At 36.3% G+C, this 57,671-nt stretch carries 49 protein-coding genes, 1 tRNA gene and 1 pseudogene (1 of these 51 running past the window's edge); 19 read left to right on the forward strand and 32 right to left on the reverse strand.

Features of this window, described 5'->3' with window-relative positions; translation table 11 throughout:
• Nucleotides 1-190, forward strand: a pseudogene (locus ACGHIN_RS03030) (tRNA dihydrouridine synthase DusB); the annotation flags it as partial.
• 55 nt (nt 191-245) lie between these two features.
• Here ACGHIN_RS03030 and deoC read toward each other — a convergent pair.
• From deoC to ACGHIN_RS03055, 5 genes are all read right to left on the reverse strand, one after another.
• Nucleotides 246-989, reverse strand: coding sequence for a deoxyribose-phosphate aldolase (gene deoC / locus ACGHIN_RS03035; protein ID WP_390450703.1), 744 nt, complete (start codon nt 987-989; stop codon nt 246-248).
• Nucleotides 990-993: 4 nt separating this feature from the next.
• Nucleotides 994-1,464: an Lrp/AsnC ligand binding domain-containing protein gene (locus ACGHIN_RS03040; protein WP_390450704.1), complete on the reverse strand. Its 471-nt coding sequence runs from the start codon at nt 1,462-1,464 to the stop codon at nt 994-996.
• Nucleotides 1,465-1,491: 27 nt separating this feature from the next.
• Nucleotides 1,492-2,424 (reverse strand): endonuclease/exonuclease/phosphatase family protein, encoded by a 933-nt coding sequence (locus ACGHIN_RS03045; protein ID WP_390450706.1) that lies wholly within the window; start codon nt 2,422-2,424, stop codon nt 1,492-1,494.
• A gap of 311 nt (nt 2,425-2,735) precedes the next feature.
• A complete protein-coding gene (gene trmD, locus ACGHIN_RS03050; RefSeq protein WP_390450708.1) occupies nt 2,736-3,407 on the reverse strand; it encodes a tRNA (guanosine(37)-N1)-methyltransferase TrmD in 672 nt (223 codons plus the stop codon).
• Nucleotides 3,404-4,666 carry an NAD(P)/FAD-dependent oxidoreductase gene (locus ACGHIN_RS03055; protein WP_390450710.1) on the reverse strand — a complete coding sequence of 421 codons (1,263 nt, stop codon included), beginning with the start codon at nt 4,664-4,666 and terminating at the stop codon, nt 3,404-3,406. The genes trmD and ACGHIN_RS03055 overlap by 4 nt, the downstream gene beginning before the upstream one ends.
• 65 nt (nt 4,667-4,731) lie before the next feature.
• On the opposite strand from ACGHIN_RS03055, the gene ACGHIN_RS03060 reads away from it, so the two are divergent.
• The gene (locus ACGHIN_RS03060) at nt 4,732-5,595 is read left to right on the forward strand and encodes a glycoside hydrolase family 25 protein (protein ID WP_390450712.1); all 864 of its coding nucleotides are present in this window, start codon (nt 4,732-4,734) and stop codon (nt 5,593-5,595) included.
• Here the strand turns inward: ACGHIN_RS03060 and ACGHIN_RS03065 are convergent.
• From ACGHIN_RS03065 to ACGHIN_RS03075, 3 genes are all read right to left on the reverse strand, one after another.
• The gene (locus ACGHIN_RS03065) at nt 5,592-7,241 is read right to left on the reverse strand and encodes an alpha/beta fold hydrolase (RefSeq protein ID WP_390450714.1); all 1,650 of its coding nucleotides are present in this window, start codon (nt 7,239-7,241) and stop codon (nt 5,592-5,594) included. The genes ACGHIN_RS03060 and ACGHIN_RS03065 overlap by 4 nt on opposite strands.
• Before the next feature lie 120 nt (nt 7,242-7,361).
• On the reverse strand, nt 7,362-8,492 hold the full coding sequence (locus tag ACGHIN_RS03070; protein ID WP_390450715.1) for an 8-amino-7-oxononanoate synthase: 1,131 nt from the start codon (nt 8,490-8,492) through the stop codon (nt 7,362-7,364).
• A gap of 40 nt (nt 8,493-8,532) precedes the next feature.
• On the reverse strand, nt 8,533-9,051 hold the full coding sequence (locus tag ACGHIN_RS03075; protein WP_390450717.1) for a DUF1761 domain-containing protein: 519 nt from the start codon (nt 9,049-9,051) through the stop codon (nt 8,533-8,535).
• A gap of 112 nt (nt 9,052-9,163) precedes the next feature.
• On the opposite strand from ACGHIN_RS03075, the gene ACGHIN_RS03080 reads away from it, so the two are divergent.
• A complete protein-coding gene (locus ACGHIN_RS03080; RefSeq protein ID WP_390450719.1) occupies nt 9,164-11,068 on the forward strand; it encodes an ABC-F family ATP-binding cassette domain-containing protein in 1,905 nt (634 codons plus the stop codon).
• Between the two features lie 61 nt (nt 11,069-11,129).
• Here ACGHIN_RS03080 and htpG read toward each other — a convergent pair whose 3' ends face one another.
• From htpG to ACGHIN_RS03125, 9 genes are all read right to left on the reverse strand, one after another.
• Nucleotides 11,130-13,019 carry a molecular chaperone HtpG gene (htpG, locus tag ACGHIN_RS03085; RefSeq protein ID WP_390450720.1) on the reverse strand — a complete coding sequence of 630 codons (1,890 nt, stop codon included), beginning with the start codon at nt 13,017-13,019 and terminating at the stop codon, nt 11,130-11,132.
• Nucleotides 13,020-13,193: 174 nt separating this feature from the next.
• Nucleotides 13,194-14,195, reverse strand: a complete 1,002-nt coding sequence (gene recA, locus ACGHIN_RS03090; RefSeq protein WP_390450722.1) for a recombinase RecA — start codon at nt 14,193-14,195, stop codon at nt 13,194-13,196.
• Nucleotides 14,196-14,387: 192 nt separating this feature from the next.
• Nucleotides 14,388-15,584, reverse strand: coding sequence for an oxygenase MpaB family protein (locus ACGHIN_RS03095; protein WP_390450724.1), 1,197 nt, complete (start codon nt 15,582-15,584; stop codon nt 14,388-14,390).
• Between the two features lie 57 nt (nt 15,585-15,641).
• Nucleotides 15,642-16,418, reverse strand: a complete 777-nt coding sequence (locus tag ACGHIN_RS03100; protein WP_390450726.1) for a response regulator transcription factor — start codon at nt 16,416-16,418, stop codon at nt 15,642-15,644.
• A 515-nt stretch (nt 16,419-16,933) separates the two neighbouring features.
• Nucleotides 16,934-17,938 carry a type I glyceraldehyde-3-phosphate dehydrogenase gene (gene gap / locus ACGHIN_RS03105; protein WP_121460071.1) on the reverse strand — a complete coding sequence of 335 codons (1,005 nt, stop codon included), beginning with the start codon at nt 17,936-17,938 and terminating at the stop codon, nt 16,934-16,936.
• 28 nt (nt 17,939-17,966) lie between these two features.
• Nucleotides 17,967-18,953 carry a 6-phosphofructokinase gene (pfkA, locus tag ACGHIN_RS03110; protein WP_390450728.1) on the reverse strand — a complete coding sequence of 329 codons (987 nt, stop codon included), beginning with the start codon at nt 18,951-18,953 and terminating at the stop codon, nt 17,967-17,969.
• A gap of 76 nt (nt 18,954-19,029) precedes the next feature.
• The gene (locus ACGHIN_RS03115) at nt 19,030-19,911 is read right to left on the reverse strand and encodes a DUF4846 domain-containing protein (RefSeq protein ID WP_390450730.1); all 882 of its coding nucleotides are present in this window, start codon (nt 19,909-19,911) and stop codon (nt 19,030-19,032) included.
• 105 nt (nt 19,912-20,016) lie between these two features.
• Nucleotides 20,017-20,775 carry a TIGR03915 family putative DNA repair protein gene (locus tag ACGHIN_RS03120; protein ID WP_390450731.1) on the reverse strand — a complete coding sequence of 253 codons (759 nt, stop codon included), beginning with the start codon at nt 20,773-20,775 and terminating at the stop codon, nt 20,017-20,019.
• A 159-nt stretch (nt 20,776-20,934) separates the two neighbouring features.
• Entirely contained in the window at nt 20,935-22,194 is a 1,260-nt protein-coding gene (locus ACGHIN_RS03125; RefSeq protein ID WP_390450732.1) for a putative DNA modification/repair radical SAM protein, read from the reverse strand.
• Between the two features lie 197 nt (nt 22,195-22,391).
• On the opposite strand from ACGHIN_RS03125, the gene ACGHIN_RS03130 reads away from it, so the two are divergent.
• From ACGHIN_RS03130 to ACGHIN_RS03150, 5 genes are all read left to right on the forward strand, one after another.
• Nucleotides 22,392-23,720: a hydroxymethylglutaryl-CoA reductase, degradative gene (locus ACGHIN_RS03130; RefSeq protein WP_390450734.1), complete on the forward strand. Its 1,329-nt coding sequence runs from the start codon at nt 22,392-22,394 to the stop codon at nt 23,718-23,720.
• 169 nt (nt 23,721-23,889) lie between these two features.
• A complete protein-coding gene (locus ACGHIN_RS03135; RefSeq protein ID WP_390450736.1) occupies nt 23,890-24,276 on the forward strand; it encodes a DUF423 domain-containing protein in 387 nt (128 codons plus the stop codon).
• Between the two features lie 9 nt (nt 24,277-24,285).
• Nucleotides 24,286-25,563: a chloride channel protein gene (locus tag ACGHIN_RS03140; RefSeq protein WP_390450737.1), complete on the forward strand. Its 1,278-nt coding sequence runs from the start codon at nt 24,286-24,288 to the stop codon at nt 25,561-25,563.
• A 131-nt stretch (nt 25,564-25,694) separates the two neighbouring features.
• Nucleotides 25,695-26,885, forward strand: a complete 1,191-nt coding sequence (gene sucC / locus ACGHIN_RS03145; RefSeq protein WP_123262427.1) for an ADP-forming succinate--CoA ligase subunit beta — start codon at nt 25,695-25,697, stop codon at nt 26,883-26,885.
• A gap of 79 nt (nt 26,886-26,964) precedes the next feature.
• Complete coding sequence (locus ACGHIN_RS03150; protein WP_390450740.1) at nt 26,965-27,459, forward strand: hypothetical protein; 495 nt, start codon at nt 26,965-26,967, stop codon at nt 27,457-27,459.
• Nucleotides 27,460-27,508: 49 nt separating this feature from the next.
• Here the strand turns inward: ACGHIN_RS03150 and ACGHIN_RS03155 are convergent, their stop codons facing one another.
• Nucleotides 27,509-28,393: a mechanosensitive ion channel family protein gene (locus tag ACGHIN_RS03155; protein ID WP_390450741.1), complete on the reverse strand. Its 885-nt coding sequence runs from the start codon at nt 28,391-28,393 to the stop codon at nt 27,509-27,511.
• 96 nt (nt 28,394-28,489) lie between these two features.
• Here ACGHIN_RS03155 and ACGHIN_RS03160 point away from each other — a divergent pair, with 96 nt between their 5' ends.
• Nucleotides 28,490-29,125, forward strand: coding sequence for a peroxiredoxin (locus ACGHIN_RS03160; protein WP_390450743.1), 636 nt, complete (start codon nt 28,490-28,492; stop codon nt 29,123-29,125).
• 90 nt (nt 29,126-29,215) lie between these two features.
• Here the strand turns inward: ACGHIN_RS03160 and ACGHIN_RS03165 are convergent, their stop codons facing one another.
• The 3 genes from ACGHIN_RS03165 to ACGHIN_RS03175 form a co-directional block, all read right to left on the reverse strand.
• Nucleotides 29,216-29,806: a hypothetical protein gene (locus ACGHIN_RS03165; protein ID WP_390450744.1), complete on the reverse strand. Its 591-nt coding sequence runs from the start codon at nt 29,804-29,806 to the stop codon at nt 29,216-29,218.
• Between the two features lie 165 nt (nt 29,807-29,971).
• Complete coding sequence (locus ACGHIN_RS03170) at nt 29,972-30,487, reverse strand: hypothetical protein (protein WP_390450745.1); 516 nt, start codon at nt 30,485-30,487, stop codon at nt 29,972-29,974.
• Between the two features lie 89 nt (nt 30,488-30,576).
• Entirely contained in the window at nt 30,577-32,889 is a 2,313-nt protein-coding gene (locus ACGHIN_RS03175) for a TonB-dependent siderophore receptor (RefSeq protein ID WP_390450746.1), read from the reverse strand.
• A gap of 150 nt (nt 32,890-33,039) precedes the next feature.
• Here ACGHIN_RS03175 and ACGHIN_RS03180 point away from each other — a divergent pair, with 150 nt between their 5' ends.
• Nucleotides 33,040-34,098 (forward strand): Gfo/Idh/MocA family oxidoreductase, encoded by a 1,059-nt coding sequence (locus ACGHIN_RS03180; RefSeq protein ID WP_390450748.1) that lies wholly within the window; start codon nt 33,040-33,042, stop codon nt 34,096-34,098.
• A 99-nt stretch (nt 34,099-34,197) separates the two neighbouring features.
• On the opposite strand, the gene ACGHIN_RS03185 is transcribed toward ACGHIN_RS03180, so the two are convergent.
• Both ACGHIN_RS03185 and ACGHIN_RS03190 read right to left on the reverse strand, forming a co-directional pair.
• Nucleotides 34,198-34,509, reverse strand: a complete 312-nt coding sequence (locus ACGHIN_RS03185; RefSeq protein ID WP_390450750.1) for a hypothetical protein — start codon at nt 34,507-34,509, stop codon at nt 34,198-34,200.
• Between the two features lie 9 nt (nt 34,510-34,518).
• The gene (locus tag ACGHIN_RS03190) at nt 34,519-35,211 is read right to left on the reverse strand and encodes a hypothetical protein (RefSeq protein WP_390450752.1); all 693 of its coding nucleotides are present in this window, start codon (nt 35,209-35,211) and stop codon (nt 34,519-34,521) included.
• A gap of 141 nt (nt 35,212-35,352) precedes the next feature.
• Here ACGHIN_RS03190 and ACGHIN_RS03195 point away from each other — a divergent pair, with 141 nt between their 5' ends.
• Nucleotides 35,353-35,730: a helix-turn-helix transcriptional regulator gene (locus tag ACGHIN_RS03195; RefSeq protein ID WP_390450754.1), complete on the forward strand. Its 378-nt coding sequence runs from the start codon at nt 35,353-35,355 to the stop codon at nt 35,728-35,730.
• A gap of 2 nt (nt 35,731-35,732) precedes the next feature.
• Here ACGHIN_RS03195 and ACGHIN_RS03200 read toward each other — a convergent pair whose 3' ends face one another.
• Nucleotides 35,733-36,029, reverse strand: coding sequence for an MGMT family protein (locus ACGHIN_RS03200; protein WP_390450902.1), 297 nt, complete (start codon nt 36,027-36,029; stop codon nt 35,733-35,735).
• A gap of 75 nt (nt 36,030-36,104) precedes the next feature.
• On the opposite strand from ACGHIN_RS03200, the gene ACGHIN_RS03205 reads away from it, so the two are divergent.
• Nucleotides 36,105-36,251 carry a hypothetical protein gene (locus tag ACGHIN_RS03205; RefSeq protein ID WP_390450756.1) on the forward strand — a complete coding sequence of 49 codons (147 nt, stop codon included), beginning with the start codon at nt 36,105-36,107 and terminating at the stop codon, nt 36,249-36,251.
• Between the two features lie 74 nt (nt 36,252-36,325).
• Here ACGHIN_RS03205 and ACGHIN_RS03210 read toward each other — a convergent pair whose 3' ends face one another.
• The 3 genes from ACGHIN_RS03210 to ACGHIN_RS03220 are packed head-to-tail and all read right to left on the reverse strand — an operon-like array spanning nt 36,326 to nt 38,782.
• The gene (locus ACGHIN_RS03210) at nt 36,326-37,300 is read right to left on the reverse strand and encodes a deoxyhypusine synthase family protein (RefSeq protein ID WP_390450757.1); all 975 of its coding nucleotides are present in this window, start codon (nt 37,298-37,300) and stop codon (nt 36,326-36,328) included.
• Nucleotides 37,301-37,360: 60 nt separating this feature from the next.
• Nucleotides 37,361-37,753, reverse strand: a complete 393-nt coding sequence (gene arfB / locus ACGHIN_RS03215) for an alternative ribosome rescue aminoacyl-tRNA hydrolase ArfB (RefSeq protein WP_390450759.1) — start codon at nt 37,751-37,753, stop codon at nt 37,361-37,363.
• 18 nt (nt 37,754-37,771) lie between these two features.
• Nucleotides 37,772-38,782, reverse strand: coding sequence for an AMP-binding protein (locus ACGHIN_RS03220; protein WP_390450761.1), 1,011 nt, complete (start codon nt 38,780-38,782; stop codon nt 37,772-37,774).
• A 102-nt stretch (nt 38,783-38,884) separates the two neighbouring features.
• Here ACGHIN_RS03220 and ACGHIN_RS03225 point away from each other — a divergent pair.
• A tRNA-Gln gene (locus ACGHIN_RS03225) sits at nt 38,885-38,955 on the forward strand.
• Nucleotides 38,956-39,279: 324 nt separating this feature from the next.
• Entirely contained in the window at nt 39,280-39,603 is a 324-nt protein-coding gene (locus ACGHIN_RS03230; protein WP_390450763.1) for a hypothetical protein, read from the forward strand.
• A 169-nt stretch (nt 39,604-39,772) separates the two neighbouring features.
• Here the strand turns inward: ACGHIN_RS03230 and ACGHIN_RS03235 are convergent, their stop codons facing one another.
• Nucleotides 39,773-40,069, reverse strand: a complete 297-nt coding sequence (locus tag ACGHIN_RS03235; protein WP_390450764.1) for a helix-turn-helix domain-containing protein — start codon at nt 40,067-40,069, stop codon at nt 39,773-39,775.
• A 185-nt stretch (nt 40,070-40,254) separates the two neighbouring features.
• Here ACGHIN_RS03235 and ccoN point away from each other — a divergent pair, with 185 nt between their 5' ends.
• From ccoN to ACGHIN_RS03260, 5 genes are all read left to right on the forward strand, one after another.
• Nucleotides 40,255-42,534, forward strand: coding sequence for a cytochrome-c oxidase, cbb3-type subunit I (gene ccoN / locus ACGHIN_RS03240; RefSeq protein ID WP_390450766.1), 2,280 nt, complete (start codon nt 40,255-40,257; stop codon nt 42,532-42,534).
• An 18-nt stretch (nt 42,535-42,552) separates the two neighbouring features.
• Complete coding sequence (locus ACGHIN_RS03245; RefSeq protein WP_390450767.1) at nt 42,553-43,434, forward strand: c-type cytochrome; 882 nt, start codon at nt 42,553-42,555, stop codon at nt 43,432-43,434.
• Between the two features lie 281 nt (nt 43,435-43,715).
• Nucleotides 43,716-48,737 (forward strand): translocation/assembly module TamB domain-containing protein, encoded by a 5,022-nt coding sequence (locus tag ACGHIN_RS03250; protein ID WP_390450769.1) that lies wholly within the window; start codon nt 43,716-43,718, stop codon nt 48,735-48,737.
• Nucleotides 48,737-51,064, forward strand: coding sequence for a translocation and assembly module lipoprotein TamL (gene tamL / locus ACGHIN_RS03255; RefSeq protein ID WP_390450771.1), 2,328 nt, complete (start codon nt 48,737-48,739; stop codon nt 51,062-51,064). The genes ACGHIN_RS03250 and tamL overlap by 1 nt, the downstream gene beginning before the upstream one ends.
• Before the next feature lies 1 nt (nt 51,065).
• Nucleotides 51,066-51,986: a YihY/virulence factor BrkB family protein gene (locus tag ACGHIN_RS03260; RefSeq protein ID WP_390450773.1), complete on the forward strand. Its 921-nt coding sequence runs from the start codon at nt 51,066-51,068 to the stop codon at nt 51,984-51,986.
• A 50-nt stretch (nt 51,987-52,036) separates the two neighbouring features.
• Here the strand turns inward: ACGHIN_RS03260 and ACGHIN_RS03265 are convergent, their stop codons facing one another.
• The 4 genes from ACGHIN_RS03265 to ACGHIN_RS03280 all read right to left on the reverse strand — a co-directional run.
• Nucleotides 52,037-52,885 (reverse strand): DUF4822 domain-containing protein, encoded by an 849-nt coding sequence (locus tag ACGHIN_RS03265; RefSeq protein ID WP_390450775.1) that lies wholly within the window; start codon nt 52,883-52,885, stop codon nt 52,037-52,039.
• A 147-nt stretch (nt 52,886-53,032) separates the two neighbouring features.
• Complete coding sequence (argS, locus tag ACGHIN_RS03270; protein ID WP_390450776.1) at nt 53,033-54,793, reverse strand: arginine--tRNA ligase; 1,761 nt, start codon at nt 54,791-54,793, stop codon at nt 53,033-53,035.
• A 132-nt stretch (nt 54,794-54,925) separates the two neighbouring features.
• Nucleotides 54,926-56,488 (reverse strand): SusD/RagB family nutrient-binding outer membrane lipoprotein, encoded by a 1,563-nt coding sequence (locus ACGHIN_RS03275; RefSeq protein WP_390450777.1) that lies wholly within the window; start codon nt 56,486-56,488, stop codon nt 54,926-54,928.
• Between the two features lie 6 nt (nt 56,489-56,494).
• Nucleotides 56,495-57,671: the 3' portion of a SusC/RagA family TonB-linked outer membrane protein gene (locus tag ACGHIN_RS03280; protein ID WP_390450779.1), read on the reverse strand. It continues 1,727 nt past the right edge of the window; 1,177 of the gene's 2,904 nt are visible here — the last part of the coding sequence; its start codon lies beyond the right edge, outside the window — the gene reads right to left on this strand; its stop codon occupies nt 56,495-56,497.

Consider the following 57,671-nt stretch of genomic DNA (forward strand, 5'->3'; position numbering starts at 1 on the left):
GAGCGCTGAATGGAAAGGTGAAAGATTAGGTCTGGTTGAAATGAGACAACATTATAGTAACTATTTCCGCGGAATCCCTCATTTCAAAGATTTCAGAAAGAAGTTTCTGGAGGTTTTCACACTGGAAGAAATGGATGCGCTGATCAAAGAAACACAAGAGTTTTATGCAGAATACCAGGCACAAGTATAAAAAAAGAACCATCGCTGACTGATGGTTCTTTTTTTAGTGTTGAAGAGTAATTAATTTAATATTCTTCTGACGCTGATTGATCTTTAATTAAGGCTAATGCTGAAGAGGTTCCAATTCTCTTCACTCCCATTCTGATCATCTTTTCCGCATCTTCAGGGGTCCTTACTCCCCCAGCTGCTTTTACAGGTAGTTTTCCTGCATTATCAAGCATAATTTTTATGCCTTCAAATGTTGCTCCGTTGGGTTTTCCTCCGGCAGTTTCAAAAAATCCTGTTGAAGATTTAACGAAGATATGGGATAAGTCTTTTTCGGAAAAATTTTCTTCTGCCCAAGCAGAGATATTTTTAGTAAGATCAGCTATCTGGTTATCGGTTAAAGCTGCAATTTCAATAATCCATTTGGCAACTTTGTGATGTTGCAGACACAGTTTTGTACATTGTACAAACTCTTCTTTTACCAGCTCTTTATTTCCTTCAAGATAAGCGTTATAATTAATTACAAAATCCAGTTCGTCTGCTCTGTCTTCAATTGCTTTTGAGGCCTCGGCAAGTTTTTCATCAATAGAATAAGTGCCTTCATGAAATCCTATTACCGTACCTACTACAACATTTGAATTCCTTTTCTGAAGATACTTTTTGATCTCTGATACATAATCCGGACGGATCATTACAGCAAAAATACCATTATCGATGGCTTCCTGCGCAAGATTCTTATCTTTCTGTAAAGTTTCTTCTTCTGAAATCCCTGATTGGGAAGGTGTTTTCAAATAAGTTGAATCCAAATATTGAGCAATATTCATACTCTCACACTTTTAATTGTCTGTTAATTCCCTGTTCCAAAGATATGAAAGTTTCCGTTCTCATCACTCCTTTGAGCTTTTGAAGCTTGCTGAGAATCTGCATCAAATGATCATTATCCTTACAAAGGACTTTCAAAAAAATAGTATAATTACCTGTTGTGTAATGAGCTTCTACAACTTCATTGATGTCTTTTAAAGATTTTACCACATCCGGATAATGGCTCGGCTGATCCAGAAATACTCCAATATAGGAAGTAACCTTGTAACCAATTTTCTTTGGATTCAGGAATGAAATTGAATTTTCGATAACTCCGGCGTGTTCCAGTTTTTTAATTCTCTGGTGCACCGCTGTAGTTGAAATTCCGACGTTTTTTGAAATGTGCGCTAAAGAAGTCTTAGCGTTATCCATCAACATATAGATGATCTCTTTGTCGATGGAATCTAGATGATAACTAGTGGTACTTGAATTTTTCATATTCTACTCTTTTTATTCATGTTTTTACTATAAGCATTCAAATTGTACAAAAACCGGAAAATGATCGCTGTAGCCTCCCAAATATCGGGTACCTGCAAAGGTCCGAAAAGGACGGCCTTCGAATCTTTTATCTCGACTGCTGATTTTCACAGAATTAAACACTTGCGCATTCCGGAAAGTCAGACCCTTATTATCAAAAAAAGATTTTGATAATAAAATCTGATCAAATAGCAGTCCAGACTTATAATGAAAAGTAGAATATTTTCTTGTAGAAAACAACTCTTGAAAAGGGTTTTCCAACACCTTTTCATGGTTGTCATCATAGAGAATCTTTACTAAATTTTCATCATCTGGGTTCTCGTTAAAATCACCACACAAAATCACATGCTGTCTTTCTTCATTCACTATATTCAAAATTCTCTGACGGATTTCTCCGAGTATAAAAGATCTTTTTGGTTTATTAGGGTCTTTATCGCGCTTTGAGGGAAGGTGCATGATAAAAACATTAATAATTTCTCCTTTATATTTAATTTTTGAATAAAGTACATCCCTAGTTGTGTCGTAATCCCCTGTGTTTTTATCTATAATCTCAAAGAAGAAAGTAATGGGTTCTGATTCTATTACTTCTACTTTATTTTTATCATATAGCATTGCCACATCAACCATTCTTTCATCCATAGAATTGTAATGAACAATTCCATATTCTGAATGAAAGGGGTCCATTTTTACCAGTTCTTCCAGAACTTTCCTTCCGGATACTTCGGATAAACCGATCACAAATGGTAAAACTCCATTTTCCTCCTTCATTAACTGGAAAACGTGTGAGATTTTAAATAGCTTGTTCTTGTATTTCCTTTCGTCCCAATTCCGTAACCCTGAAATGCTAGGGTCTAACTTATGTACTGGCTTTGGGTCCGGCAAAAACAAATTTTCAACATTGTAAAAACTGAAAAGCTCCATCAACACACATTTGTATTCTTAAAATTTGGCACATTAATTTTAGAATGTAAATTTATTATTTTTTTTCAAATATGATTAATTAATTTATAACCTATTAAAATTAATTTTATACTTAAAATAACCTTAATCAATTAAATAATTACCATCAATTTACCTATTTGTACTTAAATTTTTCAACCATTGCAAAATGCATACCACTAATTTACAATTTAAAATAAAAAAAATTTATTAAATACCCCGAAAAAAAACAATGCGGTGAATAATATTTCACAATAACTATTGTTTTTATTCCTGATAATTTTTAGCTCATATTAAAGCAGGTCCGGACGTTTTTGTTGGGTAATTCTTACGGCTTCTTCATGGCGCCATTCTTCAATTTTGGCAAAATTTCCGCTTAACAAGACCTTAGGAACTTCCAAACCTTTATAATTTTCAGGTCTTGTATAGATAGGTGGTGATAATAAATCGTCCTGAAAGCTGTCAGTTAATGCACTTTGTTCATCATTTAAAACCCCGGGAATCAATCTGATCACGCTGTCGGCAAGCACACACGCAGCCAATTCTCCCCCCGTAAGAACATAATCTCCGATTGAAATTTCTTTAGTGATATGCAGCTCTCTTACACGCTGATCAATCCCTTTGTAGTGGCCGCACAGAAAAATTAAATTATTTTTTATAGAAAGTGTATTGGCAATTTTCTGATTCAGTGTAATCCCATCCGGAGTAAGATAAATCACATCATCATAATCTCTTTGGGATTTTAATTCAGAAATGCATTTATCCAGAGGCTCAACCATCATTACCATTCCTGCTCCGCCTCCATATGGCTCGTCATCAATTTGCCTGTGCTTATTGGTAGACCAGTCTCTCAAATGATGAAAATGTACTTCAGCCAGTCCTTTATCCATTGCTCTTCTCAAAATAGAGGTTTTGAAAGGGCTTTCCATCAATTCCGGCAGTACGCTTATAATATCAATTCTCATTGTAAAGTTCCGTTTTTCTTATTAGGTAAAATAATTAATCGCAGGGAGGAATCTTTATTAAAATAACTCCACATCCAGTTGAAGAAAATCGCAAGCTTATTTCTCACGCTCAAAATTAGCATTAAATGCAGAAACATCCAGAAATACCACGCTAAAAAACCTTGAAATTTAAAAAACGGCAGATCTACCACTGCTCTGTGCTTCCCGATAGTAGCTAAAGAACCTTTGTCATGGTATTCATATTCGTTCCATTCGCCAACATTTTTCTTTAAAAGATTTTTACCTAAATTTTTTGCCTGGGTAATGGCTACATTAGCGACCTGAGGATGTCCCTGTGGATATTTAGGAGTCTCCATAGAAGCAATATCTCCTATCGCAAAAATATTCTCATAGCCTTTTATTTTATTATACCGGTCAACAATATATCTGTTCTTAATTAAATTTTCTTCAGGAAACCCCTGTATGATATTTCCTGTAACTCCTGCTGCCCAAATCACATTATTGGATGGAATTTGCTTTCCGCTCTTCATGTATACTCTGTCACCATCATAATCCGTTACATATTCTCCACTTAGAAACTCCACGCCAAGCTCTTTAAGATACTGTTCGGATTTTTCCTGAGCTTCGGGACTCATTACGGCAAGAGGTTTCTCTGTAGAGCTCACAAGGATGATTTTAAGGTGGTTGAAGTTCATATACGGATAATCCCGTGGAAGGATTTCTTTTTTCATTTCTGCAAACGCTCCGGCCAGCTCCACTCCTGTTGGTCCGCTTCCTACGATAACGATATTCCAGTTTCCGTCATCACTACGGCTTTTTTCAATGATCAGTTTTTCAAAGGTCATTAAAACGTGGTTTCTGATACTGATGGCTTCCTGCGTATTTTTCATGGCGAAAGCTTTACCTTCAAGATCTTTATTGCCAAAAAAATTAGTTTTACAGCCTGTTGCTATGATCAGTTTATCGTAAGTAAATTCAGCCTCATCGGTAATAACCTTGTTATGTGCAGGATCAATTTCTTTCACTTCCGTTAAACGGAATTGTGTATTCCTGGATTGCTGAAAAATTTTTCTGAAAGGGAAAGAAATATTGGAAGGTTCTATCCTTCCACACGCTACCTGATAAAAAAGCGGCTGAAACATATGGTGATTGACTCTATCCAGAAGGATCACTTTTTTATTTTTGTTGTTTAAACTTTTCGCAAGCTGTAATCCTGCAAAGCCGCCGCCTATAATTATGATTTTTTCACGTGTTTCCATATTACACAAATTTACTGAATTTATTTAGCATTTTAGAGCGTAAAAAGTTAGTTTTGCAAAACTTTATGACGAAAAAAAAGTATACCAAAAAGACTGCCAGAAAGCTGCATACCAACAGACGAAAGAATTATTTTTTCCGTCGTAAAGTCGTATTGGCGATCTTAATTATTGCTCTTATCGGAACCGGATTATATCTGAAGCAGTCTATCAGTTATTACTACGCTTTATACTTCAACAAATTCACTCATAAGAAGCTTCACAACAGTGAAAAGGAAACGGCAAGAATTCAAAAAATACTTTCTTCCAATCTGGATAAAACCTATGGGTTGGACATTTCCCATTATCAGAACAGAGAAGACATTAAATGGGATAGCTTAAGCATCGGTAATAAAACCATTCCTCTGGAATTTGTCGTCATGCGTGCAACGATGGGAAACCGCAGTGCGGATAAGCATTTTGATGATTTCTGGGAACTAGCCAAAAAGCATGAGCTCATCCGGGGAGCCTATCATTTTTACAGAGCCGATGAAGATCCTGTAATACAAGCTAATAATTTTCTGGAGAATGTAAAGCTGGAAAGCGGTGACCTCCCGCCTATCCTGGATATTGAAAAAATCCCCAAACGAAAGACCAATAAAAAGCTGATTGAAGATTTAAAAGTCTGGTGTAAAATAGTAGAGGAAGCTTATGGCGAAAAACCGATTATCTACACGTACTATCATTATTACAAAGATTTTTTAAAAGGTGAATTTGATGGTTACCCGCTCTGGCTGGCTAATTACAATGACGTCCCTGTTCCGTCACCGAATGATGAATGGGATTTCTGGCAGTTTACGGAAAACGGGATCGTTCATGGAATCAACACTAAAGTAGATCTGGACATTTACAATGGGAATATCTGGTCTTTAAAGAGATTGACGTTGGATTAATTCTTCAGAAAATCTATGACATCCCGGTTAAGTTCATCGGCAACCTCGAAGGGAACATAATGAGAAGCATTTGCATAAATCTTCAACTTAGAATTTCTGAGTTCTTTTGCCAACATTTCTGTATGTTCTTTTTTGATGACATCTTTTTCACCGGCTATTACAAAAACCGGACTGGAAATTTTGTTTAAGAATCTTTTGTTGATATCCGGTTCATGAAGCATCAATGTCAGTAATCTGGCTTCCTTTATTTTGTCCTGTGTGTTTTCAAGCTTTAAAACCTGTGCTTTCAATTTAAAATTATTCAACAGGCTTTCTTCTACTCCTTCCGGAAAAGCATTTGCTCCAATGATGATCAGTTTATTAAGATTTTCAGGGTATTTCAGACTGAATTCCAGTCCGGTATTTCCTCCGTCGCTCCAACCCATAATGTTTACTTTATGCAAACCCAAATGATCTATTAAAGATTTTAGATCATCTGCAAATATTTTATAGGTAAGATTATTTTGAGTAAAATCCCTGCTTTTTCCTTGTGCCCTTGTATCCAAGGCAATAATTTTAAAATGTTTTGAAAGTTCCGGGATCTGTTTATAAAATTCTTTAATGCTTCCCCCGTTTCCATGAAGCAAAACAAGAGGTTGTCCCTCTCCATAAATTTCATAATATAGTTCCGCGTCTTTCAGCTTCAGTACTTTTCCGGCGGAATCGTTTTTACCATATGCTGAATTTTCAGATTCTTCATTGTATTGACTGATATCTGGTGTCAACATAGAGAGTTTTTCATGATGATCCTCTTCCATTTCGTCTTTTATATTTTTACCATTTTTATCCACTTTCACATCAATATGTATAGCCGGAGCAGCTAATGTCATTTTTTCCCAATTCCCATAAAATTTTCTGATAAAACCCGTCCTGAATAAAGCCGCACTGATAGTTACCTTTCCTTCAAACTCTTTTAAAAATTGAATCCCTATAAAGAACTTTCCTTGTACCCAAATATTTCGATCATTCACATCTAATACAAAAGTTCCGGATTTTATCTTATCTTCGGTAAGCTTCACCGTAATTTCTTCATCAAGAATATTCTGATCTGGAAAACCATTTTTCTCACTATAGATCGAATAACGCATTACAACTGGTCTGTCTGATTGATAGCTTGCAACATTCAGGTTAATATTTTTAATCTTTGATCTTTTATTTGCATTAAATTCCAGTGCTGTTTCTCCCAGGAAATCTTCCCTACGGAGTTCCGGATTCACAGAGTACAACACATGTTTAGTCTTTGTATTCACACCCCAGTTTTTATCCACGAATTTTTTAGAGGTCAGCTTTACTTCTTGTATATTTTTAACTTTTTCTTTTAAGAATATTTTCTGATCATTATTCTTGATAAAATCTAAAACAGATGTTGTGTAATTCTCGAATCCTGCTACTTCAATCTTTATTTTACGCGTTTTATCAGTTTGGGAAAGGTCAATGGAAAACTGCCCGTTTTCATCAGAAATTGTTCCGGAGGTCTCTTTTTCAACTCCTATTTTCACGTAAGGAATCGGTTGATTTTCTTCACTTGAAAAAACTGTCCCGGAAATCACCTGTGCATAACCGTATATTCCGGAAAGTAAAAGAAATAAAGCAATAAAGTTTTTCATGGTAAAAATTTGACACAAAAATCTTTATTTCTTCCATGCAAAACTCATAATGGCTTATTAAATTTAAAGCTCATTTAGTTAAATTTATTAAAAATATCACTACACTGTCACAGAAATATATTACTTGAAGGGCTTTCTCTGAATCCATTCTGTTTTTGGGTTTAAAGAAACAAAGATTCTTCCCATATAAGGATTTAGCATTTTATTCGTATGCTTGATCAAGCCAAAAATTTCTACAGGTTCTGCTCCAATAGTCGACTTTATTTCTAATGCTGTTCTCCCAAAAATAATCCTGCTGAACCTATGGAGAATTCCAAATTCAACAATATCCAATAACATATTTAAATACAATTGTTTTTCTTTCTGAAGGGTTTTATCATAGCCTAAAAAGTAGGTATCGACGTCATTATTGTTGAGAATCAGGGTGTAAAAACCAATCAGCTTTTCATTGAAAAAGTATCCGAATATTTTCAGATGATCAGCCAAATACTCTTTCATCTTTTCAAAATGATTGGGAGCAAGAAAAAAAGTATTGAAAGGAGCATTTTCAGCTACATTCTGATACAGCAGATTCATTTCTGTCTGATATTTTCTAACTGCTTCTAAACTCAGCTCTCTTTTTTCAACCCCCAGAAGTTTTTTCTTTGCGGTTTTCGCCCTGGTCCTGTATTTAGTGGAAAAAGCATTGAGATAATCGTCAAAAACCGTCCAATCTTTCTTCAGTCTTAACATCATATTGGGCTGAACGGAAAACCTGAAATAAGCATGATGGTTTTTTCCCTGAAAATGATTGATAAATCCTGCCTGATAATCTTTATAAATGACCAATGCTGTTTTTCTTCTTTCTTTTTGCATGGTCTCAACAGCTTCATCCAGCAAAGGGATCACCTGCTCGAGTGTGATTTTTGAGGAATCAAAATAAAACCCGTTTTGACCAGTGAGCATATTATTTCCCAATATCATCACGTCTCTTCCCAGTTTTCTGGCAAAAAAATTCCTGATACTGCACCAAACCTGATTTTTCTGAAACGAGGAATGATATTGAAAATTCAGATACTGAAACAATGCACCACCAATTAATTCATTATCTTTAAAAAAGCCCATAAAATAACATTGCATATTATCCGGAGCAGATTTTTCCAACGCATTGAAGTATTCTTTGGAGAGCATAATATTATGATTCCCAATTACAGCATTCCAGTTCAATGGTAACCCGGCAACGCTGTTATATATTGTATAGGTATAAGACATAAAAAAGGCTACTCATGCAGCCTTGTTCATTTAATTAGTATTATTTCTGTGTTACCCAATTGAACCCATCTGCTGCATACCAACCACAAATTATTCCGCCCATGATCATCAATGTAATAGCCCAATATACTACATTAATAAAAATGTATTTCCATGATCTTCTTTCAAACATGGCATTAATCGCAAATATGGGGAAAACAAAGAAAAGTACAGCCAAAAACCCGTGCAGAGCACCATGTCCAAATGAGCGAAAAGCCATTCCGTACTCTTTCATAAATGCAAAATAAGAAGGTGTTGCATGAGATTCATCTCCGCCAATCATTCCTGAAGCTCCAAACTGATGGATGGTGAGAAATTGCATAAAAAAGGAGATCAGAAATGACAGAACAAGGGTAAAAATAAAGATCATCGCCATATTGGAACCTTTCATTTTTTCTTCTGTCATTCCGGAGGCTTTCATCCAAGCTGTTCCTGCAACTTTCGGATTATACCAGATAAACCCTATTACAAGGGGAACTAAAGCGGCTAATAAAATAGCCAGAAAATTGAATTGTAACATCGTATTAGTGTTTAATTTGTATATCAAATCTACATTAAAAAATGTTATAAATTACATTTATCTTCTATCCCTCTAATATTTTGTATTTTCGCGCAGTAAAATATCTATTGAAATGAATTACGTTGCTGCTGAAAATCTCACTAAATCTTACGGTATCAAAGTCTTATTTGAAAACATCTCTTTCAACATCAATGAAGGGGATAAAATTGCTATCGTAGCGAAAAACGGAAGCGGAAAATCTACGCTGCTTAAAATTTTAATGGGAAAAGAAATCGCAGACAGCGGAACGATAGTTATCAACAAGGATATTCAGGTGGTCCTATTTGATCAGGAAATCGATTATGATCCGAATCTTACGATTGATGAGTTTATGATGACCCTGGATTCGGAACCGATCAATGCTCTCAAAAATTATCATCTGTCTTTGTATTCCACTGACAATGCTTTCATTGAAAAAGCGTTAGCTGATATGGAAGTTCATAAAGCATGGGATCTGGAGAATGAAATGAAACAAATTCTTTCCCAACTTAAAATCACCAATCTGGAAGCGAAAATGGGCACTCTCTCCGGAGGACAGATCAAACGTGTTGCTTTAGCCAAATTATTAACTGAAACCAGAGCAGAACACCGTCATACTTTACTGATTATGGACGAGCCGACGAATCACCTGGATGTAGAAATGGTGGAATGGCTTGAAAATTACCTGAACAAAGCGAAAATCACTTTATTACTGGTAACCCACGACAGGTATTTTCTTGACAGTGTTTGTGATATTATCTGGGAAATGGAAGATAATAATCTTTACGTTCATAATGGGTCCTATGCGGTTTATCTTGAAAACAAAATGATCCGCGAAGAAAACATGAATGCAACCATTGATAAAGCTAACAACCTATACAGAAAGGAGCTGGAATGGATGCGCAGACAGCCTAAAGCGAGAACCACCAAATCCAAAAGCAGAATTGATGCCTTTTATGAAACTGAAAAAGTAGCCAAAACAGATACGAGAAAACAAGGTCTTGAGCTGGACTTTGAAATGAAACGTCTCGGCAAAAAAATTCTGGAATTAAAACATATTGATAAAAGTTTTGGGGATAAGGTTTTATTGAAAGATTTCAGCTACCAGTTCCAACGTGGTGAAAAAGTAGGTATTATCGGAAAAAACGGAGTGGGCAAATCTACTCTTCTCAATATCATTCAGGGTTTTGAAAAAGCCGATAAAGGGGAAATTGAAACCGGTGAAACTATTTCTTTCGGTTATTTTTCTCAAAAAGGCCTGCAATATAAGGAAGATGAAAGAGTGATTGATTTTATCAAGGAAATTGCAGAATTCTATCCTTTAGCGAATGGAAAAAGCCTTTCTGCTTCTCAATTTTTAAGACTTTTTTTGTTTGACGATCAGACGCAGTACTCTCCTATTTCCAAACTTTCGGGAGGAGAAAAAAGAAGATTGCATTTGATGTATATTCTTTACCAAAACCCTAATTTCCTGATTTTTGATGAGCCTACCAATGATCTTGACCTTCCTACTTTAACGGTTTTAGAAAATTTCTTACAGCAATTTCAGGGTTCCCTGATCATAGTTTCTCACGATCGTTATTTTATGGACAGGATCGTGGATCATATTTTGGCATTTGAAGGAAACGGAAAAATCAAAGATTTTGTAGGCAATTTCTCTGAATACCGCGAGGCCAAAAGCAGGGAGGAATCTTTAGAAAAAAGTACCGTTCAGAAAACAGAGCCTGCAAAAGAAAATATTATTGCTACAAACAATTCACAATCCAACAACTCAAAAAAACGAAAGCTTTCGTTTAAGGAGCAAAGAGAATTGGAAGTTATTGAAAAAGAAATGCCTGAATTGGAGGAACAACGCTCGAAAATCCTGGAACTTCTTAATAATGAAATCGATTATGAGAAAGTGGCCAAACTCTCGGCGGAATTAGAAACCGTTTCGGAAAAACTTGAAAATCATGAAATGCGGTGGCTGGAACTGCAAGAAATTTTAGGGGAAGCGTAATAATTAAAAATTTTCGGCGGAGCCTTTGGCTCCGCCGAAACTTTTTAATTATTGATTGATCTTATTTACTCACCTGCTGATAGCTTCTCTGAATAAAATCCGTCAGCTCCTTTCCTTTCAATAAATTCTGGGAAAGTTTAGCAAGATCTAAAGCGTATTTGATCAGATTATCTTTTTCTTCGGTATTTTCGGTTTTCAGAATCCGGTTGGCAAACTCACTGTTAGAATTCACCACAAGATTATACATTTCAGGGAAACCACCCATTCCGAACATTCCGCCACCTCCTGTTGCCTGCATGTCTTTCATTCTTCGCATGAATTCCGGCTGGGTAATGGTAAATGGAGCATCATTGCTATCAAGATCTTCAAGCTGAACTGTAAACTTCGCATCTTTAATAGCTTCTTCCACATTTTTCTTTAACGATTCTTTTTCCGTATCGTTTAATTTGGAAATGACAGGCTCATCCTTTTTAATCAGGTTGTTGATGTGATCCGCATCCACTCTTACAAAAGAAACTTTCTCTTTGGCTGTTTCCAGCTTCTGAATAACATGCGGAATAATAGGAGAATCCAAAAGAAGAACTTCGTATCCTTTATCCTGTGCAGATTGAATATAGCTGTGTTGTTCATCTGCATTAGATGCATACAGAACAATTAAATTACCGTCTTTATCCGTTTGTGAAGGCTTGATTTTTTCGGTGAGCTCGTTCCATAAGAAATATTTACCATCTACTGTAGGATACAGGGTAAACTTGTCAGACTTTTCCGCAAACTTCTCTTCGGTGACCAATCCGTATTCAATCACCACTTTGATGTCATTCCATTTTTTCTCATAATCTTCACGGTTCTCATTGATCAGAGAAGACATTTTATCGGCTACTTTTTTGGTGATATAAGAAGAGATTTTCTTCACCGCGCCGTCTGCCTGAAGATATGAACGGGAAACATTCAGCGGGATGTCCGGAGAGTCAATCACCCCGCGAAGGAGCATTAAGAAATCAGGAACAATTCCTTTTACTTCATCGGTAACAAATACCTGGTTTTGATATAACTGAATTTTATCCTTTTCAATATTTAAATTGTTGTTCAGTTTCGGGAAGAATAAAATTCCTGTCAGATTAAACGGATAATCTACATTTAAATGAATATTGAACAACGGCTCTTCAAACTGCATCGGATATAATTCATGATAGAATTTCATATAATCCTCATTTGTTAATTCACTGGGAGCAATCGTCCACGCAGGAGTAGGATTATTGATGATGTTGTCTACTTCTTCCGTTTCTGCTACGGCATCTTCAGGAGCATCTTCAGGTAAAGGCAAGGTGTGGGTTCTGGTTCCGAATTTAATAGGAACAGGCATGAATTTATTGTACTTCAGCAACAATTCACGGATTTTACCTTCCTCTAAAAATTCCGTTGAATCTTCAGCAATGTGAAGAATGATCTCTGTTCCTCTTTCTGCTTTTTCAGTTTCTTCAAGGGAAAATTCCGGGCTTCCGTCACAAGTCCAACGAACAGCAGGTTCATCTTTATAAGATTTCGTGATAATTTCCACTTTATCCGCCACCATAAAGGCAGAATAAAATCCAAGCCCGAAGTGTCCGATAATTCCGGCATCTTTGGCGGTGTCTTTATATTTTTCCAAAAACTCCTCAGCTCCGGAAAAAGCAACCTGGTTGATGTATTTCTCTACTTCTTCACCCGTCATCCCGATTCCCTGGTCGATAATGTGAAGCGTTTTTTGCTCTTTATTGATTTTAACTTCAATCTTAGGAGCTCCGTATTCAACGTTAGCTTCCCCGATGCTTGTCAGATGCTTTAATTTCAGAGTGGCATCAGTAGCATTGGAGATCAGTTCTCTTAAGAATATTTCGTGATCACTGTAAAGAAACTTTTTAATTAGCGGAAAAATATTTTCCACCGATACATTAATATTTCCTTTAGTCATAATAATTGAGTTTTTGATTTTCCAATTCATTCTCAAAAAAAATACCGAATAAAAGAAAGTGACATTTTGACATTTTTTGAAGCGCTGATCCAAGGAATGATACTCGCCGGAGCTCTTCAGTTACAAATAGCATAAAAGAAAAACGGTCTGAAATTCAGACCGTTTTTTTATGGATTATTTGTTTTTCAACTCTTCTTTGATTTTGTTTTCCAGTTCCTCTGCAAGTTCAGGATTGTCTTTTAAAACATCTTTCACCGCATCACGTCCCTGTCCCAGTTTAGTATCTTCATAGCTGAACCAGGAACCGCTCTTCTTCACAATTCCTAATTCCACTGCCTGATCAAGGATTTCTCCTGTTTTGGATACCCCTTCTCCGTACATGATATCGAATTCCGCTTGTTTGAAAGGCGGAGCTACTTTATTCTTCACGATTTTCACTTTCACACGGCTTCCAATCGCTTCATCTCCTTGTTTGATTGGCGCACTCGCTTTTCTGATATCTACTCTTACGGAAGCGTAGAACTTTAATGCATTACCACCGGTTGTTGTTTCCGGGTTTCCGAACATTACCCCGATCTTCTCTCTCAACTGGTTGATGAAAATCACCGTACATTTCGTTCTTGAAATCGTAGCCGTAAGTTTTCTTAACGCCTGAGACATTAATCTTGCATGAAGACCCATTTTGGAATCTCCCATTTCGCCTTCAATTTCCGCTTTCGGAGTAAGCGCTGCTACCGAGTCGATAACAACAATATCAATGGCTCCGGAACGAATAAGGTTATCCGCAATTTCCAAAGCCTGTTCCCCGTTATCCGGCTGAGAAATGATCAGGTTTTCCAAATCGATTCCCAGTTTTGCCGCATAAGTTCTGTCGAATGCATGTTCCGCATCAATAAATGCAGCAATTCCGCCTGCTTTTTGAGCTTCAGCAATAGCGTGCAGCGTTAAAGTGGTTTTACCGGAAGATTCAGGTCCGTAAATTTCAATGATTCTTCCTCTGGGATATCCTCCAACTCCCAATGCAATATCTAATCCTAAAGATCCGGAAGGAATTACTTCAATAGTATTGTCAACGGAGTCATCTCCCAAAGTCATTACCGTTCCCTTTCCGTATGTTTTATCTAGCTTGTCAAGCACCAGTGCAAGTGCTTTTTTCTTATCTTCAATATTACTCATCTGTATTAAAATAATTTCTCAAAAATACATAATTTAAACATCAAAAGCTAATATTATTTGCCTTGAAAAATGGTTTTTATAGTTAAAAATTAATAAAATTTTACAGCGAATGTCATTCAGAACGAAGCGGATGCGACATGAAGGATTCTATTGGTAAAATAGAGACCTTCCCCTCGCCAGAATAATAAAAATTTAATGAAAATTGGACCCTTTTGTTATTTCCAGATAATCTTTCAGTACTTTCAAATGCTTTTTATTTCCCACCCTGATCTGAGCTTCACGGCTTGTAATGGAAGTATACACTTTATTGAAAAATCTTTTGGTTTTCGGAAACCCGTTTTTATTGGAAACATCGGGAATCTCCAGTCTTTTACACACCTCATCATCCAATAAGAACCATGTGCAGCAAATATGCAGGTACCGAAGGTTCTTTCTTTGAAACTTAAATTTTAAAATCGGGTTTTCCAGGGATTCATTCAGTAAAGAATGAGCCAGCAAAACAGAATCTTTATCAGAGGGAGGCTGCACGGAAGTCCACAAATAAAAATATTCCGTCGCTTCTTTTTTATGATTCGGTAAAAGGCTTTCCGGAATACCCAATAAATATCCGATGTATTTCCATAAGTGGAAAATGCCCTTCTCTTCTTCAACAGAAAAATCATTACCCAACTTTTGCAAACTGTGAAGAAATACCAGGCTAAAGCCAATATACGTCGCCATCATATCCCATGAATTGATAGGTTCGCCCCAGTTTTCCGTATCCCAGTCTTTGTAATGCTTTTTGATGGATAGTCTTGCATAGGAATGAATAAGCCTGGTTTTTATCGCAAACTCATAGCCTTTAGCGTGAACTTCCAATGCATTATATCTTGTAGCATTCACCCAGAAGTCCAAAGTTTCGGAAAGACGCTTTACGGCTCCTTTTTTTAGGGCTTCCGTTGCGATAAGAGGTTTATTGAGATAGGCGTAATCATAACCTCCGATCAGGCAATAATCTCTTAAGGAAATCAATGCATCTAATCCGCTTCTCATGCATAATTCGGCACCGGTTTTCAGCAGGTTTCGATCAAGCCATTCAGGAATTGCCTGAGTCTGAGAGAATAATTGTTTTACACTTTCAGGAACATCATCGTTTTCTGAGACTCCGTTTCTGATATAATATTCAATTTCTCTTGAAGCTTCATGAAATTTTTTAGTTAGGTATACTTCCTTTACTACCTCATCGCCAATTTCATCCACATGATAATAATAGGACGCAAATTTTTCAAAATTCTTAAAACTTACTTCAGCACCGGAAAAATCAATAAGCAGCTTCCCGTTTCCGCTTTCCCAGAATTTTTTAAAATGTGGCGAATCTTTAAATCGTGGTTGTAAAACTATTTTTCCCATGGAAGATAAAAATACAAGTTTTACACCGAAATCCCTCAATGAAATTTGTCAGTTAGGCTAAATCAATCCCCACTCAAAAGCATTTTTCAAAAGTTCCTTACTGTTTCTTGAATTTGTTTTTTTTAGGATGTTTTTCCGGTGTGTTCTTATAGTGTGTTCGGAAAGAATCAGAATTTTGGATATCTCTTTCCCTGAATATCCTTTGGCAATCAGGGATAAAATTTCCTTTTCTCTTTTAGTTAAGTCTATCTGCGGATAGTCTGATAAAGATGAACCGGCAATTTTTATCTGGTGGAAATCATTTCTCGGGCTTATTCCTGAAATCAGTACCGTATAAGGATTCTGGTGGGTAATATAGTGAATGTTGGTATGGATGTTAATAGACTGTATCAGCTTGTTATTTTCATCTTCTAAAGTATGTATCGCCTGATGGTGGAAAAGTTCATAATTCCCACGGGATGTTTTCATCCTGAAACAATAGCTGGATTTTAAATAAAGCTGGTGCTGTATTCCAATTTCCAGCATTTTTTCAATTGCCGTCTGTTCTGCCTTCATGACAAAGGGAATATCATCGGGATGGATAAGATCAATGATCTCTTTTAAACTTTCAGGGTAGTTTTTTAAACCATGAATTTTTAAAATGCCCTCATGATGATGAGAAAGTGTACTATTGGTAAGGTTGAGAACATAATAGTAAAATTCACCTATAGAAAACATTTCACCAATCACTCTTTCAATGGGTGGTTTCTTTAATATTTCTTTTTTTTCCTTTCCTATGCCCGGATAAGAGTTCCAGATTTCGCGTAAAAGATGGTTGTGATCTTCATTTTCCATGATTTCAGTTTGAATCTAAAATAGTTAAAGTTTTCTTAAAAAATACTACAAAAGGGTGATTTTTTTGCATTCATAAAATCCCAAAATTTGTATAAACTAATAACCGTGGGAACTCAACTCTTAAATTTTTTGTTTTTAGAGTTAACATTTTTTCAGAAATTATATCTAATTCTAAAAGATTTATCTTAAAAAATGCAACTGTACAGATAAATTAGTTTAGAATTTTCTTTATTAGCTGTTTGAAAATGATAAACTGGAAACCTCTCAAGCATTGGGAGGTTTTATTTTGTGGATAGTTAAAATTCCTTGAAACAGTTTTTACAAAAGTACTTATGCAGTTACTTCAACAATGTTTACCAGCATTATGTAATAGTATAAAAATTCAAGTAGGTTGTGAATCAGATTGATAATCAAATAATGAAAAAACCCTTTAAAGTATCCTGAGTTTTAATAAAAATATAAACAAAAAAACCTTCCGATTGGAAGGTTTTATATTATTTATTGCTTATCTCTTATTACAAAGAAGCAGCGTGTACAAGCATATCCACTAACTTGTTAGAGTACCCCATTTCGTTGTCATACCAAGAAACAAGTTTTACGAAGTTAGGAGAAAGCATGATCCCTGCATCTTTATCGAAAATAGAAGTTCTCTTATCTCCTACGAAATCCTGAGAAACTACAGCATCTTCAGTATATCCTAAGATCCCTTTCAATTCACCTTCAGAAGCAGCTTTGATTGCAGCGCAGATCTCATCGTAAGAAGTAGCTTTTTCCAATCTTACCGTAAGGTCAACTACAGAAACGTCTACCGTTGGAACTCTGAAAGACATCCCTGTTAATTTTCCGTTCAATGAAGGAATTACTTTCCCTACCGCTTTAGCAGCACCTGTAGAAGAAGGGATAATATTGTTCAAAGCAGCTCTACCACCTCTCCAGTCTTTTACTGAAGGTCCGTCAACAGTTTTCTGAGTAGCTGTTGTAGCGTGAACCGTCGTCATCAAACCTTCAACGATTCCGAAGTTATCGTGAATTACTTTAGCTAATGGAGCTAAACAGTTGGTTGTACAAGAAGCATTGGATAAGATTTTGATATCATCTGTAAGCTCTTTGTGATTGACACCCATTACGAACATTGGCGTATCATCTTTAGAAGGAGCAGAAAGGATTACTTTTTTTGCACCAGCATTTAAGTGAGCAGAAGCACTTTCTTTATCTAAGAATAAACCTGTAGATTCTACCACGTAATCAGCACCTACTTCATTCCACTTTAGGTTGTTCGGGTCTCTCTCTGCAGTTACTCTGATTCTTTTTCCGTTTACCACAAGGTCGTTACCTTCTACAGAAACTTCACCCGGGAAAATACCGTGTACAGAATCATACTTTAGCATATAAGCCATGTATTCCGCATTGATAAGGTCATTGATTCCTACTACTTCAATGTTATCTCTTTCAGTCATTGCTCTGAAAACAAGACGTCCGATTCTACCAAACCCGTTAATACCTACTTTGATTGTTGACATAATAGTTGTTTTTGATTATAAAAATAAGTTAGATTGCTAATATTTCTGAAATCAGTAAAAGATCTTTATTGATTTCGTTATGTTTTTTAATGGCTTCTTCAATCGGGGTGTATACCAGATCGTTGGAACGCATTCCGGCCATTACGTTTGTTTTTCCTTCCATTAATCCTACTACGGCCCCATATCCAAGCCTGCTTGCCAATACTCTGTCTGCACAGCTTGGAGAACCCCCTCTTTGAATATGTCCTAAAATGGTTACACGGATGTCATAATCAGGAAATTCTTCTTTAGTTTCCTTCGCAAGATCATAAATGTTTCCTAATTTTTCACCTTCCGCTACGACTACAACGCTTGAAGCTTTTCCTGTCTTTTCTGCCTTTCTGAAGTTGGCGAACAAGTCAGACATACTGTCTTTCTTTTCAGGAATTAAAATATCCAGAGCACCAGTTGCCAATCCACTGTTTAAGGCGATAAAACCGGCATCACGCCCCATTACTTCCACAAAGAAAACCCTGTTGTGAGAAGTGGCTGTATCACGGATTTTATCGATGGCCTCCATCGCCGTATTTAAGGCCGTATCATAACCAATGGTATTATCAGTCCCAAAAATATCATTATCAATAGTTCCAGGAACACCAATTACTCTGATCCCGAATTCTTCATTGAAGATTTTTGCTCCCGTAAAGGTTCCGTCTCCTCCAATACAAACCAAGGCATCAATTCCATGCTTCACACAATTATCATATGCTTTCTGACGCCCTTCTTTAGTTTTAAATTCCATGGATCTGGCAGATTTCAGTATCGTTCCGCCCTGGTTGATTATATTTTTTACGGAACGAGGACCCATTTTCAGGAAGTCATCATGGATCAATCCATTGTACCCTTCTCGTACACCGTAACATTCAATATGATAGTAGTTAGCGGTTCTTACCACCGCTCTTAATGCTGCATTCATACCCGGAGAATCACCTCCCGAAGTAAGAACTGCAATTTTTTTTACAGCACTCTCTTTCATCTAGTAAAAAATTTCGAACACAAATTTACAAAAACTAGTTCAGACTACAGTAGTAACTTGATAATAGTTTTGAATATCAATTATCAAAGCTTCTAAAGTTAGGGGGGTTAAAAAGATAACGTGCTGTTTTGACTTCCGGAGCATCAACATCCAAGTCATACCAAGGCGAGATGTGTTGATCAAAAGGATTGGAAATTAAGTGAATAGACTGAGCAGGTGTAAATCCTTCAGCTAATAAAAATAACCTTTTTCCGTCTTTGTTTTTGCATACTCCGGTAATGAGAACAACATGTCCCGGACTTCCGGGAGTGATTAAAATATTTCCGGTTTTCAAGTTGGAATTTTTTGTAACAGGTTTGGTTTCCTGATTTAGTGAAATGGTTCCTGCATAATTAAAAATCAAGTCCAGATAATTCCTAAAGCTCTGATAAGAATCATCAGCATCAGCCGCTTTTCTAAAAGTTACAGAATTACCGTTTACAAATGCTCGTACCCCATTTTTATAATCGTTCCAGGTTACCAGATCACCATTTGTAAAGTGAAATTTAATGTCATCGAACCTTTTAGCTTTATACCAATATTCAGCTCTCAAACGGATCACTGCATCTGCACATTGTTGTAAGTCTTTATTTCCGGTATCAATATCAAAAACGGCCTCATGAAGATGTTGCGTGGCAATTGGATTTCCATCATATTTCAAAATTGGAGATCCATAAGGTTTCAGTTTGAAATTCTCAATAAAATACCCGAAAGAATCCGGTTGTTCTTCAACCCAATCATAACCTTGAGGAGTTGGGAACCGTTCTTTTATAGTATTTCCTTGTTTATTAATCTCAATTAAACTTTCAGAATCTGAGTTTTTAATCCCAATATTGAAAACTTTAATATCTGATGAATTTTTATCACGGTTACAGCTTAGAATTGTCACTAAAGCCAATAGAAGTAAGGTTTTTCTCATGTCCGTTTTAAGTTTTGTTTTCTCGCAGATTTAACAGGATCATCTGCTAAATTTGCCTGATCTGTAAGAATAAATTGTTTTCAAGGTATTAAATTATTTATAGAATCAATTCTTCTCCGTTAAATACTTCCAATACCTTTTCGGAACATGCTGTATGTGTAATTTCAGATTCTTCCTTTCCACAATATTGGTTTTCACAAAATACCTCTGCCAGAGTTTCTGGTAATTCTGTTCTTCATCATGAAACTTTTCCTGATACTGATTAAGGTTCAATTTTTCCTCCGGGTAAAAGAAATCACAATCTTGCAGGTCATATAAAATGCCGTAATTTCTTCTCAGATCATAGATCATCCATTTCTGATCCTGGTAACGGTCCTTAAAATGTTTTCTTATTAATGGGATCACATTAAAATCAGGATCTATTTTGGCAAAGAAAACACCATCCTGCATCTTTTCAAACCTTACGAAAGCCGTCATTCTGTGTCTTTCCCGGTCTACAGATTTACAAATCCTGGAAATTTTTAAAATATCCTGATCTGCATAATTTTGAAGAATATTTTCATCAGGATGCTGAATGGATTGCCGTACAGCAGATAAAATAAGTTTTTCAAGCTCGGTATCTTCCGACAAAAAAACTTTCAACAGTTGATGAACACCTGATTTGCCGATATTTTTTTCCAGCTTTTTCAATACTCTTTCTGCTTTATCATGTTGGGTGATGACTTCATGAATGCCTGCAAACATATTTTCCTGGACAAACTTTTCTTTACTGATTATTTCAACATCTTTATAACGATATTCAAAAAATTCAAATATTGCTGTTAAAAGCCCGTCGAAAGTTCCATCGTAAAGTAAGGTGGTCATTTTTAATTTAAAAATTTGAGAATGTGAAGATTTGAAGATTATTAATTGTTTTTAAGTTGCTTTGTCATTTTGTAAGGGGACATCTATTAATATTGCTTAGATTCTTCACTACATTCCGTTCAGATGACAAAGATTATATTAAGTTTTATGAGTATAAAATTAAAATAAACTCAGTTGCTGTGAAAACTGGTGGTGAAACTTCGAAGAACTTCCACCAATCAATAATTTTCTGAAGTTTTTATCCGTTAAATATTTCAGAAATGTATTTCCTGAGTTGAAATCAATGAAATATCTTGCTCTGTTCACTGCTGCTCCCAGCTTTTTAAGATGATCCATATTGAGAATCTGGAATCTTCTTGCCGCAACAATTTTTTGTGCGGTTTTTACACCGATTCCTGGAATCCTTAAGATCATTTGATAATCAGCGGTTTGAAGATTGATCGGAAACTGGTCCAAATGTCTCAACGCCCAACCTAATTTCGGGTCCACTTCCAAATCCAGAAACGGAATATTCGGATCTAAAATTTCTTCAGCTTTAAAGCCATAAAATCTCATGAGCCAATCGGACTGATACAAACGGTTTTCACGAAGCATCGGAACTTCAGTGGTTAATGAAGGCAGTCTTTTATCTTCCAGAACCGGGACATAGCCTGAGTAATACACTCTTTTCATATTGAAGTTCTTATAAAAATGATCGGCTACTTTAATAATCTGAAGGTCATTTTCATTGGTTGCTCCGACAATCATTTGAGTGGATTGGCCTGCCGGAACAAATTTCGGAACTTTTCTGAAAATTTTCTTTTCGTCATTATATTGCGAAATCCCTTTTTGAATATAACGCATGGGCTGAAGCATATCTTCACGTTTCTTTTCCGGAGCCAGCAGTTTCAAGCCACTTTCTGTAGGAATTTCAAGATTGACGGACAACCGGTCTGCATATAATGCGGCTTCCTGCATCAACTCATCACTTGCGCCGGGAATAGATTTTAAATGAATATACCCGTTAAAATTTTCTTCGAGACGTAATTTTTTGGCTACCCTCACCAAACGTTCCATCGTTGTATCGGCATTTTTAAAAATCCCTGAACTCAGAAACAATCCTTCAATATAATTTCTCCGGTAAAAATTGATGGTGAGTTCAACCACTTCTTCCACGGTAAAAGCGGCTCTTTTAATATCATTTGAACTTCTGGAAACACAATAAGCGCAGTCATAAATGCAGTGGTTCGTTAAAAGAATTTTAAGAAGGGAAACACAACGGCCGTCTTCCGTATAGGTATGACAAATCCCGCTTACAGAACTGTCTCCTAAAGCACCTTTCTTGTTTTTGCGGGTACCTCCGCTGGATGAACAGGAAACATCATATTTCGCTGCATCAGCAAGGATTTCTAGTTTTTCTTTCAGACGGTCGAAGTTCATTTTTTTAACCGGATTCTACTTTTAGATACTAATTTCCATTCAAAATTAAATCCAAAATTGAGAAATATCACTTTTTTTAAAAGAAAGTTATCAACAAAATAACGCCTCAAAATCATTATATTTACACTTCATTAAAGTTATGCCCTGAAATTGCGAACTTGCGGCAGGGTATGACGTATTAAAATAAACATATCCATATGAATCATCAACCGATTGAAGGTTTTTCCAAGCTTACGAAACAAGGAAAAATCGACTGGCTCGTGAACGAATATCTTGAAGGAAACGAGGAATATCAACATATATTACAACAATACTGGAACGATAATGCGGATCTTCAGAAGCTGCACGAAGAGTTCTCTGAAAATACGATTTCCAATTTTTATATGCCGTATGGAATTGCACCGAACTTTTTAATTGACGGAAAATTATTTGCGCTCCCAATGGCGGTTGAAGAAAGTTCTGTTGTAGCGGCAGCTTCCAAAGCAGCCAAATTCTGGATCGATAAAGGCGGATTTAAAACCACCATTATCAATACTAAAAAATTAGGTCATACCCACTTTATATTCAATGTAGAATCTCACAAATTGCAGCATTTTTTCAATTTTAAGCTGAAGAAAAAATTATTTGAAGCTACGGAAGCGATCACAGCAAACATGAGAAAGCGTGGCGGTGGAATTCTTAATATCAGACTGATCGACAAGACTGCTGAAATGCCTCATTATTATCAGTTGAAAGCAAGCTTTGATACGGTAGATTCTATGGGAGCAAACTTTATCAACTCATGCCTTGAGCAGTTTGGTAAAACTCTGAGAGAAGAAGTAGCTTTGGACGAAGACTTCACCCAGGAAGAAAAAGATTCTTTGCAGATTGTGATGAATATTCTTTCCAACTTCACCCCGGATTGTATTGTAAGAGCCGAAGTTTCCTGTAAAATAGAAGATTTAAAAGACGACAGCGGAATTTCGCCGGAAGAATTTGCCTGGAAATTCAAACAGGCAGTGAATATCGCAGAAATTGAGCCTTTCCGTGCGACAACCCACAATAAAGGAATCATGAACGGTGTGGATGCAGTAGTGATTGCGACCGGAAATGATTTCAGGGCCACAGAAGCCTGTGCGCATGCCTACGCGGCAAAAGACGGACAATACAGATCTTTAACGCATTGCACAACAGATAACGATATTTTCAGATTCTGGATTGATCTTCCTATTTCTGTGGGAGTTGTGGGAGGTCTAACGAATCTTCACCCTTTGGTAAAATTCTCATTGGCTTTGCTTGGAAAACCTTCTGCACAGGAATTGATGAGTATTCTTGCCGTTTCCGGTTTAGCTCAAAATTTTGGAGCGATCCGTTCTTTAGTGACAACGGGAATTCAGAAAGGGCACATGAAAATGCACTTGTTCAATATTTTAAATCAAATGGGGGCTACCGAAGAAGAAAAACAGCATTTTGTAAATTACTTTAAAGATAAAACAGTAAGCCATCACGAAGTGATTCATGAACTTAACAGATTAAGGGCTCAATAATGTTTGGAATTGCTTTATCTTCATTTATGTTATTGTTCGGGATTTTTCTGAAAGTGACCAAAAATCCCGGATTTGCTCAAAGTAAAAAATTAGCCTGGGTTTTTATTATTGTAGGAACCTTATCATTAGTGTTTAAAATTCTTAACTATAAATAGAAGCTACTTATAAAATGAAAACAATTACATTGGTTATTGGAGCCGTTTATGGACTTGTATCCGTAATTTTAGGAGCTTTCGGGGCTCATGCATTCAAGAAAATACTTTCGGTGGAAAGACTGGAAAGTTTTGAAACAGGAGTAAGATATCAAATGTATGCCGCATTCTTTCTTCTAATCGTGGGATACATTTTGAAATTTGAAACAGGTTCTGAAAAATGGATTTCCTGGTTGATGATTTTTGGAACGATTCTTTTTTCTGTAAGCATCTATTTTCTCAGCTTCCAGGATTATTGGGGTGTAAACTTAAAATTCTTAGGGCCTATTACTCCGCTTGGCGGCCTTTTCATGATCTTAAGCTGGGGTATGCTTATTCTTTATTTTGCTAAAAATAAATTGTAAGAACCACCTATGAAAATCAATAGGAGAAGACGGTTGATCAGAACATTCAATCTTTTGGATCAACCCATAAGATTTAATCCTTTTGTATTTAGCCGTACTTTTTTCATGTGGGCCTTTACAGGTTTGATAGGAGGAGTCATTGCCGGATTATACTGGATCGTGCTCGAGCATTTCACGGAATTTTTGTTCCAGTTTCAAGGTTGGATGGTCATTCCCACTATGGCGATCTGTGGTTTACTGGCAGGTTTAGTCATTTATTTTATTGGTGATCCCGGAGAAATTCATTTGATCGTTAATAACATCAGGTTTAATAAAGGAAAGCTTGATCCGAAAAACAACCCTTCCATGATCCTGTCATCACTTTTTTGTGTAGCATCAGGAGGAAGTTTAGGTCCTGAGGCACCTTTGGTACAGGTTACCGGTTCTACGGGAACGTATTTAGGAAAACTTTTCAGGTTGAAAGGAGAAGAGCTGCGGTCTTTAAGCATTGCGGGGATGGCTTCTGGTTTTACGGCTTTATTCGGTGCCCCGCTTGGAGGAAGTCTTTTCTCATTGGAAATCCTGCATCACAGACATGCTGTTGAGTATTATAAGGCGATCATTCCTGCTTTAGTGGCAAGCTGTTTCAGTTATCTGATGTTTGCTCTGATTATTCATCTTGGAATTGGTGCGACATGGAATCTGCAGGCCTATCATTATACCGGAGTTTATGATTTTTTATATGCTTCCTTATTTGGAGTGGCAGGAACTTTATTCGGATGGATTTTCATTTTTGTGGTAAAATTCTTTAAAAAAGCTTTTGAATATAGGAAACTTCCTATTTATGTTAAAACCTTCATTGGTGGAATTTTATTAGGAATTATCGCCTATTATTTTCCAATCACAAGATATTTCGGACACCATGAAATCAATCAGCTGATCGATGGAAATTATGCCTTACATTTTTTAATTGTTATTTTAATTTTCAAAATCCTGGCGATTGCGATCACGGTAACTTCAGGCTGGAGAGGCGGTTTCATTATTCCGTTATTTTTTGTGGGAACTACTTTAGGATTAATTATTCATCATTTATTTCCAACGGTTGATACCACTTTGGCCATTGTAAGCTGTATGGCCGCCATTAATGCCTGTGTGACGAGAACACCAATGAGTACAACAATTATTTTAGGAACATTAACAGGATTCACGTACTTTGTTCCTATCCTTTTTGCGAGTCTAACCGGATATTTCTTGGCTCCCAAAATCCCGTTCATCGGCTCACAATCGGAGAAATTATCCGAAGAATAAAGTCAATTTTACAGACATGTTAAAAATCAAGTTTCCAAAACTTTAATTTTTGAATCAAGAATCTTGAACTTCCGTGTCTTTTTAGTAAATTTGTCAACCTTTAAATTTTAAAATAAAATAATAAAAATAATATGAATCTTCACGAGTATCAATCAAAAGAGATTTTATCAAAGTACGGAGTAGCTATCCAACGTGGTTTCGTTGCAAACAACGTAGACGAAGCTGTAGCAGCTGCTGAAAAACTGACTGCTGAAACCGGAGCTCAGGGCTGGGTAGTAAAAGCACAGATCCACGCTGGTGGACGTGGTAAAGGTGGTGGTGTAAAGTTTTCTCCGAACATGGACAAACTGAAAGAAAATGCACAGAACATCATCGGAATGCAGTTGATCACTCCGCAAACTTCTGCTGAAGGTAAAAAAGTAAACTCTGTTTTGGTTGCTGAGGATGTATATTATCCTGGAGAATCTGAAACTAAAGAATTCTATGTGTCTATCCTTTTAGACAGAGCTCAGGGAAAAAATACAGTAGTATATTCTACAGAAGGTGGTATGGATATTGAGCACGTAGCTGAAGTTACTCCTCATCTGATCCATAAAGAAACTATTGATCCGGCTTTAGGATTACAAGGTTTTCAGGCCAGAAAAATTGCTTTCAACTTAGGTCTTGAAGGGAATGCATTCAAAGAATTTACAAAATTCATCACGAATTTATATAATGCTTACGTTGGAATCGATGCTTCATTATTTGAAATCAACCCGGTATTAAAAACTTCTGACAACAAAATTATCGCTGTTGATGCTAAAGTAACATTGGATGACAACTCATTGTTCCGTCACAAAGATTTAGCTGAGCTAAGAGATACGAGAGAAGAAGATCCGATGGATGTAGAAGCTGGGGAAGCTGGTCTTAACTTCGTAAAATTAGACGGTAACGTTGCCTGTATGGTAAACGGTGCCGGTCTTGCAATGGCAACGATGGATATCATCAAATTATCTGGTGGTAATCCTGCTAATTTCCTTGACGTTGGTGGAACAGCTGATGCTCAGAGAGTTCAGACTGCTTTCGGAATCATCTTAAGAGATCCGAACGTAAAAGCTATTTTGATCAACATCTTCGGAGGTATCGTAAGATGTGACAGAGTTGCTCAGGGAGTTGTAGATGCTTACAAAGCGATGGGTAGCCTTCCAGTTCCATTGATCGTAAGATTACAGGGAACTAACGCAGTTGAAGCTAAGAAATTAATTGATGAATCAGGTCTTCCTGTACATTCTGCCATTACTTTAGAAGAAGCTGCCAACAAAGTAAAAGAAGTTTTAGCTTAAAACTGAAAATTTTTAAATACAATTAAAACCGTTTCATTTTTGGAACGGTTTTTTCTTTTTTTAATACAAAAGATAAATGATGAAAAGCTTTCGCATTCCTGATCCCTGTTCTGAAAATTGGGATATAATGTCTCCTCAGGAAAAAGGGAGATTTTGTTCTGTTTGCAATAAATGTGTAATTGATTTTACAAATAAGAATCCACAGGAAATCCGGCAGATTATTGAAGAAAAGCAGGATGAAAGCGTTTGTGGAAGATTTTATAATCATCAACTGAAAAATGAAGCGGATCGATCAGAGCTACTTAAAAATAAATTAACTCAATATTTTCCAAAAAGCTTCCAGAATTCTAAATTCGGTTTAGCGATGCTTTCTGTGATTTTCTTTATCATAGGATGTTCTAAATCTAAGGAAAATTGTGAGGTTACAGCTACAACAGGAGTTGTTGTAGTAGATTTGGAAGAAGATACTCTTAATAAGGATTATATTATGGGAGAAGCTAAAATAGAGAATGATTCTGTGGCGAAACTATCTAAGAAAGATGACCAAACTCTGAAAGAAAAAACAAAGAGATAACTAACTTGATGAATTTATATAAAAGCCGCTTTGAAAGCGGCTTTTGTTTTTATTTATCCTGATTTGTAGTGAACTCACCTCCTTCACTGGTAATACTTATACTTGTTGGAGTCTGGAGACGAATGGCATCATCATCAAGCCTTTGCTTAATTTTTAAAAATGCATCACTTTTAATTTTCAGCATATTGGCTCCGATAGCAATCCAAAACTTCACCTGAATGTTAAAAGATCCTTGTTTTAGATCTGTAAGGATCACCTCAGCTGCGTCTAAGCGATCTGCATTTTCAAGACCTTTTACAACTTCTAAAATTCCTTTTTGAGCTTTTGTAATATCTTCATCTGCCGGAATTTCAAAATTAAGAATGATCCTGCGTTGGGGCGAATCTGTAATATTAGTAAACGGCGCATTGAAAATAACCTGATTAGGAATATATACTTTTTTACCGTCATCCGTTATGATCTTCGTAGTAAGTAAACCAATCTCATGTACTGTTCCGGAATTCGTTCCAATGGTTACATAATCACCTACTTTAAAAGCTTTATCAATACCAATCAACATTCCGGAAAATATACTGGAAACCAAATCTTTCAGGGCAACCCCTGCAATAACCCCCGCAACTCCCAGACTTCCGATAAATTTCCAAAGAAAACCACTGAAACCCATAATTTCCAATGCAATAAAGGTCCCCATCAACATAATCAGAAATCTGAAAAATCCGATTAACGCTACCAAAGAACTTTGTTTCTCACTTTTCGGGAATAATTTGTGGAATAATTTTACGGCTGCCTGACTTAGGTACTTACTCGTAATTAAAAAGAAGGAGAAAACCAGAATTCCGACAATTAATTTGGGCGTGAGTTCGGCAAATTTCACATACCAATTCTCTAAAACTCTATATACAACATCAATATAACTTAAACCATTTTTCTGCATGAACTTCTTTTTATGTTAAATATATAACTTTTTCAACAAAAATTTTGCCAGTTTCAAAAAGTCTACTAAATTTGTAGACTAATAAAACAAAATATTATGTCAATAAAGCTAGGAGATACAGCACCCAATTTTCAGGCGGTTTCTACTGCCGGAAATATTGATTTTTATAATTACTTAGGAAATTCATGGGGAATCTTATTTTCTCATCCGGCAGATTATACTCCGGTATGCACTACAGAATTAGGAGTTACTTCCAAATTGAAGTCTCAGTTTGCCCAAAGAGATACAAAAGTAATTGCTCTAAGCGTAGATGGTGTGGATGATCATCAAAACTGGATCAAGGATATTAATGAAACTCAAAATACAGAGGTACAGTTTCCTATTATAGCGGACGAAGACAGAAGAATATCGGAATTATATGATTTTATACATCCTAACGCATCAGCGACGGCTACGGTGCGCTCTTTGCTGATCATAGATCCTGAAAAAAAAGTACGATTAATTATTACATATCCTGCATCCACAGGAAGGAATTTTGATGAGATCCTGAGAGTGCTGGATTCTTTACAGCTTGTTGATTCTCATAAAGTGGCTACTCCGGTTAACTGGAAAGAAGGAGATGATGTGATCATCCCGCCATCGGTTTCCACAGAAGAGGCCAGAAAGATATTTCCTAAGGGCGTTACGGAGATCAAGCCATATCTAAGATATACGCCTCAGCCTAATTTGTGATTTATTTGATTTTTTATAGTTTAGTTTTAATTTGTACGAAAGCGCCCCGAAAATAATTTCGGGGCGCTTTCACTGTATATTTAGAAGTGATTATTGCACATCTCTGATTGCTTGCTTCGCTTTTGAAGTAGGCAAATAAATACTAAATCCTAAGTTGAAGGTAATGTTGGAATTCAAGCCTTCACTACCAAATCCAGCTCTACCCTTATACTTTACTAAACCTTCCAAACCGATGTTTGGTGTAATAAAGTAAGAATACCCTGGACCTACGCCAAAATCCAGACCTGTAGTAGAATCTCCATTTTCAACTGATCTTCCTCCGATACCTACATTTCCTTCAAGGAACCAGCGTCCGTGGTTTAACAGGTTATCTACTCCTTTTTCTCCCGGAGATAAATAATAACGTCCCAAACCACCTACTCCGTAAATAAATTCTGTAGGGCTTCCGTTAGTTACTTTATTGATACCTAAATCAACATATCCACCTACAGCCACGTTGTCTTCTATAAAATAAGCTCCTTTTGGCTGTAATGCAATATTATATCCTCCTCCTGTATTAAGTCCGAAATTACTGGAAATAAGGCTGCTTCCTACCAGCCAGTTTCCTTTTTGAATCTGAGCATTCATTGTTGTAGCCAAACCTGCTACAGCAAATATTCCTGTTAAAATTAGTTTTTTCATAATAATTTATAATTTTAATAATTGAATGTTTATCATTTGCCATGCAGGTAAAAACAATAAATGTGCCAGAACGCTCATGTTTAGGCAAATTTCGTGAAATAAATATCCAATGTGTGAAAAATTGTATTTAAATTATTTTTTAATTTTTCACCCTATTTTTAAGAATTATATAAACAGTAGAATAATCGAAACTATTAAACCGGCAATGGTAAATACCATTCCTCTTTTAAATGCTTTGGTTTTAGGATTGAACATCCAGAAACTCGAGATTACAAAGAAGAATAGGGAAATTCCGAAGAAAGTATTCAATGGAGACAAAATATCTTTAGATTGAGACTTATGCAGCTTGGTCATTTTATCCAGAACGAAAGGCAACTCCTTTTTGGCATATTTTGCTTCCCCGGTTGATTTGTTGTAAGTTCCCTGCTTGAAATGCATTACATCACCATCTGTTTTTTCAACTTCCAGGCCTTTAATTTTTAATTCTTTGCCAAGCTCTTTTTCTGAAAGGTTTTTATCAATCGTTTTATCATATTTTTTTTCTTTCTTTAAAAAGTCTGTATCCCTGTAAACCAATAAAACTCCGCTTACGGCATACACAGCCATTATTCCGGCAAGGAAGTACCCCAAATACCTGTGTGTAACTCTCATGAAACTTCTGGTGTCTTTTATTTTATCCATATCTATAGTTTTTGTTTTAAATTTTAAAAGTGGAAGCTGCAACGTTGCAGTTTCCACTTTATGAGAAAAATTATTATCGCTAAATTGTATTAAAGCTTATAGGTCAGTGTGAAATAATAATTCCTAGGAGCTATTGGATTCACAGAATAGTTTTCGTGTACATTATAGTTCACTACATCAAACAGGTTGCCCACTTTTCCTTGGATCGTAAACTTTTTCCATTCATACCCAAGAGAAACTGAGACTGTTGTGTAATCTTTAAGATCAAACATTCTGCTTACTCCTTTTCTACTTACATTAGTAGATTTTGAATCGTTCCATCCCGCAATTCTGTCTCCGATATAATAAGCACCCACACCCACTTTTAAACCTTTCAGGTAGTTAGTGAATGTATAAAAAACAGATGCATTAGCTGTTGTTGCAGGAGTTCTTACCAGTCTTTGCTTTTCTACATATCCTTTTTCAGGAGTATCAATGTATACAGAATTGTTATAAGAAAACCCTCCGATAATGGAGATATTTTCAGTCGGATTCCCTGTAATATCCAGTTCTATACCGCGGCTTCTCATTTTACCGGCAAATTCTTTAAGGCTAGTATCAGGAGTCTGTACATTCCCAGCACTATCAATGTAGAAATAATTTTGATAGAAATTATTATACAAAATTTGATAAACGGTCAGGTTAACCGCCAAAGCATTATTCCAGAAGTTTTTCTTTGCACCAATTTCATACTGGTCAATAGTAGTGGGCTTAATGCCTTGCTTAGGCAAATTATTTACTCTGTCTCTTACCTGTGCCGGTGTTCCTGTAATATCAAGATTCTCAAGTCCGTTTGCCATATATCCCGCATTCGTTGCAAATGAGTTGGTATAAGTAGCAAATATGGAAAGGTCATCATTTGGCATATAAATCAAACCAACTTTTGGAGAAATAGCCTGATCTGAAGTGGAAGTGTTATTAAGCTCAGTCTTTGTATTAGTTCTGAACTTAGTATTAAGTGTAGGCATATTCTCAATATAAGACCAACGTAAACCTGCTAATACTTTAAATTCTTTAGTAAGGCTTATAAAATCCTGAGCATAAGCTCCGATTCTCCTTGTATTGATTCTGTTTTTCTCTAATTTTTCAGAAGCCGGCATACTTCCGCTCGCCCATGTTGATGGATCATCAAGATAAAGTGTTCCTTTTGTTCCATTAGTACCATAAATATATCCAGTACCATAAGTTGTATTATTGGTTGGATCATAATAGGTATAAGAATCTGAAACACCATAATCAGCATCTGCACCAATTAACAATTTATGAGTAATTTTCCCTGTATTGAATTCACCATTGATATTTACCTGTGCCGAACCGTAATTCTGTTCGTTGTAAGTTCTATTTAATGGTCTGTTCCACGAAAGACGATTTGTAGTTTTTTCGTAGGCCCACTGTACCCTTTCAGTTGAAAAATAATCTTTTGTATAATTTTGGTAAGAAGCTATAGCATTTAAAGTCCATTTATCATTGAACTGATGATTAAAAGTAACATTGGTAGAAGCCTGTTCTACATTTTGATACTGCCAATCAGTACCTAAGAAAGCATTTCTTGGCAATAAGTTATTCATCGTATAACTTCCGTCCGGATTTGTTATTGATCCAATACCAAAGTCCGGTGTAAAATCATTTTTAAGGTAATCTGCTTCAACAATTAACTGGGATTTTTCTCCTATATTGAATAAGAATGATGGGTTGAAATAGTATTTCTCCGATTGAACCACATCTCTGAAGCTCTCTGCATATTCATATGTTCCGTTTACCCTGAAAGCAATTTTCTTGGTTAAAGGTCCATATACATCAACCATTGGCTTGTACGAATTCCAGCTTCCTGCGTTCAAACCGATACTTCCCCCAAAATTGAATCTTGGCTTCTTGGTGATCATATTGATAATTCCACCGGCTGCAGTGTTTCCATAAAGCATAGCATTGGCTCCTTTCAATACTTCAACTCTTTCCAGGCCACTTACTTCCGGGAAAACACCACTATTAATCCTTGCTCCGTTTTTGAAAATATTATCATTTCCCAAAATAAAACCACGCCCCCCAAAACTGTCTTGTGAATTTCCTCTGGATGAGGTTACATACATCCCGTTTACGTTCTGTAAAACATCGCTTAACTGTTTTGCCTGTTGCTGCTCAATGATTTCATGAGTTACAATGGCAATTGGTTGCGGAGTTTCCATTACCGTAAGATTTGATTTTGTAGTGAGTGGCTTAGCTTTATTAGGGTTTCCGGTTTTATGAAGATTAACATCTTCAATAGTCTGAATTCTAATGGTGTCAGAATCAGTAGTGTACTTCATCTGAGCACTTAGGGATACAGATACAACCAAAAATCCTAAGGAGATAATTTGTCTTTTCATTATACTTTATTTAGAGTAGTTATAAATAAAGCGCAAAAGTAAGCATTATTTAGAATAATTAAAGATAAAATTTCTGATTTAAATCATATTTAAGATATTTAAAAAAATGTGCTTGAGAATTTTATGGATATATTTGTTAAAAAATAGAATATGCAATTGGTAAAAGTGGGGCTTTGTGCTTTCGGGATGAGTGGGAAGGTGTTTCATGCTCCTTTTTTGAAAGAACATCCCGGTTTTTTTATGTCATCAGTGGTTGAAAGAAGTAAAACTGATTCTCAGGAAAAATATCCCGAAACCACTATTTATCGTTCCGTAGAAGAAATGCTTCAAAAAGCAGATATAGAACTGGTAATCGTAAATACTCCCGTACAAACCCATTTTGAATATGCCAAAATGGCTCTTGATGCTGGAAAGAATGTGATTGTTGAAAAACCCTTTACAATAAATGTCTCTGAAGCAGAACAATTGGTAAAACTCGCAGAAGAAAAAGGACTTTTTATAAGTGTCTATCAAAACAGAAGATTTGACCGCGATTTTCTTCAGGTTCAAAAAATTCTTCATGATCAAAAACTAGGTATAATTAAAGAAGTTGAGATCCGGTTTGACAGATTCCGTACAGAGCCAAGCGGAAAACAGCATAAAGAAAACCCAATGCAGGCAGGCTCAGGATCGTTACATGATCTTGGAGCGCACCTCGTAGATCAGGCTGTTCAGTTATTCGGTTTTCCGGAAAAACTTTTTGCTGATGTATTTTCAATGAAAGGGAATGATTATGCCAATGATTATTTTGAGATCCTGTTATATTATAAGGATTGCCTGAGAGTCAGATTAAAATCTTCAGTATTTAGCAAAGAAGCACATTACGCCTATATGATTCACGGAAGTAAAGGGAGCTTTTTACAGGAAAGATCAGATAATCAGGAAAATGAACTTGTTGCAGGCAGCATTCCTGAATATGGCGAAGACTGGACTTTACCCCTTAAAGAAGCAGATGGGATTTTAAACTTTTTGAATGCTAATTCGGAAACCGAAAGAATATTAACCTCCAGCGAACCCGGAAATTACATGAATTACTACCAGGCGATTTATGAACATATTGTCTTCGGATACTCATTACCATCTCCGGGAAAAGAGGTTGTTCAGAATATGAAAATTATTGATGCTGCTTTGAAAAGCGCTTCTGAAGGAAGGATAATAAGCTTAAGCTAAAGATGATCAATAGTTTCGGCGGAGCCAGAGGCTCCGCCGAAATATTTTAATTTTATTTTGATACAGCCAGCTTTGGCTGTATGCAGTTTGCTCACAAGATTACTCTATACTTCTTTTACTTCTTTTCTTCCATTCTATTATGGCATATAATAAAAATACAGCCAGTAGAATGATCTGAACAAAGAAATACTTATCTTCTTTATCAAATGCCTGAACAACTCCCAGAATAAGCAAAAAAATGAAGAGTATACAATCATTTTTACGGTTTTCTTTCCAGGCAAGAAATGCAAAGATGATAAGGGTTACAGAATAAATAATCTGAAAAATTAGGTAAGATTGATCGTTTTTAATCAATACCGGTGCAAGAAATAATATTCCCAGTAATACAATATATATATATTTATTCTTCATAATTTTAATTTAAGGCGTTCCACCATCCTGAACACAGTCATGATAATCTTCATCGGCATCAGCATTACAGGCAATCATTACAGCAGTAGCCGCAGCTGCTCCCACAACTGTGCTTGCGCCAAAGGATATAAATCCACTTACGGCTGCAAAACTCATTGTAATGGCGTAATTTCTCATACATCTTTTAGATGCCTTAACGAAATTCGCATGGCAATTTGCCTTCATCATAGCTGAATCATCGCTATATCCAATCTGAGCATCAATTTCAGCAGTTATCAGCTTTGTTCTGACTTCTTCCGTGTTATTGGAGTAAAAATCCGGATTACTCTTGATAAATGCTTCTGAATGCAGATTTAACTCATTATATAATGAGATAAGCTCTTCAGCGCGGTTTACATTAGCATCTCTATAAAGCTGTTCCAATTCTTCAGTCGTTTGCACTTTCTCCAAGCCTGCCTGAATCATAGAATAATCAACATTCGTCTCTGAATCGAGGATAGCTTTAATCTCAGCATCAATTGCCAACTGATTAGCTACAAATCCCTGTAACGTCTGTGATTCAGCTGCGGCTCTTCCCATAATAGCATCACCACTAGTTTCTGTTTTCATCATTTGTGTATTGCCTTGAGATAATTCTTCGTTATTACAAGACTGGAAAACCAAGAGCAAACATGCTCCTGCTACGAATAGTTTTTTTTTCATTGTGTTGTTTTTTTATTGTTAACACTCAAATCTAAAAAAACTAATACCCCCTAAAGATAGAATTTCATTGTATATTTTTTGTATTTTTCTTGTACAATATTTGTACAAATTGTATTTTTATCTGAGTTTAAGAAAACACCCATGCAAAAAGAAAAATTACGTTCGCTGAGAAAGAAAAAAGGATATACACAACAGCAGATTGCTGATGTAATTGCCACCGACGTATCCAACTACAGCAGAAAAGAAAGCGGAGACGTAAGAATCATTAAAGATGAATGGGATAAAATTGCTCGCTTTTTAGATGTTTCTGTAGAGGAAATTTATGAAGATGACGACGCTAAGGTGATAATTAATAATGAACATCCTGTCTTCAATGATAATGCAGCTTCATCAGTGATCACTCAGTTTAATAATTTTTCAGCTTCAGTTATTCAGAATCTTCAGGATTACATCTCTCTTTTAAAAGAAGAGAATGAGAGGCTGAAAGAACAATTAAAAAGCTTAGAAAATAAAAAATAGCTTTACAACTCCTTTAACGGGTCCCAAAACAGTTTTTTGAAATTTTTAATTCTGAAATTTTCAATACTTATGCCTTCTGCTTCCAGCTTAGGCTGAAATTCCGGCACAGATAAGGTCCCCGAGCTTGAGATAACACGATGGGCCGGAACATCCTTCGGACACCCTCCCATTGCCTTACCCACATGGCGCGAGTGATTGGGATAGCCTACCGCTTTTGCAATAGCTCCATAAGTAGAAACACGGCCTTTGGGAATAAGCCTTGCCACTTCATATACCTGTTGTTTGAAAACCTCATCCATATGCAGTAATTTAGAAAAGACAGCTTTGTTTTGCATTATTTTTGGACTCTGATAGGAGCATCAAAATATAAAGTTATGAAAAAATCTTTTTTCCGGCTGCTGAATAGAATTAATAAGGCTGTTTTACCAAAATTAAGCAACAAAGATCCCAATACACTCACTAAACTTCAAAAGGGAATTTTAGCTTACAGATACTTTGTTCTGATCAATTCTCTTGATTAATGACTCATTAGCAAGAGAAAAAATAAAAACGCCTCACAAAAATGAAGCGTTCATATATTAAATAGTATTCTTTCTTAAGAATTCTCCAAGATATAAGAAAACATCAGCGGAGCACAAATAGTGGCATCGCTTTCAACGATAAATTTAGGTGTAGTGATATCCAGTTTACCCCAGGTAATCTTCTCGTTCGGAACGGCCCCTGAATAAGAACCATAAGATGTAGTAGAATCTGAGATCTGACAGAAATAAGACCAGAATGGAATATCATGCATTTCCATATCCTGGTATAACATCGGCACCACGCAAATCGGGAAGTCTCCTGCAATACCTCCACCGATCTGGAAAAAACCAACTCCTTTTCCATCAGAGTTTTTAGTATACCAATCCGCAAGATAAGTCATATATTCAATTCCAGATTTCATGGTAGAAGGCTTCAATTCTCCTTTAATGCAATAAGAAGCAAAAATATTTCCCATGGTGGAATCTTCCCAGCCAGGAACTACAATCGGAAGGTTCTTCTCCGCTGCTGCAATCATCCATGAGTTTTCCCTTGGAATTTCATAATATTGCTCCAAGACCCCCGAAAGGATCATTTTATACATGTATTCATGCGGGAAATATCTCTCTCCTTTAGCTTCAGCATCTTTCCAAATCTCCACAATATGCTTCTGCAATCTTCTGAATGCTTCTTCTTCAGGAATACAGGTATCCGTTACTCTGTTCAAACCTCTTTCCAATAAATCCCATTCTTCCTGAGGCGTAAGATCTCTGTAATGAGGAACTCTTTCATAATGCGAGTGCGCAACAAGGTTCATTAAATCTTCTTCAAGGTTCGCTCCTGTACAAGAGATGAAATCTACTTTTCCCTGGCGGATCATTTCAGCTAAAATTTTCCCCAACTCAGCAGTTGACATGGCTCCTGCCAAAGTGATCATCATTTTCCCTCCATCCTTCAGATGCGCTACATATCCTTTGGAAGCATCCACCAATGCTGCTGCATTAAAGTGCAGATAGTATTTTTCTATGAATTCAGTAATCGGTTTGTTCATTATTTTTGATTTTTGCAAAGATAAAACTTAAAAACGGAATGTGCAGCCACGATCATAAATTTAAAATTTGAAACGCCGGTTCTCTTTCTTATCAGATAACTTCTTTTTGGTATCCAGCCTTTTTTCTTTTTGAGCCTTCGATGGTTTGGTAGCGATTCTTTTTTTGGGAACGATTAAAGATTTATTTACAATCTCAAGGATTTTTTCAGCCACCTTATTCTTGTTCATTAATTGAGTTCTGCTTTCTGAAACCGTTAAAAACAAAAAACCTTCAGCATTGATCCTGTTTTTTAATTTATTTTGAATTAAAACCTTTTCATCATCATTAAAAAATTCAGAGTCCTCGACTTTCCAAAGCACCGTCACGGATGTCTCCACCTTATTCACGTTCTGCCCTCCTGCCCCACTGCTGCGGGAAGTTTTAAAACTGAGCTCTTTGGAAAAATCTTTCATGATTATTGAATTCTAGATTTATTTTATAATGAGATCATGCAGTTCTCTTCTATTCACCTTTCCGTTGGGTGTCCTTGGAATTTTATCTATGAAAATAATCTCTTTAGGTCTGTGAAAACTTTTCTCAAATTGAATTTCCAAAATTTTTTTGATAAGATCTTCTGATTCTTCTCCTTCTATAATCAATATCAATTTTTGTCCCAAACTTTCATCTTCAACTCCTGAAATTACTGCTTCATTCGGAATTTCTCTTTTTATCAGAGCTTCCAGTTGTTCAGGAAAAATCTTTGCACCTCCTGAATTGATTACATTATCAACTCTTCCTAAAAACCTGAACTGTTTTTCGTTTTTAATTTCAACTAAATCATTAGTCTGAATAATCTCAGCATTGAGATCCGGAGCAAAAATCTTCAGACAGCCTCTCTCATCGATTGAAATAGAGATATTTTCAAAAACAGTGAAATAATCTTCCGGTTGAGGCGTAATTTGCCTTAAAGCAATATGGGAAAGTGTTTCAGACATTCCATAGGTTTCATAAATATGAGTGGCAGAATCTGAAATTCTTTTTTTAAGGCTTTCAGACACTGCAGCTCCACCGATAATAAGATTTTTAATCCAATGTATTTTATCTAGTGAATTTTCCACTTGAAGTGGAGTCATTGCACAAAAATCTATTTCAGAATCTAGATTTCCGAGGGGTTTCAATGACGGATCTGATATCATCAACTTTAATTTTCTTTCAATAGAGCGCACCATCATCATTTTACCTGAAATATATTCTACCGGTAAACATAATAATGCTGTATCCCCTTCTTTTAATCCCAAGAAATTGCAGGTCATCACTGCAGAACGAATCATCCTATTTTTTTCGATTTCAAAAACTTTTGGAGTACCGGTAGATCCTGAAGTCTGGATTTTTACCATTTCAGTATTCGAAAACCATTCCTCTAAAAATTTTTTGATTTTTTTTTCAAAATCCGTCCCAAAGTCTAAATTATTAATTTTGAGATTATTGAAGTCTATAAGCATAATGACCGTCCTTAAAAAGTGGAGTAAATTTAAAAAAAATTGTAAAAAGTTCTTGTACAAAAAGAAAAAAGCTGTAAATTTGCACCACTGAAACAGAAACAAAGACCCATGGTGTAGCGGTAACACTACTGATTTTGGTTCAGTCATCTGGGGTTCGAATCCCTGTGGGTCTACAAATCGCCTTTATTTAAGGGCGATTTTTTATTTATACCCCCAATTTTACCCCAACTTAAATTTAGTATTTCAAATCTAAATGGCTATATTTGAGTTAAAAGAGAGCTATTGCTTCGAAATTCAAATTTATAATACTTTGCAATGATTGCGGTATCTCCGTTACATAAAACTTGATTGGGGAAAATGGAAAATTAACATCCTGAGTTATTTATTTAACAATCAGCAATTAAGATACAGTGAATTAAATATAAAACCGTATATGAACTGACTGAGCTTGGAAATTCCCTAAATAAAATAAAATCCTTGTTAGGAATTGACTAATTATGAAAGATCAAATTAAAGTGTTTTTAATGCTGGCAATACTTGTATTAGGCATATATTATATTGCCACTAGTTTACGGAAAAATGAACTCAATAATATTGAATTTATCAACAAAGATTTTAAAATTACTCAAGGTATAGTAACAAGAAAATCGGTGCAGAAAGGGAACCATTTATGGGTAAAATATAATGTTGATGGTAAAGAATATGTCAATTCTGATGGCTTTATTTGGTATCAAAAATTTAATGTAGGAGATACCATTCGTGTTAAGTACTCAAAAACGAAACCTGAGTTGATGATCACAGAATTTAACGAGTACTTTTAGTTAATCTCAAATATTATATCCACAGGCAAGACATAGTTCTTGCCTGTAATTTTATTGCCTATATATTTTCGATATAAATATGACAGATGATTTAAGGATGTTAAAACAGGAATATTAACATTGTACTTTTTAGAGCTTTTCACAAAAACTTACAAGCATTGCCAAAATTCTACTCTTTCAGATATTCATCCGGAACCGGAATATTATTTTGCTTTATATAATTGAGCAGCTCATGATATTTGTCTTCATAATCATCCGAGCATTTATGGGAAATGCTGCATATTTCCGAAGGTTTAATGTCCAAAATATCTGAGATTTTTGTCAGGATCTCGAGGTTGATCTTCACCTTGGAATTTTCAATATCCGAATAAGCCTTCTGGGAAATCCCCATTTCAAAAGCCATATACTCTTGGGTAAAGTCTTTGCTTCTCCGGATTTTTCTAATGTTTTGGCTGCATATTTTCATTGTGCTTGTTTTAGTAGTTTTCGGTATATTTTAGAAGGATATCAACTAGCCTCTAACAAAGTTAATAAATACCTTTGGCATAACATTATACACGTTACATGATATTTATTTTCCTGATAAAATCCAGCTCAGAAAAAGCAAAACGATAAAGGATAAATATCACTTCTGGACAATACATTGGAATTATGGAGACGCAACAATTTAATTATGACAATACCATTGTCAGAGCATTCTTATATGCTACCGTTATATTTGGACTTATCGGTTTTCTTATAGGTTTAACTGCCGCCTTAATGCTTTTCTATCCGGAACTTCCGGAATTCTTATTCGGAACAGACGACACGACTATTCAAAGTTTAAGAAGTGGCAATATTCAGGGGTTGATTAGTACACAAGGAGCTATGGGATTCGGAAGAATAAGAATGCTGCATACGAGTGCGGTCATCTTCGCTTTTGTGTGCAATTCATTCTTTTGCGGAGCCTATTACAGCTTACAAAGGCTATTAAAAACAAGAATGTACAGTGATACATTGTCCTGGCTTCATTTCTGGACATGGCAGATTATGATTATCAGTGTGGTGATTACCTTCTTAATGGGAATTAACACTTCTAAAGAATATGCAGAACACGAATGGCCGATTGATATTCTGATCGCATTCTCATGGATTATCTTCGGAATCAATATGTTCGGAACGATTGCAAAAAGAAGAGTGAGACACCTTTATGTAGCCATTTGGTTCTACATTGGTACCTGGATTGCTGTGGCAATGCTTCATATCTTTAACAACTTAGAGGTTCCATTATCTTTCACAAACTGGAAATCATATTCTGCTTATGCGGGTGTAAAGGATGCTCTTGTTCAATGGTGGTATGGTCACAACGCAGTAGCATTCGTATTAACAACACCGGTTCTTGGTTTGATGTATTACTTCTTACCTAAAGCAGCGGACAGACCGGTATTCTCTTATAAGTTGTCTATTATTCACTTCTGGTCATTGATTTTCGTTTATCTATGGGCTGGTCCTCACCACCTTCAGTATACAGCACTTCCGGCTTGGGCACAAGCGTTGGGAACAGGGTTCTCCATCATGCTTATCGCACCATCTTGGGGAGGAATGCTAAATGGTCTTCTTACGTTAAGAGGAGCCTGGGATAAAGTAAGAGAAAATCCTATCCTTAAATTCTTCGTGGTTGCAGTTACCTGCTATGGTATGGCAACATTTGAAGGTCCCCTTTTAGCTACCAAATCTTTAAATAAAATCGGACATTATACCGATTGGGTTATCGGACACGTTCATATTGGTGCTTTGGGATGGAACGGATTCATGGCCTTCGGAATTGTATATTATCTCATTCCTGTAATGTGGAGAACTAAACTTTGGTCTGTAAAATTGGCTAACTGGCATTTCTGGTTAGGTACATTAGGAATCATTTTCTATGCAGTGCCCATGTATATTTCGGGGTTCACTCAAGGGTTAATGTGGAAACAGTTCAACCCGGATGGAACATTATTATGGAAAAACTGGCTGGATACCGTAACCGCTATTATTCCTTATTTCAAAATGAGATTCTTAGGTGGGCTTTTCTACCTTTCGGGAGCCATTTTAATGACCATTAACGTTTATAAAACCATCAGGTCAGGTTCATTCCAGAAAGAAGTTCCTGCGGAAGCACCTGCTTTGGCAAACATCGGAAGTCAGAGAAAAGAAGGGGAAGGAATACATCTTTGGCTGGAAAGAACTCCAAAACTACTCTCCATATTAGCTTTCATAACCATCGCTATCGGAGGGTTGATAGAGATCGTCCCTACCCTTACCATAAAAAGTAACCTGCCCCAGATTACCGCTGTAAAACCTTATACTCCATTAGAGCTGGAAGGAAGAGATCTATATATCCGTGAAGGTTGTAATTCCTGCCACTCACAAATGATAAGACCTTTCAGAGATGAAGTTGTAAGATTTGAAGGTAAGAACGGGCAGTACTCAAAAGCAGGAGAATTTGTATATGACAGACCATTCTTATGGGGATCTAAAAGAACCGGACCTGATTTACACAGAGAAGGGGGAAGAAACCCGGATTCATGGCACTTTAAACATATGTACAACCCAAGGATTACTTCTGCAGGCTCCATTATGCCACGTTTCCCCTGGTTGATCACCAATAAACTGGATCGTTCTGAAATGGTGAATAAAATGAAATTAATGAAAAACGCTTTCGACGTACCTTATACAAAGGCACAGATAGATTCCGCCAACCAATGGGCAGACAATCAGTCAAAAGCTATTGTTAAAAGAATTTATGCAGAAGCTACCGATGTAAAAGATCAGGTGGAAAAAGACAGAATGACAAAAGGAGGTGCATTTGTACCGCTTGAGCAAAGAGAGATTATTGCTATGATTGCCTATCTGCAAAGATTGGGAACCGATATCAAGACCACAGATATCAAAACAGCAAGTGCAGAATAAAGATTTAATGAAAGAACAATGAAAACGAGAACACCAATTTCAGTATATATTGCCGTAACGATAGGTTTAACCATTATGGCATTCGAAATGTTCAGCCAGGACGGAAATTATTTTTCTTCACCCTACTTTTGGGTATTGCTGATCATTACCACTATTCTTCTTTTCATCATGAATTCCATTGGAGATCTGATTGAGAATGAAAATTTCAGCAGACTGACCGAAGAAGAAAAGAAACAATATCTGGAAGAGAAAAAAACATCTTACTTTCAAAAACTCTGGAATTCTGCTTTCAAAAAACAATCCCAGTCTGAAGAAAAAGATATTCTTATCGACCATGGCTTTGACGGAATTACAGAACTCGACAATTCTCTTCCAAAATGGTGGATCGGATTATTCTGGTTCGGCTGTATCTTCTGCGCTGTGTATATGATCGCGTTTGCTTTCACCGATTATGCGCATCCGGATTCTGAGTATGAATCAGAAACAAAAACCATGATGGCTTCCATAGCTGAGTTTGAAAAAAATGCACCTTCCATTAATCTGGAAACGGCTAAATATAGTGCCGATAATATTGCTGAAGGTGAGCAACTTTTTAAAACCAATTGTGTTACCTGCCATTCAGATGGAGGAAAAGGAGGTATCGGACCAAACCTTACCGACGGACACTGGATCAATATCAAAGAAAAAACACTTTTTAAAAATGTATTCTGGATGCTGGAAAATGGCTCTCCCAACAACCCAACGATGAGGCCTTTTGTCAAAGAAGGAACTATAACGGGAAGAGATGCTGAAAAAATTGCGGCGTATGTTTACCACATCAATCAGGAAACAGCTCCTGTGACGGAAGCCAAGGGAGGAGCTGCTCCTCAGGGGGAGCAAGCAAAATGGGAGAATGAATAATAACAACCGATAAAACACTCTATTATATATAAATCATGCCATGCCCCCTGACTAACATTTGAATTTTCATTTTTTGCAAAACCTTTTCATACATAAAATGATCTAAAGGGGGCTTTTAAAAATAAATCCAAGCTTTGGCTGTTCATCAACTTATTCACTTGACTAGACTAAACTAAATTCCATAATAGAGCAGCCAAGGCAGGATTTTTGTATTCAAATTGGAATACCACAACAGATAATATTTGAGGTTCATTTGTTATCTTTGTTTAAAACCCGAAAATTTGAAACTGAAAATCAACAAAAGAAAAATTCTTAAGGGTATTCTCATAACGATTATTTCGATATTCGTTTTGCTTACCCTGCTTATTTTCAGTTTACGTCTTCCGGTAGTTCAAAATTTCTTAAAAGATAAACTCGTTGTTTATCTGGAGAAAAAAATCAAAACCAAAGTTAGTATAGACAGGGTGTATGTGGGATTTCCCAACAGCCTGGTCATGGAAAAGCTGTATCTGGAAGGTCAGAATAAAGATACCCTTTTAGCAGTCAGAAAGCTTGATGTCGGGTTGCACATGCTCAAGCTCATCAATTCTACTGCAGACATCACTTCGGCCAGTATGGAAGGAGTCCGGGCTAATGTGGTGAGAAAACCGGATGGAAAATTCAATTTCGATTATATCATTGATGCTTTTGCAACAAAAGATTCGGAGGAAAGCCCGTCCAAACCGTTCATTATTTCTCTTGATAAAATTAATCTGAAAGATATTGGCGTCACTTTCAACGACCAGCAATCCCGAAATGATCTTAAAGTATATTTCAGATCATTTGATACCAGAGTACGAACCTTTGATCTGGATAAAAACACCTATGCATTCAATGACATTAACCTCGACGGATTAAAACTGAAATTAAAACAGGATCTGGTAGAAGAAGTTTCCGAAAACGTAGAAGAAAAGGTAGATTCCCTTAATCAGAAAAAGCCCATGAGAATTGGCTTAAGAGGAATAAAACTAACGAATTTCGATATTGATTATGGTGATGACAACACCAAAACTTTCGCCAAGGTTCTGTTCAAAGAATTAAGTACTAAAGTCAATAAACTTGACCTGGAGAACAATTCCTACAATATTTCCAATGTGATCCTTTCCGGTGCGGATATTAATGCCAATCTTTATCTGCCTGCACAAAATGCGAATCCAAAAAATTCAAAAGAAATTGCTGCAAAACCGGAAAAAGAAAAAGCACTTCAGTTACTTTTAGGTAAGCTTCTTCTGAATGATGTAAAGGTGATTTATAATAATACTGCCATTGCCCCCACAAGAACAGGAATGGATTTCAATCACTTGAATTTCTCAAAAATGAACCTGGAGGTCAGAAGCTTCAAAATGGAAAACAATACTTTTGCGGGAACAGTGAATTCTGCAGAAATCCAGGAAGCACGTGGCTTGAATATCCAGAAATTCAATACCGATTTTGTATATGAAGAGAAACAGGCTTATCTGAAAGACCTTTACCTTCAAACCCCTAAAACTGTTTTGCGGGATGAAATTATATTGAACTATAATTCTATTGAACAATTAAGTGCGAATCCGGGAGCCGTAAAAATTTCTGCCAACATCCGTAATTCTAAGATCGGATTTTCTGATATTCTGAATTTTGTTCCGTCATTAAGAAGCACCGTGCCTTTTAATAAATATCCAAATGCCATAGTAAATGTGAATGCTTTGGTAAATGGAACGGTAAATGATTTAATGATTAATGATTTAAAATTATCAGGTTTAGATCAATTAAAAGTTTCTGCGGCTGGAAGAATCAGAAACGCCATGAATCCTGAGAATTTATATTACGACCTCCGGATCGGGGAATTATCTTCATCGGGAAAAACAATTTTCAATCTGGTTCCTAAAAATACGATCCCTTCCAATATTTCCCTACCCTCTTTTTTCAGTATAAAAGGGACTGCTAAAGGAACTACAAAAATGGTCAACACCAACCTGAACCTTACCTCAACGCTTGGAAATGCAGGAATTGTTGCTCAGGTAGATATGAGAAGGAAAAATCGCGAACTATATGATATTAAAGCCAATCTTCAGAACCTGCAGGTCGGCAAAATCATTCAGAATAAAGACCTGGGGGCCTTTACCGCACAAATTTCTGCCAAAGGGGAAAGTTTTGACTTTAAGAATGCCAAAGCAAACCTGAAAGGATATGTAAGTTCCGCAGGCTATAAAGGCTACCGTTATCAGAACATGAACTTAACCGGCAAGATCAATCGTGGCGCTTACGATATTGTATTGAATTCAAAAGATCCGAATGCTAATTTACAGTTAACCGCTTCCGGAGTTTATGATGAAAAAAATCCAACAGTAAAAGTTAACGGAAACATCATTAAACTTGATCTGAACAGGCTTGGTTTCTATCAAAAGCCTATGATCATCGCAGGGAAAATCGACGGGGATTTCACCAATTTAGATCCCGATCATTTGAACGGATATCTCAATCTTCAGGATTTTGCCATGTCTGACACCAAAGAAGTATATCCTATCCAGGAAGTGAATGTGAAGGCTGTTTCTACGGCAGATTCAACCAAAATCAATCTGAATTCCCAGATTGCAGATGTGGAACTAAAAGGTAAATATAAGCTTACTCAGATTTTCGGTTCCTTACAGCAGACCATCAACCAATATTATCAGTTCCAGAAACCTGATAAACCACAAAAGATTGAAGCCGGACAATATTTTACTTTTACTGCTAAAATCAAGAACGATGACCTGATCAGGAAATTTGTTCCGGATCTGAAGAGTTTTGAAACTATTAATCTAGTCGGAAATTATGATGCCGATTCGCAAAAAATTGAAATAGACGGACAAATCCCGCAAGTTTTATATGGGGAAAACTCAATTGAAAATGCCTCATTGAAGGTAACCAATGAAAACCAGGCTTTACAATATAATCTGGATGTCGCTTCCTTAAAAAGTGAAAGCTTTGCGTTGAACAAAGTCAATATTAACGGAGATGTTGCCAATAACATTCTCAATTATAACATTACCACCAAAGATGAAAAAAATACGACCCGTTTCTTAATCGCAGGAAATGCCAAATCTTTGAATGATGTCACGGAAATTTCGTTGAATCCAAATGGTTTAAAATTAAATTACAATGACTGGACCGTTGCCGAAAATAATAAAATCCAGATCAGCAGCAATGGAATCGTAGCTGATAATTTCAGGCTTTCCAGTGCAGGAAGTGAAATTCTGCTCCAATCGGAAGCCAGTTCACCAACCAGTCCTTTAAATGTTTCGTTGAAAGATTTTAAAATAGAAACCATTACGGAAATCATTAAGAAGGATTCATTGCTTGCCAAAGGAACCGTTAACGGAACTGCACAGCTCAGAAATGTTACTAAAAATATGACCTTCACTTCCGATCTGAATATTTCCGACCTGATTGTCTATGGAAGTCCGGTGGGAAACCTAGCGGTGAAAGTCAACAGCACTTCAGCCAGTATCCTGAATGCGGATGTTGCCCTTTCCGGAAATAATAATGATGTAAAAATCCTCGGAAATTATAATACTTCTTCAAGCAATTTTGATTTGAATATGGATATCAACCAACTTCAGATGAAGAGTATTCAGGGATTCACTATGAATGCAATTACCAATACAGAAGGATATCTTTCAGGAAACCTGAAAATCACAGGCAGCACCGAGAAGCCTGCTATTTTAGGAAAAGTAAGATTCAATAATGCAGGGTTGATGATTTCACAGACGGGAAGTGATTTCAGGAATATTAACGATGAGATTGATTTTACCAACCGTGGAATTGCCTTCAATCAATTTAAAATAAAAGACAAAGATGGAAATTCACTTGCTTTGAACGGGGAAATTCTCACTCAAAACTATAGAGATTTCGCTTTCAATTTTGATGTGAATGCTAAAGATTTCAAAGTAGTGAATTCAGAGAAATCAAATGAAGCCATTATGTATGGAATTCTTGCCATTGATGCTAATCTGCATGTTCGTGGAAATTTAGACCTTCCGAAAGTAGACGGAAAATTAGCCGTTGCCGACAATACGGATTTCACCTTTGTTTTACCTCAGTCGACTCCTTCTTTACAGGAGCGTGAAGGCATTGTTGAATTCATTGATCAGGATCAGGTTGTCCTCAATCAGACGATCAAAGCAGACTCACTGAATGCAGACAGCCGTATCAAAGGAATGGATGTGAATGTCAATATAGAAGTTCACAGAGAGGCACAATTGTCTATCCTAATTGATAAAGTAAATGGGGATTTCGTCAAACTTCAGGGGGAAGGTCAATTGACAGGAGGAGTTGATCCGTCCGGAAAAACAACGTTGGTAGGAGTATATGAGGTGGAAAAAGGTTCTTATGAACTGACAGTAAGTGTACTAAAACGTAAATTTGATATCCAGAAAGGAAGTACGATTACCTGGACCGGGGAACCTACTGCCGCCAATCTGGATATTACAGCCGTTTATAAAACCGAAGCTCCGCCAATTGATCTATTGGAGCAGCAATTAAGTGGCATGTCTGCTTCAGACATGAATATGTATAAACAAAAGATCCCTTTCAATACTTTACTTAAAATGAAAGGAGAGCTTTTAAAGCCCCAAATCACATTTGATATTACCACCGAAGAAGAGAATAATGCAGTAGCGTCTTCTGTAATAGATAATGTGAATGCTAAACTTGCTCAGCTGAGAACTGAAGAATCTGAAATGAACAAGCAGGTTTTTGCGCTGCTATTATTGAACCGTTTTGTAGGTGAAAATCCTTTCCAGAGCGGCGCAGGGTTAACTGCTGAATCTATGGCAAGACAGAGTGTGAGTAAAATTCTTTCTCAGCAATTGAATAATCTTGCCTCCGGATTAATCAAAGGGGTGGATTTGAATTTTGACCTTGAATCTTCAGAAGATTATTCTTCCGGAGAAAAAAATACAAGAACCGATCTTAATGTAGACATCAGTAAAAAACTGCTGAATGACCGTTTAAAAGTTTCGGTGGGAAGTAATTTCGGACTGGAAGGTGATGCAAGGCAGAATGAAAATATGACGAATATTGCGGGTGATGTTACCGTAGATTATAGTCTTTCCAAAGATGGAAGGTATATGTTACGAGCGTATCGTAAGAATGAGTATCAGGTAGCTCTTCAGGGGCAAATCGTAGAAACAGGAGTCGGGTTTATCATTACACTGGACTATGATAAATTCCGGGAGATTTTCCAAAAATCCAGAAAGAACAGAGTTAAAGAGAATAAGACCAATCAAGTAGTAGAGTTTAAATAATGAAAAGTACATTACATACCTATCTTAAGTATCTATTGGTTTCGGGTTTTGCCTTAACAATATTTTCATGCAGTAATACCAGGTTTTTGAAAGAAGGACAAATGTTGTACACAGGAGCTGATATTAAGATTGAAGATGATACGATTTCGAAAAAGGAAAAGGGCGACCTGAAAACGGCATTGGAAGACAATCTTACTCCAAAACCCAATTCTTCATTTCTGGGATTACGTCCAAGATTATATTTCTATAATATTACCAAAGAACCTGAAAAGGAAAAAGGATTCCGGTACTGGATGAAATATAAAGTGGGAGAAAAACCTGTCTTATTGGGAGATGTAGACAGGGAATTCAATAAAGATATCATTGAAAATTATTCTGAAAATAAAGGCTATTTCAATGCAAGAGCCTCTTATGATACGGTTTCTAAAAATAAAAAAGCAAAGGTTATTTATACGGTAAGGCCGGGAGCAAGGTACTTGATCAGCAATGTAAAATTCCAGAAAGATTCTTCGCTTGTGAATCGGGAAATTCAAAACCTGACGGATAAAACCTTATTAAAACCCGGAAAACCTTTTGACCTGGATGTTATCAAAACAGAAAGAGAAAGGATTGATAACGGATTAAAAGAAAAAGGATTTTACTACTTTCACCCGGATAATATCATTGTTCAGGCAGACAGTACGGTAAGTAAAAATCATAAGGTTGAGCTCAATGTAAAACTGAAAGATGACACCCCAAATCTGTCTAAACAACAGTTCAGTATTGATAAGGTGATCGTATTTCCCAATTACAATATTCAGGATGTAAAAGATGGTAAGTACAGCATTCCCATGAATACAGACTCACTTTCTAAATACGCCTATAATGATATTTACGTCATTGATCCTCAACACAAATTCAAACCAAAGATTTTTGACAGGGCGTTGTATTTTGAAAGAGGAGATTTATACAACCGTGCCGATCATAATCTTACATTAAACCGTCTGATCAGTTTAGGAGTATTCAAATTTGTAAAAAATGAATTCATTGTTTCAGACTCTCTGAATCATAAATTTGATACCTATTATTTATTGACTCCAAGAAAGCTGCAATCTCTTCGTCTTGAAGCTTTGGGTAGGACCAACTCCGCCAATTATGCGGGAAGCGAGCTTAATCTAAACTGGACCCACCGAAATTTTTTCCGGGGTGCGGAACAATTCAAAGCTTCTGTTTACGGAGCTTTTGATGTGCAAATAGGTGGTCCGGAAGATGCCAATAATATTTTCCGGGCGGGAGCCAATGCACAGCTTTCCATTCCAAGGATTGTGGCGCCTTTCCGTTTCCACTCTTCCAGTGCATTTGTTCCGAGGACCAATATCAGTTTAGGATATGAATTCCAGAACCGTACGCAATATTACACATTGAATAATTTTAATGCCTCGTTCGGCTATGTATGGAAAGAAAATGCAAGAAAGGAACATGATTTAAAAATATTTGATGTTACCCTGGTTTCTCCTGCCAATGTAACTCCAAAATATGATTCTCTGTCTAAAAACAGCTCTGCTCTACGAAGAGTGGTCGACAAACAACTTATTTTTGGCCCGATTTATACTTTTACGTACACCAACACCATGCTTCAAAAGACCAATACGTTTTATTATCGCGGATTGGTTGATCTTGCTGGAAATTTAACCGGACTGTTTACCGGAGCTAATGTGAAAAAAGGGAAACAAAAAGAAATTTTTGATATTCCGTTCAGCCAATATGCTAAGATTGAAAATGATTTAAGATTCTATCATAAGTTTGCTGAAAAAACTTCTTTTGCCTCAAGATTGATTGCAGGGCTAGCCTATCCGTACGGAAATTCAGAACATATTCCGTTCTCAAGACAATTTTTTGCTGGGGGAAGTAACAGTATCCGTGCTTTCCGCGCCAGAACATTAGGACCCGGAAGTTATGATCCGAGAACACAAACGGATGGAATTTTCTTTGATCAGGCGGGAGATATAAAATTGGAATTGAATGCAGAGTACCGCGCTAATCTTTATAAATTTTTAAATGTTGCCGTTTTCGCAGATGCCGGAAATATCTGGCTGGTGAACGAAGACCCTGAAAGACCAGGCGGAAAGTTTTCCAAAAACTTTTTAAGTGAAATTGCCGTAGGTGCAGGAGTAGGATTACGACTTGATTTTTCCATTTTAATTCTAAGGTTAGACTTGGCGATGCCTTTGAGAGTGCCTTATTATGAAAAAGGAGACAGATGGACTTTTGATAAGATTAATTTCGGAGACAGCAGCTGGAGAAAAGATAATCTTATTCTGAATATTGCAATCGGATATCCTTTCTAATATGATCAGCAGAGCCAAATTTTTCTGGGAAGTTTTAAAAGATACCTTCACCGAGTGGAACGATTCTTATGCCTCAAGAGATTCGGCAAGCTTGGCTTATTATGCTATATTTTCTATTCCCGGGCTTTTAATCATTATCATCTGGATTGCGGGATATTTTTTCGGTGAAGAAGCAATCCGGGGGGAAATCAGCTACCAGATCAGCGGAATTATGGGATCTGAAGCTTCCAAAAGTATAGAAAATATGATTGCAGGAGCTTTGATTGATAAAGAAAATATTTTTATGAAAATTGTGGGAATCGGGTCTCTGGTGTTTGGTTCCACTACACTGTTTTTTCAGTTACAGCATTCTTTGAATACGCTTTGGGATGTAGAATCCGCTCCGAAAAAAGCATTCGTTAAATTTCTTCTGGACCGGGCCAACTCTCTGGGAATGATCCTGATTCTCGGTTTTTTACTAATGATCACTATGATCTTATCTTCATTCATCAGTCTGTTCAATAACTGGATCACCGCTTATTTTGGTTTTGAAACTTATATGTTTGTAGAAACAGTGAACTTCATTATAGGTTTTGGAGTGGTCATGCTGTTATTCGCTTTGATGTTTAAAGTGCTTCCGGATGTGAAGATGAGTTGGAAACCTGTATGGAGAGGTGCTTTTCTTACTACTCTATTATTTACATTGGGTAAATTTCTACTAAGCCTTTATTTTAGTCAGTTCAAACCTACTTCTCCTTTCGGAGCGGCAGGAACTGTGATTCTGATCATGATGTGGATCAATTATTCCTGTATGCTGATATTCTTCGGTGCAGAGTTTACGAAGGTATATACTTATAGAAAAGGATATCAAATTACCCCTTCCAAACATGCCAAATGGAGCAATGCAAAGCTCTATAAAGAAACTCAAAGAACTAACATTTGAATTTCTCTGAAAAAAGAAAACCCTACTTTAAGCAGGGTTTATTATTAATTCTATGGTTCCAGATGATTGACGGGTTTGTGAATAATATCAAAGAATTCTGTAGGGTTATTGGCATCCGGGATTATTCTGTAAGTGAATTCCATCTTGTTTAAAGCAAGAATTTCAACCACTCTTGTGAATATAACGCTTCCGTCAGGGTTTAAGGCCGTAATGGTTCTGGTTTTTCCATCAGGAGAAATAGACCAGGTCCCCTGTGATCTCAACGCATCATTTAATCCATAAATCGCATATGTTCCATTAGCTCTGAAATAGGAGTACCCTACGAATCCGCTTACTCTGTTATCAGTTAAGGCAACCGGACTTCCGTTTTTATCTTTTGCACCTGTTGTCTCCCAGGGAGTAGATGCCAGGATCAACTGTCCCAGATTAGGTTCCGTATGATTTACCTTTGTATGGATAATATCATAATACACAGAAGAATCATTTGGATTAGGATGGATTCTATAGGTGAACTCATTTTTATTTAAAACCAAGATATCAACTACACGGGTAAAAATGGTAGTTCCATCCGGATTTAATGCTGTAATCGTTCTCGTTTTTCCGTCTTGGGAAACCGACCATGTTCCTCTTGATCTTAAAACATCATTGAGTCCGTAGATGGCAAAATTTCCATCCTCCTTAAAGTAAGAATATCCCACAAAACCGCTTACACTAGGGTCATTTAAAGCCACTGAATTTCCATTTTTATCTTTTGCTCCGGTAGTTTCCCAGGGAGTAGATGATAAGGTTTGTGAAGGAGTAAGCTGTGGCTCATTGTAATCATCATCCGAATTACATGAAATAAGTGTAACAGCTAAAAACGCTGCAAAAAGGTAACTTAATTTTTTTAGTACATTCATAATCATATTTTTAAATCTCTGCAAACATACCTTTTAAGTTGTTTTAAAGATTGTAAAAAACATGACTGTTGTTGTAGAAAATATATCAGATCCTAAAAACCATTAAGAATAACATAAAAAAACCTCCTGAGATCAGGAGGCTAAGTTTTACATTCTGTTTACTGTTCCTATTCCCAGTAATTCCAGAGATTTTTTTATTGTTTTTCCGGTTAGATCCGACAAATTCAATCGGAATTGTTTTAGATTTTCCTCTTCAAGTTTCAGAATAGGATTACTCTGATAAAAAGAGTTATATGATTTAACCAGATCATACACATAATTAGCGATCAGGGCCGGACTCAAGGATTCTGCAGCTTTCTCTACGATTATTTTGTAGTTTGTCAATAACGTGATCAATTCTTTTTCAAATTCATTTAAAGCTACATTTGAAATTTCTCTATATTCAAAGTTTGCTTTTCCTTTCAAAGACTGAATACGGGCATAAGTGTATAGAATGAAAGGTCCTGTATTTCCATTAAACTCAATACTTTCCGCAGGATTGAAAAGCATTTTTTTCTTAGGATCTACTTTCAGCATAAAATATTTTAATGCAGCCAAACCTATTACTTCATAAGAGGCCTCTTTTTCTTCTTCTGAAAGTCCTTCCAGCTTGCCTAATTCCTGTGCTTTTGATTTTGCGGTTTCATACATTTCCTGCATCAGATCGTCTGCATCTACTACCGTTCCTTCACGGGATTTCATTTTTCCTTCCGGAAGCTCTACCATTCCGTATGATAAATGGAATAATTGTTCTGCCCAGGAATATCCTAGTTTCTTAAGGATTTTAAATAATACCTGGAAGTGATAATCCTGTTCGTTCCCTACTGTATAAATCAGTTTTTGGATATCATTATCTTTAAAACGTTCTACAGCCGTTCCCAAATCCTGAGTCATATATACTGAAGTACCATCTGAACGTAATAAAAGCTTCTGATCAAGTCCTTCCTCCGTAAGGTCACACCAAACCGAACCATCTTCTTTTTGATACAGTATTCCTTTATCCAATCCTTCCTGAATAAGATCTTTTCCTAATAAATAGGTGTTGCTTTCATACTGAACCTGATCGAAATCTACGCCTAATCTTTTATAGGTTTCATTGAAACCTTTATACACCCATGAATTCATTTCGTTCCAAAGGCTTCTCACTTTCTCATCTCCATTCTCCCAGTCTAAAAGCATTTTTTGAGCTTCCTTCATCACCGGAGCTTCTTTTTTCGCTTGTTCCTCTGCAACTCCCTGTTCAACAAGTTCTGAAATTTCTTTTTTGTAGTTTTTGTCAAATTCTACATAGTAGTTTCCTACAAACTTATCTCCTTTTGTATGGGTAGTTTCAGGAGTTTCTCCGTTCCCGAATTTTTCCCAGGCCAACATAGACTTACAGATATGAATTCCTCTGTCATTAATAATCTGGGTTTTAATCACATCATATCCGGCTTCTTTTAAAATCTGAGCTACAGAAAATCCTAACAGATTGTTTCTGATGTGTCCTAAATGCAGAGGTTTGTTGGTATTCGGAGAAGAATATTCCACCATTACGGTTGCATTCTTTTTTTCAATCTTTGAGAAACTATCATTTAGTGATCTGAAATTATCTACAAAAAACTGATTATTGATTTTAATATTCAGGAAACCTTTTACCACATTAAAGCTTTCCACCAAATCGGTTTGGGCAGTCAAAGATTCTCCTAATTCAACACCAATGCTCTCAGGATTTTTCTTAAGCTGTCTTACCAATGGAAAAGTGACGATGGTAAAATCGCCTTCAAATTCGGTTTTATTTTCCTGAACTTCCAGATTAATATCTTTTAACTGGTAAACATTTAAAATGATTCCCGAAAGTTTTTCTTCTATAATATTTTTAATATTCATGTACTTTATATTCGTTTTTCAAAGGCATGAGATTGCCTGCTTTTTGGAAATACAAATATACGGAAATAAAAAAACCGCCCGAAGGCGGTTTGCTGGTTAAAATATATTTTAATTGTTAATTCAAAATATTGACTAGTTCACATCCCAAATTAATTTGGTGTTCATTTCATCTCCTCCAATCGCATTTGAAGCTGCCTGATAGTTAGCAGTATTTAAGTTTTGTACAGTTGTCGGATAGTATAATCTGGTTGGTAAGTCTGATAATCCTGCAATTAAAGAAGTAAAAGTATATGTAGTTTGACCTCCTGTTGCAACATTTAGAGTTCCTGTCTGTCCTGGTAATAATAAAGTATTTGGATACCCAGTTCTTCTATATTCAGCCCAAGCTTCATAAGGTTGCATAAACAGAGCAATATACTTTTGAGTTAAAACGTTTTCTTTAGATGCAGGAGGCAAGGAAGCAACATATGCATTAATATCAGCTGCACTCACTCCCCATTTTTCCATTGAAGCTTTTACGCCATTTACATAATTCGTTTGTGCCCATCCATTTGCCTCACTTAATAAGAATTCAACTTCCGAATATTCCATCAAGATTTCTTTGTAATTCGGTTTTAGTACATTTTTACTAAAGAAATTTGATGAAGGTGCCTGACTTGCAGCCAATGTACTCGGAATACCATAAGGCATTCCATTAAAATCAGCAGGATTAGTTGATTCAGGAGATGTGCCAGCAAGGATTTGTGCTTTTGGAGTTCCTTTAGGTGTAGCGTATTTAAATAAACGTGGATCTAAATCAAAATTACCCGTATTACCTTTCAATAGTTCTACAAAAGTTTTAGAAATGGCAAAATCGGATCTTGTTCTAAAATTATCATACATTGGTGAAGGATTAACTAAATTATCTTCGTAAGTTACTCCTACATTATCCGCATTAGATGTCATTACACCAGAAGCAATAGCATCTTGAATATGAGTTTGAGCACCAGAAACTACTCCTTTAACTCTTGTTGCTACCCTTAATCTTAAAGAATTAGCAAATTTTTTCAATTTTGCCCCACTTCCAAATAAGACATCTCCTTCAGTAAATACCACTTCATTTTCATCAATCATTTCAGAAGCTTCTTTTAACTCCTTCAAGATATCAGCATAAATTTTTTGCTGACTTGCAAACTTAGGCTGTAATGTAGCATCAATACTTAGAGCTTGAAAATCAGGATCTGAATTTCCAAAAGAATAATATGGTACATCACCAAAAGAGTCTACTAAGTTTAAGAAAACATAGGATAACATTACTCTAGCAGCAGCAATTTGATTTTCATTAGGACCATATACACTCATCTGCTCTCTTGTAGTAGGATCAGTGTTAAGTTTAATGATCTCTTTATAATCTTGTGCTACAGTATAAGAAACACTCCAAAATGTAGCAGCATTGGGTAATCTATACTGGTATCTGTCTTCTTCCGTATATGCACGCTGTGCAGAATACTGAACCCATGGCAATACCATTCTACCGGATACCCATTCATCACGTGTATTGTCCGTTAATTCTTTATTCGCACTATTAAACAATCCAAATGTTAAGGGTTTATCCGTAGAGTTTGGATTAGTGTCAATTTCATCAAAATTATCCGCGCAACTATTTAAAGTAACTGTCGCTGTTAAAACGGATAGTATAAAAAATATTTTTTTCATTTCTAATTAAAATTTAAAGTTAACATTGAAACCGTAAACTCTAGTAGATGGTAAAGAACCACCCTCTAAACCTTGGATATTTCCAGAACCATAGGCTGTATTTTCCGGATCAATTCCTTTATTGGCAAGATTCCATGCAAACAAGTTTCTAGCAAAGGCAGAGATTCTAACTCCTTGTAAAGTATTCCCTATAACAGATTTAGGCAATTCATATCCTATTGTTAAGTCTCTCAGTTTAATATAACTAGCATCAAATACATTTTGTGCATCAACTGTACTATAATATGTACCACCCCAAGTCGGTGCATCTAATAAAATGTCATTTGGTGTTCCATCTTCCTTAACTCCAGGTAAGATAACTCCTGCTTCTCTGTTTCCTCCAAGTGCAGTTTCTTCTAACATCCCTGAATACATTCCCCACATATGTGTTGTAGAAAAATATTTCCCTCCTTGTTGAACATCAATAAGGAACGATAAACTTAAGTTTTTATATCTGAATGTATTTCTGAATCCCATATTATAGTCTGGAAGAGTAGAGCCAAGTGGCTTGATCTCAGACGCTTTATAAAATCCATTTTCATCAACAACCTTATTACCATTTGCGTCATAGACAAAATCAGTTCCTAAAATAACCCCATAAGCTTCTCCTACTTGCGCAGCTAACTGAACTCTGAATGGAGCATTGGTAAGGATATAGTTTTGTAAATCACCTTGTAACTCAACAAGTTTATTTCTGTTTCTTGTGAAATTCCAAGTGAAATCCCAAGAAAAGTCTTGACTTCTTATAGGATTAATATTTACTATTGCTTCAATACCTTTATTAGTCATTTCACCAGCATTAATTCTTTTGAAATTATATCCTGTTGACGGATCTACTGGTAAAGGTATAATAAGATCAGTGGTTTTAACATCATAATAAGTTATATCAAACCCAAATCTTCTTTTAAAGAAGCTCATCTCTAGACCAATTTCTTTTGTTGTTTTAACCTCAGGCTTAATATTTGGTTCGTTAGAAATAGCAGGGAATGAATATTGTGGGCTGCCTTGGAAAGGAACACCAATCGTAGCATAAGTTAATCTACTGTATGGATCAGCTCCAGATGCAATTTGAGACCACCCGGCTCTTAACTTACCAAAAGACAGCCAATTATTTTTCCACGCATTAGAGAAAACAAAACTTCCT

Origin of the sequence: Chryseobacterium barbadense (assembly GCF_042849955.1) — a bacterium.
Taxonomy (GTDB): Bacteria; Bacteroidota; Bacteroidia; order Flavobacteriales; family Weeksellaceae; genus Chryseobacterium.

Excerpts from the sequence above, each read along its gene's own strand:
- pfkA (WP_390450728.1), bottom strand. The coding sequence starts at position 18,953 with ATGAAAGAGAGTGCTGTAAAAAAAATTGCAGTTCTTACTTCGGGAGGT.
- ACGHIN_RS03135 (WP_390450736.1), top strand. The coding sequence starts at position 23,890 with ATGAAAACAATTACATTGGTTATTGGAGCCGTTTATGGACTTGTATCC.
- ACGHIN_RS03080 (WP_390450719.1), top strand. The coding sequence starts at position 9,164 with ATGAATTACGTTGCTGCTGAAAATCTCACTAAATCTTACGGTATCAAA.
- ACGHIN_RS03260 (WP_390450773.1), top strand. The coding sequence starts at position 51,066 with ATGATCAGCAGAGCCAAATTTTTCTGGGAAGTTTTAAAAGATACCTTC.
- ACGHIN_RS03045 (WP_390450706.1), bottom strand. The coding sequence starts at position 2,424 with ATGGAGCTTTTCAGTTTTTACAATGTTGAAAATTTGTTTTTGCCGGAC.
- deoC (WP_390450703.1), bottom strand. The coding sequence starts at position 989 with ATGAATATTGCTCAATATTTGGATTCAACTTATTTGAAAACACCTTCC.
- ACGHIN_RS03095 (WP_390450724.1), bottom strand. The coding sequence starts at position 15,584 with ATGGGAAAAATAGTTTTACAACCACGATTTAAAGATTCGCCACATTTT.
- ACGHIN_RS03125 (WP_390450732.1), bottom strand. The coding sequence starts at position 22,194 with ATGAACTTCGACCGTCTGAAAGAAAAACTAGAAATCCTTGCTGATGCA.
- ACGHIN_RS03100 (WP_390450726.1), bottom strand. The coding sequence starts at position 16,418 with ATGGAAAATGAAGATCACAACCATCTTTTACGCGAAATCTGGAACTCT.
- ACGHIN_RS03185 (WP_390450750.1), bottom strand. The coding sequence starts at position 34,509 with ATGAAGAATAAATATATATATATTGTATTACTGGGAATATTATTTCTT.
- ACGHIN_RS03120 (WP_390450731.1), bottom strand. The coding sequence starts at position 20,775 with ATGACCACCTTACTTTACGATGGAACTTTCGACGGGCTTTTAACAGCA.
- ACGHIN_RS03055 (WP_390450710.1), bottom strand. The coding sequence starts at position 4,666 with ATGGAAACACGTGAAAAAATCATAATTATAGGCGGCGGCTTTGCAGGA.
- argS (WP_390450776.1), bottom strand. The coding sequence starts at position 54,793 with ATGAATATTAAAAATATTATAGAAGAAAAACTTTCGGGAATCATTTTA.
- ACGHIN_RS03165 (WP_390450744.1), bottom strand. The coding sequence starts at position 29,806 with ATGAAAAAACTAATTTTAACAGGAATATTTGCTGTAGCAGGTTTGGCT.
- ACGHIN_RS03220 (WP_390450761.1), bottom strand. The coding sequence starts at position 38,782 with ATGCTTATAGACTTCAATAATCTCAAAATTAATAATTTAGACTTTGGG.
- ACGHIN_RS03210 (WP_390450757.1), bottom strand. The coding sequence starts at position 37,300 with ATGAACAAACCGATTACTGAATTCATAGAAAAATACTATCTGCACTTT.
- ACGHIN_RS03170 (WP_390450745.1), bottom strand. The coding sequence starts at position 30,487 with ATGGATAAAATAAAAGACACCAGAAGTTTCATGAGAGTTACACACAGG.
- ACGHIN_RS03175 (WP_390450746.1), bottom strand. The coding sequence starts at position 32,889 with ATGAAAAGACAAATTATCTCCTTAGGATTTTTGGTTGTATCTGTATCC.
- ACGHIN_RS03235 (WP_390450764.1), bottom strand. The coding sequence starts at position 40,069 with ATGAAAATATGCAGCCAAAACATTAGAAAAATCCGGAGAAGCAAAGAC.
- ACGHIN_RS03190 (WP_390450752.1), bottom strand. The coding sequence starts at position 35,211 with ATGAAAAAAAAACTATTCGTAGCAGGAGCATGTTTGCTCTTGGTTTTC.
- arfB (WP_390450759.1), bottom strand. The coding sequence starts at position 37,753 with ATGAAAGATTTTTCCAAAGAGCTCAGTTTTAAAACTTCCCGCAGCAGT.
- ACGHIN_RS03160 (WP_390450743.1), top strand. The coding sequence starts at position 28,490 with ATGTCAATAAAGCTAGGAGATACAGCACCCAATTTTCAGGCGGTTTCT.
- ACGHIN_RS03275 (WP_390450777.1), bottom strand. The coding sequence starts at position 56,488 with ATGAAAAAAATATTTTTTATACTATCCGTTTTAACAGCGACAGTTACT.
- ACGHIN_RS03075 (WP_390450717.1), bottom strand. The coding sequence starts at position 9,051 with ATGTTACAATTCAATTTTCTGGCTATTTTATTAGCCGCTTTAGTTCCC.
- ACGHIN_RS03065 (WP_390450714.1), bottom strand. The coding sequence starts at position 7,241 with ATGAAAAACTTTATTGCTTTATTTCTTTTACTTTCCGGAATATACGGT.
- htpG (WP_390450720.1), bottom strand. The coding sequence starts at position 13,019 with ATGACTAAAGGAAATATTAATGTATCGGTGGAAAATATTTTTCCGCTA.
- trmD (WP_390450708.1), bottom strand. The coding sequence starts at position 3,407 with ATGAGAATTGATATTATAAGCGTACTGCCGGAATTGATGGAAAGCCCT.
- ACGHIN_RS03245 (WP_390450767.1), top strand. The coding sequence starts at position 42,553 with ATGAAAACGAGAACACCAATTTCAGTATATATTGCCGTAACGATAGGT.
- gap (WP_121460071.1), bottom strand. The coding sequence starts at position 17,938 with ATGTCAACAATCAAAGTAGGTATTAACGGGTTTGGTAGAATCGGACGT.
- ACGHIN_RS03130 (WP_390450734.1), top strand. The coding sequence starts at position 22,392 with ATGAATCATCAACCGATTGAAGGTTTTTCCAAGCTTACGAAACAAGGA.
- ACGHIN_RS03230 (WP_390450763.1), top strand. The coding sequence starts at position 39,280 with ATGAAAGATCAAATTAAAGTGTTTTTAATGCTGGCAATACTTGTATTA.
- ACGHIN_RS03195 (WP_390450754.1), top strand. The coding sequence starts at position 35,353 with ATGCAAAAAGAAAAATTACGTTCGCTGAGAAAGAAAAAAGGATATACA.
- sucC (WP_123262427.1), top strand. The coding sequence starts at position 25,695 with ATGAATCTTCACGAGTATCAATCAAAAGAGATTTTATCAAAGTACGGA.
- ccoN (WP_390450766.1), top strand. The coding sequence starts at position 40,255 with ATGGAGACGCAACAATTTAATTATGACAATACCATTGTCAGAGCATTC.
- ACGHIN_RS03070 (WP_390450715.1), bottom strand. The coding sequence starts at position 8,492 with ATGTCTTATACCTATACAATATATAACAGCGTTGCCGGGTTACCATTG.
- ACGHIN_RS03040 (WP_390450704.1), bottom strand. The coding sequence starts at position 1,464 with ATGAAAAATTCAAGTACCACTAGTTATCATCTAGATTCCATCGACAAA.
- ACGHIN_RS03140 (WP_390450737.1), top strand. The coding sequence starts at position 24,286 with ATGAAAATCAATAGGAGAAGACGGTTGATCAGAACATTCAATCTTTTG.
- ACGHIN_RS03205 (WP_390450756.1), top strand. The coding sequence starts at position 36,105 with ATGAAAAAATCTTTTTTCCGGCTGCTGAATAGAATTAATAAGGCTGTT.
- recA (WP_390450722.1), bottom strand. The coding sequence starts at position 14,195 with ATGAGTAATATTGAAGATAAGAAAAAAGCACTTGCACTGGTGCTTGAC.
- ACGHIN_RS03150 (WP_390450740.1), top strand. The coding sequence starts at position 26,965 with ATGAAAAGCTTTCGCATTCCTGATCCCTGTTCTGAAAATTGGGATATA.
- ACGHIN_RS03180 (WP_390450748.1), top strand. The coding sequence starts at position 33,040 with ATGCAATTGGTAAAAGTGGGGCTTTGTGCTTTCGGGATGAGTGGGAAG.
- tamL (WP_390450771.1), top strand. The coding sequence starts at position 48,737 with ATGAAAAGTACATTACATACCTATCTTAAGTATCTATTGGTTTCGGGT.
- ACGHIN_RS03265 (WP_390450775.1), bottom strand. The coding sequence starts at position 52,885 with ATGAATGTACTAAAAAAATTAAGTTACCTTTTTGCAGCGTTTTTAGCT.
- ACGHIN_RS03200 (WP_390450902.1), bottom strand. The coding sequence starts at position 36,029 with ATGGATGAGGTTTTCAAACAACAGGTATATGAAGTGGCAAGGCTTATT.
- ACGHIN_RS03060 (WP_390450712.1), top strand. The coding sequence starts at position 4,732 with ATGACGAAAAAAAAGTATACCAAAAAGACTGCCAGAAAGCTGCATACC.
- ACGHIN_RS03115 (WP_390450730.1), bottom strand. The coding sequence starts at position 19,911 with ATGAGAAAAACCTTACTTCTATTGGCTTTAGTGACAATTCTAAGCTGT.
- ACGHIN_RS03155 (WP_390450741.1), bottom strand. The coding sequence starts at position 28,393 with ATGCAGAAAAATGGTTTAAGTTATATTGATGTTGTATATAGAGTTTTA.